The organism is Streptomyces sp. NPDC029159, from assembly GCF_055564055.1.
This window is the reverse complement of record NZ_JBVHWT010000008.1, coordinates 169,240-225,199: the sequence shown is the minus strand read 5'-3', so window position 1 is coordinate 225,199 and position 55,960 is coordinate 169,240. Positions and strand designations below refer to the sequence as shown.

At 72.3% G+C, this 55,960-nt stretch carries 52 protein-coding genes, 2 tRNA genes and 1 riboswitch (2 of these 55 running past the window's edge); of the genes, 37 read left to right on the top strand and 17 right to left on the bottom strand.

What is annotated here, in order from left to right:
- Both ACZ4U4_RS18350 and ACZ4U4_RS18345 read left to right on the top strand, forming a co-directional pair.
- Positions 1–2,330, top strand: the 3' portion of a protein-coding gene (locus ACZ4U4_RS18350) for a (2Fe-2S)-binding protein (RefSeq protein WP_467875062.1). The gene continues 274 nt to the left of window position 1, outside the view; only the last 2,330 of its 2,604 coding nucleotides appear in the window; its start codon lies beyond the left edge, outside the window; its stop codon occupies positions 2,328–2,330.
- Positions 2,327–4,672, top strand: a complete 2,346-nt coding sequence (locus tag ACZ4U4_RS18345) for a xanthine dehydrogenase family protein molybdopterin-binding subunit (RefSeq protein ID WP_467875059.1) — start codon at positions 2,327–2,329, stop codon at positions 4,670–4,672. The genes ACZ4U4_RS18350 and ACZ4U4_RS18345 overlap by 4 nt, the downstream gene beginning before the upstream one ends.
- Positions 4,673–4,859: 187 nt before the next feature.
- On the opposite strand, the gene ACZ4U4_RS18340 is transcribed toward ACZ4U4_RS18345, so the two are convergent.
- Positions 4,860–4,931, bottom strand: a tRNA-Cys gene (locus ACZ4U4_RS18340).
- A 269-nt stretch (positions 4,932–5,200) separates the two neighbouring features.
- Here ACZ4U4_RS18340 and ACZ4U4_RS18335 point away from each other — a divergent pair.
- From ACZ4U4_RS18335 to ACZ4U4_RS18310, 6 genes are all read left to right on the top strand, one after another.
- Complete coding sequence (locus tag ACZ4U4_RS18335) at positions 5,201–6,715, top strand: MFS transporter (RefSeq protein WP_467875056.1); 1,515 nt, start codon at positions 5,201–5,203, stop codon at positions 6,713–6,715.
- Between the two features lie 73 nt (positions 6,716–6,788).
- Positions 6,789–6,989 carry a CopG family transcriptional regulator gene (locus ACZ4U4_RS18330; RefSeq protein WP_467603336.1) on the top strand — a complete coding sequence of 67 codons (201 nt, stop codon included), beginning with the start codon at positions 6,789–6,791 and terminating at the stop codon, positions 6,987–6,989.
- Entirely contained in the window at positions 6,986–7,375 is a 390-nt protein-coding gene (locus tag ACZ4U4_RS18325) for a type II toxin-antitoxin system death-on-curing family toxin (protein WP_467875053.1), read from the top strand. The genes ACZ4U4_RS18330 and ACZ4U4_RS18325 overlap by 4 nt, the downstream gene beginning before the upstream one ends.
- A gap of 104 nt (positions 7,376–7,479) precedes the next feature.
- Complete coding sequence (locus ACZ4U4_RS18320; RefSeq protein WP_467875050.1) at positions 7,480–9,276, top strand: DEAD/DEAH box helicase; 1,797 nt, start codon at positions 7,480–7,482, stop codon at positions 9,274–9,276.
- Positions 9,277–9,594: 318 nt separating this feature from the next.
- Positions 9,595–10,236: an IclR family transcriptional regulator gene (locus tag ACZ4U4_RS18315; RefSeq protein ID WP_030283399.1), complete on the top strand. Its 642-nt coding sequence runs from the start codon at positions 9,595–9,597 to the stop codon at positions 10,234–10,236.
- Between the two features lie 96 nt (positions 10,237–10,332).
- A complete protein-coding gene (locus ACZ4U4_RS18310) occupies positions 10,333–11,112 on the top strand; it encodes a S16 family serine protease (RefSeq protein ID WP_467875047.1) in 780 nt (259 codons plus the stop codon).
- A 40-nt stretch (positions 11,113–11,152) separates the two neighbouring features.
- On the opposite strand, the gene ACZ4U4_RS18305 is transcribed toward ACZ4U4_RS18310, so the two are convergent.
- The 5 genes from ACZ4U4_RS18305 to ACZ4U4_RS18285 are packed head-to-tail and all read right to left on the bottom strand — an operon-like array spanning position 11,153 to position 15,453.
- Positions 11,153–12,163: a glycine betaine ABC transporter substrate-binding protein gene (locus tag ACZ4U4_RS18305; RefSeq protein WP_467875044.1), complete on the bottom strand. Its 1,011-nt coding sequence runs from the start codon at positions 12,161–12,163 to the stop codon at positions 11,153–11,155.
- The gene (locus ACZ4U4_RS18300; RefSeq protein WP_467875042.1) at positions 12,163–13,050 is read right to left on the bottom strand and encodes an ABC transporter permease; all 888 of its coding nucleotides are present in this window, start codon (positions 13,048–13,050) and stop codon (positions 12,163–12,165) included. The genes ACZ4U4_RS18305 and ACZ4U4_RS18300 overlap by 1 nt, the downstream gene beginning before the upstream one ends.
- Entirely contained in the window at positions 13,047–14,330 is a 1,284-nt protein-coding gene (locus ACZ4U4_RS18295) for a betaine/proline/choline family ABC transporter ATP-binding protein (RefSeq protein ID WP_467875041.1), read from the bottom strand. The genes ACZ4U4_RS18300 and ACZ4U4_RS18295 overlap by 4 nt, the downstream gene beginning before the upstream one ends.
- Positions 14,323–14,970 (bottom strand): ABC transporter permease, encoded by a 648-nt coding sequence (locus tag ACZ4U4_RS18290; RefSeq protein WP_345084831.1) that lies wholly within the window; start codon positions 14,968–14,970, stop codon positions 14,323–14,325. Before ACZ4U4_RS18290 ends, ACZ4U4_RS18295 begins: the two co-directional genes overlap by 8 nt.
- Positions 14,971–14,985: 15 nt before the next feature.
- Entirely contained in the window at positions 14,986–15,453 is a 468-nt protein-coding gene (locus ACZ4U4_RS18285; RefSeq protein WP_467875038.1) for an Lrp/AsnC family transcriptional regulator, read from the bottom strand.
- Positions 15,454–15,582: 129 nt separating this feature from the next.
- On the opposite strand from ACZ4U4_RS18285, the gene hppD reads away from it, so the two are divergent.
- From hppD to ACZ4U4_RS18270, 3 genes are all read left to right on the top strand, one after another.
- Positions 15,583–16,731: a 4-hydroxyphenylpyruvate dioxygenase gene (gene hppD, locus ACZ4U4_RS18280; RefSeq protein ID WP_467875035.1), complete on the top strand. Its 1,149-nt coding sequence runs from the start codon at positions 15,583–15,585 to the stop codon at positions 16,729–16,731.
- Between the two features lie 234 nt (positions 16,732–16,965).
- Positions 16,966–18,330: an FAD-binding oxidoreductase gene (locus tag ACZ4U4_RS18275; RefSeq protein ID WP_467875033.1), complete on the top strand. Its 1,365-nt coding sequence runs from the start codon at positions 16,966–16,968 to the stop codon at positions 18,328–18,330.
- Positions 18,331–18,475: 145 nt separating this feature from the next.
- Positions 18,476–19,921: a dihydrolipoyl dehydrogenase family protein gene (locus tag ACZ4U4_RS18270; protein ID WP_467875030.1), complete on the top strand. Its 1,446-nt coding sequence runs from the start codon at positions 18,476–18,478 to the stop codon at positions 19,919–19,921.
- A gap of 85 nt (positions 19,922–20,006) precedes the next feature.
- Here the strand turns inward: ACZ4U4_RS18270 and ACZ4U4_RS18265 are convergent, their stop codons facing one another.
- A complete protein-coding gene (locus ACZ4U4_RS18265; protein WP_467875027.1) occupies positions 20,007–20,483 on the bottom strand; it encodes an SsgA family sporulation/cell division regulator in 477 nt (158 codons plus the stop codon).
- A gap of 492 nt (positions 20,484–20,975) precedes the next feature.
- On the opposite strand from ACZ4U4_RS18265, the gene ACZ4U4_RS18260 reads away from it, so the two are divergent.
- From ACZ4U4_RS18260 to ACZ4U4_RS18245, 4 genes are all read left to right on the top strand, one after another.
- The gene (locus ACZ4U4_RS18260; RefSeq protein ID WP_467875024.1) at positions 20,976–22,508 is read left to right on the top strand and encodes an RDD family protein; all 1,533 of its coding nucleotides are present in this window, start codon (positions 20,976–20,978) and stop codon (positions 22,506–22,508) included.
- A 115-nt stretch (positions 22,509–22,623) separates the two neighbouring features.
- Positions 22,624–23,358 carry an RDD family protein gene (locus ACZ4U4_RS18255; protein WP_467875022.1) on the top strand — a complete coding sequence of 245 codons (735 nt, stop codon included), beginning with the start codon at positions 22,624–22,626 and terminating at the stop codon, positions 23,356–23,358.
- A 189-nt stretch (positions 23,359–23,547) separates the two neighbouring features.
- Positions 23,548–25,893, top strand: coding sequence for an immune inhibitor A domain-containing protein (locus ACZ4U4_RS18250; protein WP_467875020.1), 2,346 nt, complete (start codon positions 23,548–23,550; stop codon positions 25,891–25,893).
- A gap of 117 nt (positions 25,894–26,010) precedes the next feature.
- Entirely contained in the window at positions 26,011–26,325 is a 315-nt protein-coding gene (locus ACZ4U4_RS18245; protein WP_030283375.1) for a hypothetical protein, read from the top strand.
- Between the two features lie 39 nt (positions 26,326–26,364).
- On the opposite strand, the gene ACZ4U4_RS18240 is transcribed toward ACZ4U4_RS18245, so the two are convergent.
- Both ACZ4U4_RS18240 and ACZ4U4_RS18235 read right to left on the bottom strand, forming a co-directional pair.
- On the bottom strand, positions 26,365–26,958 hold the full coding sequence (locus tag ACZ4U4_RS18240) for an isochorismatase family protein (RefSeq protein WP_467875017.1): 594 nt from the start codon (positions 26,956–26,958) through the stop codon (positions 26,365–26,367).
- Positions 26,959–27,122: 164 nt separating this feature from the next.
- Positions 27,123–28,451 (bottom strand): nicotinate phosphoribosyltransferase, encoded by a 1,329-nt coding sequence (locus ACZ4U4_RS18235; RefSeq protein ID WP_467875014.1) that lies wholly within the window; start codon positions 28,449–28,451, stop codon positions 27,123–27,125.
- A gap of 213 nt (positions 28,452–28,664) precedes the next feature.
- Between ACZ4U4_RS18235 and clpS the strand changes: the two genes are divergently transcribed.
- The 8 genes from clpS (at position 28,665) to ACZ4U4_RS18195 (ending at position 35,045) form a co-directional block, all read left to right on the top strand.
- Positions 28,665–28,973 carry an ATP-dependent Clp protease adapter ClpS gene (gene clpS, locus ACZ4U4_RS18230; RefSeq protein WP_345084787.1) on the top strand — a complete coding sequence of 103 codons (309 nt, stop codon included), beginning with the start codon at positions 28,665–28,667 and terminating at the stop codon, positions 28,971–28,973.
- Positions 28,973–29,566, top strand: coding sequence for a DUF2017 domain-containing protein (locus ACZ4U4_RS18225; RefSeq protein ID WP_467875011.1), 594 nt, complete (start codon positions 28,973–28,975; stop codon positions 29,564–29,566). The genes clpS and ACZ4U4_RS18225 overlap by 1 nt, the downstream gene beginning before the upstream one ends.
- A 309-nt stretch (positions 29,567–29,875) precedes the next feature.
- The gene (locus ACZ4U4_RS18220) at positions 29,876–31,357 is read left to right on the top strand and encodes an amino acid permease (RefSeq protein ID WP_467875008.1); all 1,482 of its coding nucleotides are present in this window, start codon (positions 29,876–29,878) and stop codon (positions 31,355–31,357) included.
- A gap of 185 nt (positions 31,358–31,542) precedes the next feature.
- Positions 31,543–31,968, top strand: coding sequence for a M67 family metallopeptidase (locus ACZ4U4_RS18215; RefSeq protein WP_030283363.1), 426 nt, complete (start codon positions 31,543–31,545; stop codon positions 31,966–31,968).
- A gap of 182 nt (positions 31,969–32,150) precedes the next feature.
- A complete protein-coding gene (locus ACZ4U4_RS18210) occupies positions 32,151–32,324 on the top strand; it encodes a putative leader peptide (protein WP_467875005.1) in 174 nt (57 codons plus the stop codon).
- Positions 32,325–32,419: 95 nt separating this feature from the next.
- The gene (locus ACZ4U4_RS18205) at positions 32,420–32,725 is read left to right on the top strand and encodes a MoaD/ThiS family protein (protein WP_467875002.1); all 306 of its coding nucleotides are present in this window, start codon (positions 32,420–32,422) and stop codon (positions 32,723–32,725) included.
- A gap of 1 nt (position 32,726) precedes the next feature.
- On the top strand, positions 32,727–33,677 hold the full coding sequence (locus ACZ4U4_RS18200) for a PLP-dependent cysteine synthase family protein (RefSeq protein WP_467875000.1): 951 nt from the start codon (positions 32,727–32,729) through the stop codon (positions 33,675–33,677).
- A 615-nt stretch (positions 33,678–34,292) separates the two neighbouring features.
- Positions 34,293–35,045 carry an MBL fold metallo-hydrolase gene (locus tag ACZ4U4_RS18195; RefSeq protein WP_467874998.1) on the top strand — a complete coding sequence of 251 codons (753 nt, stop codon included), beginning with the start codon at positions 34,293–34,295 and terminating at the stop codon, positions 35,043–35,045.
- Positions 35,046–35,123: 78 nt separating this feature from the next.
- Here the strand turns inward: ACZ4U4_RS18195 and ACZ4U4_RS18190 are convergent, their stop codons facing one another.
- Together ACZ4U4_RS18190 and ACZ4U4_RS18185 are read right to left on the bottom strand one after the other, a co-directional pair.
- Positions 35,124–36,431: a PTS transporter subunit EIIC gene (locus ACZ4U4_RS18190; protein ID WP_467874995.1), complete on the bottom strand. Its 1,308-nt coding sequence runs from the start codon at positions 36,429–36,431 to the stop codon at positions 35,124–35,126.
- 330 nt (positions 36,432–36,761) lie between these two features.
- Positions 36,762–38,072 carry a PTS transporter subunit EIIC gene (locus tag ACZ4U4_RS18185; RefSeq protein WP_467874993.1) on the bottom strand — a complete coding sequence of 437 codons (1,311 nt, stop codon included), beginning with the start codon at positions 38,070–38,072 and terminating at the stop codon, positions 36,762–36,764.
- Between the two features lie 252 nt (positions 38,073–38,324).
- On the opposite strand from ACZ4U4_RS18185, the gene ACZ4U4_RS18180 reads away from it, so the two are divergent.
- The 4 genes from ACZ4U4_RS18180 (at position 38,325) to rdgB (ending at position 40,684) form a co-directional block, all read left to right on the top strand.
- Positions 38,325–38,558, top strand: a complete 234-nt coding sequence (locus ACZ4U4_RS18180; protein ID WP_467603300.1) for a PTS sugar transporter subunit IIB — start codon at positions 38,325–38,327, stop codon at positions 38,556–38,558.
- 134 nt (positions 38,559–38,692) lie between these two features.
- Positions 38,693–39,424 (top strand): ribonuclease PH, encoded by a 732-nt coding sequence (gene rph / locus ACZ4U4_RS18175; RefSeq protein ID WP_467874990.1) that lies wholly within the window; start codon positions 38,693–38,695, stop codon positions 39,422–39,424.
- Positions 39,425–39,613: 189 nt separating this feature from the next.
- Positions 39,614–40,039: a hypothetical protein gene (locus ACZ4U4_RS18170; RefSeq protein ID WP_467874988.1), complete on the top strand. Its 426-nt coding sequence runs from the start codon at positions 39,614–39,616 to the stop codon at positions 40,037–40,039.
- 9 nt (positions 40,040–40,048) lie between these two features.
- A complete protein-coding gene (gene rdgB / locus ACZ4U4_RS18165) occupies positions 40,049–40,684 on the top strand; it encodes an RdgB/HAM1 family non-canonical purine NTP pyrophosphatase (protein WP_467874986.1) in 636 nt (211 codons plus the stop codon).
- 58 nt (positions 40,685–40,742) lie between these two features.
- Here rdgB and ACZ4U4_RS18160 read toward each other — a convergent pair.
- The 3 genes from ACZ4U4_RS18160 to ACZ4U4_RS18150 form a co-directional block, all read right to left on the bottom strand.
- Positions 40,743–40,824: transfer RNA gene (locus tag ACZ4U4_RS18160), tRNA-Leu, on the bottom strand.
- Complete coding sequence (locus ACZ4U4_RS18155; protein WP_467874984.1) at positions 40,790–41,488, bottom strand: HNH endonuclease; 699 nt, start codon at positions 41,486–41,488, stop codon at positions 40,790–40,792. Before ACZ4U4_RS18155 ends, ACZ4U4_RS18160 begins: the two co-directional genes overlap by 35 nt.
- Before the next feature lie 149 nt (positions 41,489–41,637).
- Positions 41,638–43,176 (bottom strand): MFS transporter, encoded by a 1,539-nt coding sequence (locus ACZ4U4_RS18150; RefSeq protein ID WP_467874981.1) that lies wholly within the window; start codon positions 43,174–43,176, stop codon positions 41,638–41,640.
- A 390-nt stretch (positions 43,177–43,566) separates the two neighbouring features.
- Here ACZ4U4_RS18150 and ACZ4U4_RS18145 point away from each other — a divergent pair, with 390 nt between their 5' ends.
- Together ACZ4U4_RS18145 and ACZ4U4_RS18140 are read left to right on the top strand one after the other, a co-directional pair.
- Positions 43,567–44,088: a hypothetical protein gene (locus ACZ4U4_RS18145; protein ID WP_467874978.1), complete on the top strand. Its 522-nt coding sequence runs from the start codon at positions 43,567–43,569 to the stop codon at positions 44,086–44,088.
- Positions 44,088–45,371: a sensor histidine kinase gene (locus tag ACZ4U4_RS18140; RefSeq protein WP_467874975.1), complete on the top strand. Its 1,284-nt coding sequence runs from the start codon at positions 44,088–44,090 to the stop codon at positions 45,369–45,371. Before ACZ4U4_RS18145 ends, ACZ4U4_RS18140 begins: the two co-directional genes overlap by 1 nt.
- 154 nt (positions 45,372–45,525) lie before the next feature.
- Here ACZ4U4_RS18140 and bcp read toward each other — a convergent pair whose 3' ends face one another.
- Positions 45,526–46,005, bottom strand: coding sequence for a thioredoxin-dependent thiol peroxidase (bcp, locus tag ACZ4U4_RS18135; RefSeq protein WP_467874972.1), 480 nt, complete (start codon positions 46,003–46,005; stop codon positions 45,526–45,528).
- 225 nt (positions 46,006–46,230) lie between these two features.
- On the opposite strand from bcp, the gene ACZ4U4_RS18130 reads away from it, so the two are divergent.
- The 3 genes from ACZ4U4_RS18130 to ACZ4U4_RS18120 all read left to right on the top strand — a co-directional run bounded on the left by ACZ4U4_RS18130 (position 46,231) and on the right by ACZ4U4_RS18120 (position 47,459).
- Positions 46,231–46,551 (top strand): DUF3618 domain-containing protein, encoded by a 321-nt coding sequence (locus tag ACZ4U4_RS18130; RefSeq protein WP_399090414.1) that lies wholly within the window; start codon positions 46,231–46,233, stop codon positions 46,549–46,551.
- A 98-nt stretch (positions 46,552–46,649) separates the two neighbouring features.
- A complete protein-coding gene (locus tag ACZ4U4_RS18125) occupies positions 46,650–46,952 on the top strand; it encodes a GroES family chaperonin (protein WP_467875216.1) in 303 nt (100 codons plus the stop codon).
- A gap of 90 nt (positions 46,953–47,042) precedes the next feature.
- A riboswitch (guanidine-III (ykkC-III) riboswitch) is annotated at positions 47,043–47,106 on the top strand.
- Positions 47,107–47,138: 32 nt separating this feature from the next.
- Positions 47,139–47,459 carry a DMT family transporter gene (locus tag ACZ4U4_RS18120; RefSeq protein ID WP_345084734.1) on the top strand — a complete coding sequence of 107 codons (321 nt, stop codon included), beginning with the start codon at positions 47,139–47,141 and terminating at the stop codon, positions 47,457–47,459.
- Between the two features lie 13 nt (positions 47,460–47,472).
- On the opposite strand, the gene ACZ4U4_RS18115 is transcribed toward ACZ4U4_RS18120, so the two are convergent.
- Positions 47,473–49,728, bottom strand: a complete 2,256-nt coding sequence (locus ACZ4U4_RS18115) for a transglycosylase domain-containing protein (protein WP_467874967.1) — start codon at positions 49,726–49,728, stop codon at positions 47,473–47,475.
- Positions 49,729–50,270: 542 nt separating this feature from the next.
- Between ACZ4U4_RS18115 and ACZ4U4_RS18110 the strand changes: the two genes are divergently transcribed.
- From ACZ4U4_RS18110 to ACZ4U4_RS18100, 3 genes are read left to right on the top strand one after another with little or no spacing between them, the layout of a single operon-like run.
- Positions 50,271–51,068 (top strand): ABC transporter permease, encoded by a 798-nt coding sequence (locus ACZ4U4_RS18110; protein WP_467874964.1) that lies wholly within the window; start codon positions 50,271–50,273, stop codon positions 51,066–51,068.
- Positions 51,061–51,939 (top strand): ABC transporter permease, encoded by an 879-nt coding sequence (locus ACZ4U4_RS18105; RefSeq protein ID WP_467874961.1) that lies wholly within the window; start codon positions 51,061–51,063, stop codon positions 51,937–51,939. Before ACZ4U4_RS18110 ends, ACZ4U4_RS18105 begins: the two co-directional genes overlap by 8 nt.
- 28 nt (positions 51,940–51,967) lie before the next feature.
- A complete protein-coding gene (locus tag ACZ4U4_RS18100) occupies positions 51,968–53,005 on the top strand; it encodes an ABC transporter ATP-binding protein (RefSeq protein ID WP_467875212.1) in 1,038 nt (345 codons plus the stop codon).
- A gap of 43 nt (positions 53,006–53,048) precedes the next feature.
- On the opposite strand, the gene ACZ4U4_RS18095 is transcribed toward ACZ4U4_RS18100, so the two are convergent.
- A complete protein-coding gene (locus tag ACZ4U4_RS18095) occupies positions 53,049–53,720 on the bottom strand; it encodes an enoyl-CoA hydratase-related protein (protein WP_467874959.1) in 672 nt (223 codons plus the stop codon).
- Between the two features lie 404 nt (positions 53,721–54,124).
- Here ACZ4U4_RS18095 and ACZ4U4_RS18090 point away from each other — a divergent pair, with 404 nt between their 5' ends.
- Complete coding sequence (locus ACZ4U4_RS18090; RefSeq protein ID WP_467874957.1) at positions 54,125–55,585, top strand: molybdopterin-dependent oxidoreductase; 1,461 nt, start codon at positions 54,125–54,127, stop codon at positions 55,583–55,585.
- A gap of 41 nt (positions 55,586–55,626) precedes the next feature.
- Positions 55,627–55,960, top strand: the 5' portion of a protein-coding gene (locus ACZ4U4_RS18085; RefSeq protein WP_467874954.1) for a hypothetical protein. The gene runs 74 nt beyond the window's last position; only the first 334 of its 408 coding nucleotides appear in the window; it begins with the start codon at positions 55,627–55,629; its stop codon lies off the right edge, out of view.

The window sequence follows — 55,960 nt, the reverse complement described above, 5'->3', positions numbered from 1 at the left end:
CCGCCGGGTACGCCGACCCGTCGGCCGGCTACCCCGCCCACACCGGCCAGGCTGCCGGCCCCACGGGCACCCCGCCGCACGGCACGCCCTGGGGCGGCGACCACGTCGAATGGCCGGTCGCCGGCGGTACGGAAGCGGTCGGCGGCACCGGTCAGTGGACGGTCCCGGGCGCCCCGGACGACGTCCTGGAGGAGTCCGGCGAGTACCTCGTCGACGACGGCCGGGCCCCGCACACCCCGGGCGGCTACCCGGCCACCGGGTACCGCTACGACACCGCCGCCCCCGGTGGCGACACCTACGGCGGCCAGGGCACCGGCCACCCCGCGCCCGACCCGTACGGGTACGCCCCGTCCGGTGACACCTACGGCGGGCAGGGCGGCTACGGCGGCCATCCGGCCCCGCAGGACCCGCTGTTCGGCGGCATCGCCGAGGAGCGGTACCCGCAGACCGGCACCGACCACGGCGTGCTCCACGACACCGCCCACGGCACCGGCGACGCCTACGCCACCGGCGCGGAGGCCCCGGCGCCCGTGACGCCCGGCGGCGGCAGCGGCCACTGGTCGCTCCCCGCCGACGCACTGGCCCAGTGGCCACCGGCCGAGGGCTCCGCGCCCGCCCCGGAGGCCCCGGCCCACCCGGCCGACGCCCCGGCGGACACCGGCCCGTGGACGGTCCCCGCCGCCGGTGAACAGCCCGACGTCTCCGGCGAGTTCCCCCTCGACGCGGTACGCGACGGCGCCTACGGGACGTACGCCGGGTACGGCACGCCCGGTGAGGACCCGGCCCACCAGGAGGCGGCGCACACCGGGACGGCGCACGCCCCCGGCGAAACGGCCGCGCCCGCCGCCGAACCCGGCGCCCCCTTCGTCGCCGAGCCGGGCACTGACGCCCCGGCCGGACACGGCGCGCCCGCTCCCGGCGACCACGGCGCGCCCGCCGACGGCCACGGCGGGGACGCCGGGCCGGAACCGGCGCCGCCCGTGGGGGAGATGCCCCTCGCCCCGGAGCCGTCCGCCGCACAGGGAGAGCACCCCGCCGCCGACCCCTTCGCCGTGGGCGCCTCGTACGTCCCCGGGGAACCGCACACCCCGCAGCCCGGCGCCGGACCCGTGCCTGACGGCCTGCCCGCCGCCGACGCCCCGGGCGCCCCGGTGCCGGATGCCCCCGCCGCCGACGCCCCGGCGCAGCCCGCCCACGAGCCCGCCGCCGAGACCGTCGCCCCGGCCGCCGCCGAGCCCGGTGCGGCCCTTCACGGCACGCCCCCGCACGGCGTCCCGGTCCCGGAGGCCGCCCCCGTCACGGACGACGGGCCCACACCGCCGCCCGGCGACCACGCCGCCACCGGGCCCGAGGGCGCGCTCCCGGAGACCTCGGCGCCCTTGGGCACCGAGGCAACCGACGCAACAGCAGCGGCGGTTGAGCCCGCCGAAGGCGCCGAGGCCGTGCCCGGACCGCCCGGGGGCGACGCCCCGGAACCGGTGCACCCGGCCGTCCCCGGGGAGCCCGACGCCGCCGCACCCGAGGGCCCGGAGGCCGTCGGCCCGGAGCGGACCGGTCACGCCCCGGACGCGCCCGAGGCCGCCATTCCCGAGGCCGCGCCGCAGGTGCTGGCGGACTCCGGCCCGGACACCGCCGGGGCCGACGCGTACGCCGAGGAGCACCCGCACGCCTCGTACGTGCTGCGGGTCAACGGCGCCGACCGGCCGGTCACCGACGCCTGGATCGGCGAATCCCTCCTCTACGTGCTGCGCGAGCGGCTCGGGCTCGCCGGGGCCAAGGACGGCTGCTCCCAGGGGGAGTGCGGCGCCTGCTCCGTCCAGGTGGACGGGCGGCTGGTCGCCTCCTGCCTGGTGCCCGCCGCCACCACCGCGGGCAGCGAGGTCCGCACCGTCGAGGGGCTCGCCGAGCACGGCCGGCCCTCCGACGTGCAGCGCGCCCTCGCCGAGTCCGGCGCCGTCCAGTGCGGCTTCTGCATCCCGGGCATGGCGATGACCGTCCACGACCTCCTTGAGGGCAACCACGCCCCCAGCGAGCTGGAGACCCGGCAGGCGCTCTGCGGCAACCTCTGCCGCTGCTCCGGCTACCGCGGGGTGCTCGACGCCGTCGACACCGTCGTCACCGCGCGCCGCCAGGCCGCCGAGGCCGCGGCGGAGGCGTCCGAGGAAGCGGCGCGTATCCCGCACCAGACGGGCCCCGAGGAGCCCGCCCCGCAAGGGGCGCACGCGCCCGGCCCGCACGCCCCGGCCGAGCACGGTGGCGCCCCCGCCGGCCACGACCCCGACGAACCCCACGGTCCGGACGCACCGCACCGGACGGGAGGCCCCGCATGAGCGGCACGACCGACGCAGCCACCGCGACCCCCGCTGCCGGGGTGCCGATCCCGCCCGTCGAGCCGCCGCCGCACGGTCTGGGCGTCTCCCTGCCGTCCGCCGACGCGTCCGCCAAGACCCAGGGCACCTTCCCGTACGCCGCCGACCTCTGGGCCGACGGGCTGCTGTGGGCGGCGGTGCTGCGCTCGCCGCACCCGCGCGCCCGGATCGTCTCCCTCGACACCCGGCAGGCCGCCGAACTCCCCGGCGTCCGCGCCGTCGTGACCCATGCGGACGTCCCCGGGGACGCCGGGCACGGCCGCGGCGTGGCCGACCGCCCGGTGTTCGCCAAGGACGAGGTGCGCTACCACGGCGAGCCGATCGCCGCGATCGCCGCCGACCACCCCGACACCGCACGGCTGGCCGCCGCCGCCATCGCCGTCGAGTACGAGCTGCTCGACCCGGTCACCGATCCGCAACTCGCCTTCGAGGCCGAGCCGCTGCACCCGGACGGCAACCTCATCCGGCACATCCCGCTCCGCTTCGGTGACCCGGAGGCCGTCGGCGAGGTGATGGTCGAGGGGCTGTACCGCATCGGCCGTCAGGACCCCGCGCCCATCGGCGCCGAGGCCGGGCTCGCGGTGCCGCGGCCCGACGGCGGCGTGGAGATCTACACCGCCTCCACCGACCCGCACACCGATCGCGATCTGGCCGCCGCCTCCTTCGGCCTCGACCCCGAGCGCGTCAAGGTCGTGGTGACCGGCGTGCCCGGCGCCACCGCCGACCGCGAGGATCCCGGCATCCAGCTCTCCCTGGGCCTGCTGGCGCTGCGCACCGGCTGCCCCGTCAAGCTCGCCGCGACCCGCGAGGAGTCCTTCCTCGGCCACGCGCACCGCCACCCGACGCTGCTCCGCTACCGCCACCACGCGGACGCCGACGGCAAGCTGGTGAAGGTCGAGGCGCAGATCCTGATGGACGCGGGGGCCTACGCGGACACCTCCGCCGAGGCGCTGGCCGCCGCCGTCTCCTTCTCCTGCGGCCCCTACGTCGTCCCGCACGCCGTCATCGAGGGCTGGGCGGTGCGCACCAACAACCCGCCCTCCGGCCATATGCGCGGCGAGGGCGCGATGCAGGTCTGCGCCGCCCACGAGGGCCAGATGGACAAGCTCGCGGCGCGGCTGGGCCTGGAGCCGGACGAGATCCGGCGGCGCAACGTCATGGCCACCGGCGACCTGCTGCCCACGGGCCAGACGGTGACCTGCCCCGCGCCCGTCGCCGAGCTGCTGCGCTCGGTCACCGAGGCGCCGCTGCCGGACCTGCCCAAGGACACCCCCGCCGCGGAGTGGCTGCTGCCGGGTGGGCTGGAGGGCGCGGGCGAGCCGGGCGCGGTGCGCCGCGGCGTCGGCTACGCGCTGGGCATGGTGCACATGCTGGGCGCGGAGGGCGCCGACGAGGTGTCCACCGCGACGGTCAAGGTCAGCGGTTCGGTCGCCACCGTCATCTGCGCCGCGGTGGAGACCGGCAGCGGCTTCTCCACGCTGGCGCGGCAGATCGTGCAGGAGACGCTGGGCGTCGAGGAGGTGCACGTCGCGGGCGCCGACACCGATCAGCCGCCCGCCGGCCGCGCCTGCCACGGCCGCCACACCTGGGTCTCCGGCGGCGCCGTCGAGCGGGCCGCCAAGATGGTCCGTACGCAGCTGCTCCAGCCGCTGGCCCACAAGTTCGGGATGTCCACCGAGCTGCTCCAGATCACCGACGGCAAGATCACCTCGTACGACGGGGTGCTCTCCACCACCGTCGCCGAGGCGCTGGACGGCAAGGAGCTGTGGGCCACCGCGCAGTGCCGGCCGCATCCGACGGAGCCGCTGGACGAATCCGGGCAGGGCGACGCGTTCGTGGGGATGGCGTTCTGCGCGATCCGCTGCGTCGCGGACGTCGACATCGAGCTGGGCACCATCCGCGTGGTGGAGATGTCCGTGGCGCAGGACGTCGGGCGGGTGCTCAACCCCCGGCAGCTGCGCGCCCGGATCGAGGCCGGGGTCACCCAGGGGCTCGGCGCCGCCCTGATGGAGAACCTGCGCACCACGCGCGGCCAGGTCCGCCACCCGGATCTGACCGGCTACGCCCTGCCGACCGCGCTGGACGCGCCGGACATCCGCATCGTCAACCTCGTCGAGGAGCGGGACGTCGTCGCCCCGTTCGGTGCGAAGGCGGCCAGCGCGGTGCCGGTGGTGACCGCCCCCGCCGCGGTCGCCTCCGCGGTCCGCGCCGCCACCGGCCGCCCCATCGGCCGCCTCCCGATCCGCCCGCAGGCGGCGGTGGCCCAGAGCGCCCAGGGCGTCCCGCAGGGGGCACAGGCGTAAAGCCCCGGAACGCAGCTGAAGGCGGTCCCCGCCGAGGTCGGGGCCGCCTTCAGTGCGTACGGGCATCCGCTCCGGGACGGCGCGCGGAGCATGACGACGCGACGGCGCGCCGCCCGCGGAACGAACGCCGCAGAGGGCGGTCCACCCGCAGCGGGACCGCCCTCTGTGAGTCCCTGATCGGGACCGGAGGCCGTGGCGGGAATCGAACCCGCGTTACTCGCTTTGCAGGCGAGTCCCTCAACCACTCGGGCACACGGCCGGGATGAGGCGATGCACCGACTGTAGGCAGCTGCGCGCGCGCCGCGGAAGGGGCCGGCGCGGCCCGCCATGAGGCCGCAACACGGGGCAATACGGGGTTCACGGGAGGGGCGCGCGGAGCGCGGGTCGGGGGCGCGCAGGGGAGCGGGTGCGGCCCCGTACGGGACCCCGTACGGGCCCGGGCGTAGGTCCCGCGGCCCAGAGGATCCCCGTCCGATGTCCCGTCCGGGGACAGGGGCCATCCGGCGTGTCGGCCCTTACGCTGGCCCGATGACCGTCGACCCCGCGCGCGGCGCCGATGCCGCCACCACAGCCGCTCCGTCACCCTCCTCCGCAGGTCCGGACCCCGCAGCGGACGGGCGCGCCCCGGATTCCGGGCCGCCCGGTGCCGCGCCGGACGCGGGCGTGTTCGGGCGGGGGTACCGGGCGCTGACCCTCGGGATCGTCTCGGTGGTGTCGCTGATCGCGTTCGAGGCGAGTGCGGTGAACACCGCGATGCCCCTCGCCGCCCGGGCACTGCACGGCATCGGGCTGTACGCCTTCGCCTTCTCGGGGTTCTTCACCACCAGCCTCTTCGCGATGGCGCTGGCGGGGGAGTGGAACGACCGCCGCGGGCCGCTGGCGCCGCTCTTCACCGGTATCGCCGCGTTCGGTGCCGGACTGGTCATGGCGGGCGCGGCGCCGACCATGGGCCTCTTCGTCGCCGGGCGCGGGGTGCAGGGGCTCGGCGGCGGGCTGGTCATCGTCTCGCTGTACGTCGTCGTCGGGCGGGCCTATCCGGAGCGGCTGCGTCCGGCGGTGATGGCGTCGTTCTCGGCGGCGTGGGTGCTGCCGGTGATCGTCGGCCCGCTGGCCGCCGGGAGCGTCGCCGAACACCTCGGCTGGCGCTGGGTCTTCCTCGCCATCCCGGTGCTGATCCTGCTGCCGCTCGCGGTGATGCTGCCCGCGCTGCGCGCCCTGCCGCGCGAGGCGCCGGGCCCGGACGGCGGGCTGCTCGCGGTGGTGCGCAGCCGCCGCGCCCTGCTCGCCCTGGCCGTCGCGGCGGGCGCCTGGCTGCTCCAGTACGCGGGCGGGCACCTGACGCCGTACGCGGTGATACCGGCGGCCGCGGGGCTGGTGCTGCTGGTGCCGGCGGTGCGGCGGCTGCTGCCCCGGGGCACGTTCCGGGCGGCGCGGGGGCTGCCGACGGTGGTGCTGATGCGCGGGGTCGCGGCCGGCGCGATGGTCGCCGCGGAGAGCTTCATCCCGCTGCTGCTGGTCAGCGAGCGCGGCCTGTCCGCGACCCTCGCCGGGCTCTCCCTCACCGGCGGCGGTCTGACCTGGGCGCTCGGCTCGTACGTCCAGAGCCGCCCGCGGTGCGAGGCGTACCGGGAGCGGCTGATGGGCGTCGGCCTGGCGTTCCTGGCGGTGGCGATCGCGGCGGTGCCGCTGGTGCTGTCCGAGGCGGTTCCGGTGTGGACGGTCGCGGTGGCCTGGATGCTCGGCGGCTTCGGGATGGGCCTGAACATCTCCAGCGGCGGGGTGCTGCTGCTGAAGCTCTCCCGGCCCGAGGAGGCGGGCGCCAACTCCGCCTCGCTCCAGATGTCGGACGCCCTCGGCAACGTCGTCCTCGTCGGCCTCGGCGGCGCCCTCTTCGTCGCCTTCGGCGGCGGCTCCCCGACCGCCACCCACGCCTCCGCGGCCGCGCACCCCGCCGCCTTCCTCGCCGTCTTCGCCACGATGGCCGTGGTGGCGGCCGCGGGCGCGGCCCTGGCGGGACGCCTCCGGCCTGCGGGGACGGCGTAGGGGAGGGGGTGCGGGGCAAGGTTGCTTCGGTAATCCGGTACTGAAGTGACCCCATGCTCGGTACCATTTCGGTATGGCTATGAATCTGCGTCTTGATGACGACCGGACCGAAGCGCTCAAGAAACAGGCCGAGCTGGAAGGGCGCAGCATGCATGCCGTGGTGCTCCGCGCCGTGGACGATTATCTGGCGCAGCACGCGCGGGAGGCGATGGTCCGGGAGGTCGGCATTCAGGAGGCGGCCAAGTGGCGTGAGCTTCTGGAGCGCCTGAAGTGACGGTGTTCTACCTCACTGCGGGGGAAGTCCTGACGCTTGCCGGTATCGCCTGCGACGACATGCGCATCGAGGTGCGAGACGGGGGGCTTCTTGAGTCGGCGGTGCACCGACCCTCCGCGGAGATGTTCGGCCAGGAAGCGTACGCAGACCTATTCGCCAAGGCGGCTTCGCTGCTCCAGTCGCTCGTCATCAACCATCCGCTCGTCGACGGCAACAAGCGCACGGCATGGCTGTCGTGTATGGCGTTTCTCCGTATGAACGGTGAATCGCTCCGCCCTGATATCGACTTCGCGGAAGGGCTGGTGATCGACGTGGCGACCGGGAAGGTCGAGGACGTCCAGGTCATCGCGGCGGGGCTGCGGTCGTTGCGGGAGAGCCGGACGTGACGCTCGCCCCACTTGGCGGGAATGCCGGCCAACGCAAGGAGCCCCGCCACCCCGCACCGGTAGGCTGACGCGGTTGCCGATCGCCGAGCCAGCCGACGGAGACCGTGACTACCACCACCAGCGCCACCAGCAATCACCACCTGTCCCCGGCCTTCCCGGGCCGGGCCCCCTGGGGTACCGCCAACAAGCTGCGTGCCTGGCAGCAGGCGGCCATGGACCGGTACATCGAGACCCAGCCCCGGGACTTCCTCGCCGTCGCGACCCCGGGCGCCGGAAAGACCACCTTCGCGCTCACCCTCGCCTCGTGGCTGCTCCACCACCACGTCGTGCAGCAGGTGACCGTCGTCGCCCCGACCGAGCATCTGAAGAAGCAGTGGGCGGAGGCGGCGGCGCGGGTCGGGATCAAGCTCGACCCGGACTACAGCGCGGGCCCGCTGGGCCGCGAGTACCACGGCATCGCGATCACGTACGCCGGTGTCGGCGTCCGGCCGATGCTGCACCGCAACCGCATCGAGCAGCGCAAGACGCTGGTCATCCTCGACGAGATCCACCACGCCGGTGACTCCAAGTCGTGGGGCGAGGCGTGCCTGGAGGCGTTCGAACCGGCCACCCGGCGGCTCGCGCTGACCGGTACGCCGTTCCGCTCCGACACCAACCCGATCCCCTTCGTCACGTACGAGGAGGGCGACGACGGCATCCGGCGGTCGTCGGCCGACTACACCTACGGCTACGGCAACGCCCTCGCCGACGGCGTCGTCCGCCCGGTGATCTTCATGTCGTACAGCGGCAACATGCGCTGGCGGACGAAGGCGGGCGACGAGATCGCGGCGCGGCTCGGGGAGCCGATGACCAAGGACGCCGTCTCGCAGGCGTGGCGGACCGCGCTGGACCCGCGCGGCGACTGGATGCCCAACGTGCTGCGCGCCGCCGACCAGCGGCTCTCCGAGGTCCGTAAGAGCATTCCGGACGCGGGGGCGCTGGTCATCGCCTCGGACCAGGAGCAGGCGCGCGCGTACGCCAAGCTGATCCGGGAGATCACCGGGCACGGCGCGACGCTGGTGCTCTCCGACGACAGCGGCGCCTCGCAGCGCATCGACGACTTCGCCGCCTCCGACGACCGCTGGATGGTCGCGGTCCGGATGGTGTCCGAAGGCGTCGACGTGCCGCGCCTGGCGGTCGGCGTCTACGCCACGACGATCTCCACCCCGCTCTTCTTCGCGCAGGCGGTCGGCCGTTTCGTACGGTCCCGCAAGCGCGGCGAGACGGCGTCGGTGTTCCTGCCGACCGTCCCGATGCTGCTCGGCTTCGCGGGCGAGATGGAGGTCGAGCGCGACCACGTCCTGGACAAGCCGAAGAAGGACGGGGACGAGGACCCGTACGCCGAGTCCGAGAAGGAGATGGACGAGGCCAACGCGGCGCAGGACGAGGACACGGGCGAGCAGGAGCAGTTCTCGTTCGAGGCGCTGGAGTCGGACGCGGTCTTCGACCGGGTGCTCTACAACAGCGCCGAGTTCGGTATGCAGGCGCACGCGGGCAGCGAGGAGGAGCAGGACTACCTCGGCATCCCCGGGCTGCTGGAGCCGGACCAGGTGCAGATGCTGCTCCAGAAGCGGCAGGCGCGGCAGATCGCGCACAGCAAGAAGAAGCCGGCCGAGGAGGCGGATCTGCTGGAGCTGCCGGCCGAGCGGCGTCCGGTGGTCAGCCACAAGGAGATGCTGGAGCTGCGCAAGCAGCTGAACACGCTGGTCGGCGCGTACGTCCACCAGAGCGGCAAACCGCACGGCGTGATCCACACCGAGCTGCGCCGGGTCTGCGGCGGTCCGCCGAGCGCGGAGGCGACGGCCGGTCAGCTCACCGAGCGGATCAAGAAGGTCCGCGAGTGGGCCACCCGCATGAAGTGAGTGCGCGGCGGGCGGAGTGAGGGAGAGGCGGTGCGCCGGGCGCACCGCCTCTCCGTGTCAACGTCCGTGCGCACAGGGAAAGTTACCCGCAGGTCGGGCGGGATATTGCGAACATTCCGGACGGGAAAGACCGGATTCTGGACGGGGACTTCCGCTCACCGGACTGGCTCGCTACTGTCCCGTCACGCACACGCCCCGTGGCAGCGCCGCCGCGGAGCGCAGCCGGTGCATGCGGCCGGCGGCCTCTAGCGCGCGCTGCACCGGGACCGCAGCGCCCCCGCGCCGATGATGCCGCCACTTCGACCAGGAGGGGGCGTCGTGACCGCGGAGACCTCCCAGACGCTCGACCGGGGACTGCGCGTCCTCAAACTGCTCGCCGACACCGACCACGGCCTGACCGTCACCGAGCTGTCCCACAAGCTCGGGGTCAACCGCACCGTGGTCTACCGTCTGCTGGCCACACTGGAGCAGCATGCGCTGGTCCGCCGCGATCTCGGCGGCAGAGCCCGGGTCGGTCTGGGCGTACTGCGCCTGGGCCGCCAGGTGCATCCGCTGGTGCGGGAGGCGGCGCTGCCCGCACTGCGCGCGCTGGCCGAGGACATCGGCGCCACCGCGCACCTCACCCTCGTCGACGGCACCGAGGCGCTGGCCGTCGCCGTCGTGGAGCCGACGTGGACGGACTACCACGTGGCGTACCGGGCCGGGTTCCGGCATCCGCTGGACCGCGGCGCCGCCGGGCGGGCGATCCTCAAGGCGCGCCAGGGCCGCATCCAGGACGCCGGGCTGGCGCTGACCCACGGCGAGCTGGAGGCGGGCGCGAGCGGCGCCGCCGCGCCGCTGCTCGGCGTCAGCGGCATCGAGGGCAGTGTGGGCGTGGTGATGCTCGCCGACGCGGTCTCCGAACGGATCGGGCCGCGGGTGGTCGACGCGGCGCGGGAGGTCGCGGAGGCGCTGCGCTGAGCCGGGCCGCCGCGCGGACGCTGCACGCCGGTGCGGTACGTCCCGGGCCGGGCGTGCGGTGCGGGGTGCGGGGCGGTGGTCCTCTAGGGTGGCGGGGTGTCCTCCCGCGTCCGTGCACTGTCGATCTGTGCCGCTCTGGTCCTCGCCCTGCTGCTGACCGCCGCCCTTGCGCCGCTGCCGTACTCGCTGGCCTACCCGGGGCCGACGGCGAACGTCCTCGGTGACAACAAGGGGAAACCGGTCATCACCATCTCCGGCGCCGACACCCGCCGGACCAGCGGTCAGCTGCGGATGACGGCGATCGTCGCGACCGGGCCGGACGCCTCGGTGCACCTGCCGGACGTGATCCGGGGCTGGTTCCGCACGGACGAGGCGGTGATGCCGTCCGAGTCGGTCTACCCGGTGGGCAACAGCGTCAAGGAGGTCGCGCGGCACAACGCCGACGAGATGCGGAAGTCGCAGGACGCGGCGGTCGGCGCCGCGCTGGGGCGGCTGCACCGGTCGCCCCGCGACGTGAAGGTCACCCTGCGGCTGGCGGACATCGGCGGGCCGAGCGCCGGGATGATGTTCGCGCTGGGGATCATCGACAAGCTCGACGGGGACGGCGCCGGGGGCGATCTGACCGGCGGCCGGACCATCGCCGGTACCGGCACCATCGAGACCGACGGCACGGTCGGCCCGGTCGGCGGGGTGCCGCTGAAGATGCGCGCGGCGCACCGCGACGGCGCCCGCCTCTTCCTCGTGCCCAAGGCCGAGTGCTCCCAGGCGCTCGCGGAGCGGCCCGACGGGATGCGGCTGATCTCCGTCACCTCGCTGAACAGCGCAGTGACGTCGCTGAAGGCGCTGAAGAGCGGCGGATCGGTTCCCAGCTGCTGAGGAGGGCCGGGCGCCCGGCCCGCGGACCCGGCCCCGGGCCTCACCCCTCCTTGATGAACCCCTTCGAGATCAGCCACTCCTTGGCGACCTCGTGCGGGTCCTTGCCCTCGACGTCGACCTGGCCGTTCAGCTTCCGGGCGACGGTGTTGTCCAGCGCCGCGGTGACGGGGTTGAGCAGCTCGGCGATCTCCGGGTGCTTCTCCATCGTCGGGGCGTACATCGACGGCGCCGCGTTGTAGTTCGGGAAGAAGTGCTTGTCGTCGGCGAGGACGGTGAGGTTCATCGCCTTGATCCGGCCGTCGGTCGTGTAGACCTCGCCGAAGGTGCAGGCGGAGCCCTGGGCGGTCTGGGTGTAGACGACGCCGCTGGTCATCTTGTGGATGTTGCCCGGCGGGAGCTTCATGCCGTACCGCTTCGCCATGCCGGGCAGTCCGTCGTTGCGGGCGGCGAACTCGCTGTCCACGCAGAGGGTGACCGCGCTCGGGTCCTTCTTGAGCAGCGCCGCCATGTCGGAGAGCGTCCGCACCCCGTACTTGCGGGCGTTGGCGCGGTTGAGGGTGAAGGCGTAGGTGTTGTTGAGGCGGGCGGGCGGCAGCCAGACGAGATGGTTGGCGCGGTCGGCGTCGCGGACCGCGACCCACTGCTGATGCGGGTCGGTGATCGGCTTCTCGTGGCCGAGGTAGGTGATCCAGCCGGTGCCGGTGTACTCGTACATGCCGTCGGCGGTGCCGGAGCGGACCGCCTCGCGGGCGCCGATGCTGCCCTGGATGTTGGTCTTGTCGATGACGGTGGCGCCGGCCGCCTCGAAGACCAGGCCCATGATCTGGCCCAGGATGATGTTCTCGGTGAACTCCTTGGAGGTCACGGTCAGCTGGGCGCCCTTGAGGGGCTGGCCGCGGCCGAGGGTGCCCGGGCGGACGTTGTCGGTCATCGGGCTGCCGCTGACCAGCCCGCAGCCCGCCAGGAGGACGGCGACGGCGGCGAGGACGGCGGCGCGGGCGGTCCGGCGCGGGTGGCGGCGGTGCGGGCGGTGTCCGGGGCTCGGGGCCATCAGTGCGCAACCTCCAGACCGTGCGGCCGCAGCAGCACTTCGGCGAGCGAGGCCAGCCAGTCGACCAGCAGCGCGAGCGCCACGGTGAGGACGGAGCCGAGGACCAGCACCGGCATCCGCTGGGTGATGATCCCCGCCGAGATGAGGTCGCCCAGCCCTCCGCCGCCGCCGAACGTGGCGAGCGTGGCGGTGCCGACGTTCAGCACCAGCGCGGTGCGCACCCCGGCAAGGATCAGCGGGACGGCCAGCGGCAGTTCGACGCGGGTGAGCACGCCCGCCGGGGACATGCCGATGCCGCGGGCCGCCTCCGTCAGCGTCGGGTCGATGGCGCGCAGCCCGGCGATGGTGTTGGCGAGCACCGGCAGCACCGCGTAGATCACCATGCCGATGACCGCCGCCTTCGCGCCGATGCCCAGCCGGATGACGAGCAGCACCAGCAGGCCCAGCGCGGGCACCGCCTGGCCGAGGTTGGCGACGGCGACCGCGAACGGGGTGGCCCGCCGCAGCTTGGCGCGGGTCAGCGCGATGCCCAGCGGGATCGCGATGATCAGGACGAAGAAGGTGGAGACGGCGGTCAGTTGGACGTGCTGGCGCACCGCGAGGCCGACCTTGCCGTTGTCGACCGCCTGATGGGCGATGGAGTCCAGACGGGCGCCGCGGAACCACAACCAGGTGCCGAGCAGCGCGGCGGCCAGGAACAGCGGCATGGCCAGCGCCCGCTGCCAGGTGATCCGGCGCAGCCCCCGGGGCGGCGCCGCAGCTGCGGGGGCGGCCGTGGCCCCGTGCTCCCGCTCGTGGATCTCGTCCCGGAACGCCAGGCCGTGCACCTCGTGTTCGCCCGGCGGCCGCTCGTCCCGGGGCGCGCGGCGCTCCTCGCGGGGGCTCACGCCGGAGCCCCCGCGCCGCCTTCGCCCAGCCCCTCCTGGGCCATGCGGGTGCGGCGGGCCCGTGCCTCCTCCAGCTGGTGGCGGTGTTCGACGGCCTCCAGGCGGTCGGCCTCCAGCAGTTCGTGGACGTTGTTCATCAGCGTCTCCATGTCGACGACGCCGATGTACTCCCCGCGCCGCCCGGTGACCGCGACCCGCCCCGCGTTGTCGGTGAGGACCGCCTCCAGCGCGTCGCGCAGCGTGGCGTCGCGGGTGACGGTGTCGTGCACCAGCGTCCCGGCGCGCGCCAGGGTGCCCTTCGCGCGCATCAGATCGCCGCGCCGCAGCCATTTGTACGGGCGGCGGTGGCGGTCGAGGAGCAGCACCTCGTTGGTGTCGCCGTCGCGCAGCAGGTCGAAGATGGACTGGAGGGGGTCGTCGACGCCCGCGGTGGCGAAGTCGACGACGCCGACGTCGCGGACCCGGGTGAGGTTGAGGCGCTTGAGGGCGGCGCCGGCGCCGACGAAGCCGGAGACGAAGTCGTCGGTGGGGTTGGTGAGGATCGCCTCGGGGGTGTCGAACTGCGCGATGTGGGAGCGCTCGCGGAGCACCGCGATCCGGTCGCCGAGCTTGATCGCCTCGTCGAAGTCGTGGGTGACGAAGACGATCGTCTTGTGCAGTTCGTGCTGGAGCCGGATCAGCTCGTCCTGGAGGTGGTCGCGGGTGATCGGGTCGACGGCGCCGAACGGCTCGTCCATCAGCAGCACCGGCGGATCGGCGGCGAGCGCCCGGGCGACGCCGACGCGCTGTTGCTGCCCGCCGGAGAGCTGGCGCGGATACCGCCCGTGGAACTCCCCCGGATCGAGCCCGACCAGGTCCAGCATCTCCTCGACCCGGTGCTTGATCCTCGCCCTGGACCAGCCGGTCATCTTCGGTACGAGGGCGATGTTCTGGGCGACGGTCATGTGCGGGAAGAGGCCGGATGCCTGGATGGCGTAGCCGACGGTGCGGCGCAGCTTGACCGGGTCCATTCCGGTGACGTCGCGGTCGCCGATGCGTATCCGGCCGGACGTCGGCTCGATCAGCCGGTTGATCATCTTCAGCGTGGTGGACTTCCCGCAGCCCGACGGGCCGACGAAGACGACCAGCTCACCGGCGTTGATCTCCATGGTGACGTCGTCCACCGCGGGCGCCGGACTGCCCGGGTAGTGCTTGGTCAGCTTCTCCAGCCGGATGCCCGCGCCGGAGGTGGCGGTGCGGGCGGCGGCTCCCGCGGCGGTGGGCACGGACGTCTCAGGCACGGATCCCCCTGGGTATGGTCAGCCGTCCGATGAGGACGTACGCGGCGTCGAAGAGGAGGGCGAGGACGACGATCCCGAGCGTCCCGGAGAGCACCTGGTTGAGCGCGTTGGCGCTGCCCAGCGAGGCGATGCCGCGGAAGATCTCGTTGCCGAGCCCCGGACCGGACGCGAAGGCGGCGATGGCGGCGATGCCCATCAGCATCTGGGTGGCGACGCGGATGCCGGTGAGGATCGGTGGCCAGGCCAGCGGCAGTTCGACGCGGAGCAGCTGGGCGGCGCGGGACATCCCGATGCCGCGCGCCGCGTCCACCAGCGTGGCGTCCACCCCGCGCAGCCCGACGATGGCGTTGCGGACGACGGGCAGCAGCCCGTACAGCGTCAGGGCGATGACGGTCGGGGCGACGCCGAGGCCGACGATCGGGATGAGCAGACCGATCAGGGCCAGTGAGGGGACGGTGAGGATCGTCGAGGTGGCGGTGGTCGCGAGGTTGCCGGCCCACTCGGTGCGGTAGGTCGCGACGCCCAGCGCGACGCCCAGGACGGTGGCGGCCACCATGCACTGGAAGACCGCGCTGGCGTGCTGTGCCGCATCGGTCAGCAGCTGGGCGTGCCGGCTGCCGACGTACTCCCAGAAGCTCACTGGCACCCTCCTCCGTCAGTCCTCCGATGCCTGTTGCACCAGAGGGATGATGCGCAGCGGAACCGGATTTTCCATCACGATTGCCGTAGAGGCCCGCACGATGCCATCAAAACCGACCACTCGGTCGATCACACGTTGGAGATCGGCGTTGGAGCGTGCGACGAGCCTGCAGAGCATGTCCCCATGTCCGGTCGTTGTATGCAGCTCCAATACCTCAGGAACGGTCGTCAAGTGAGCACGTACGTCCGCTCCTTGGCCTTGTTTGATCTCCAATGTGGCAAATGCGGTCACCGGATAGCCGAGCGCCGCCGGGTCCACCTCCGGGCCGAAGCCCCTGATCACTCCATTCGACTGAAGCCGGTCCAGCCGCGCCTGGACGGTGCCGCGCGCCACGCCCAACCGCCGCGACGCCTCCAGCACCCCGATCCGCGGCTCGCGCGCCAACAACGTGATCAACCGCCCGTCCAAATGATCGATCGCCACTGCGGATCCCTCCGATACCGATGGTCATCCTGTACAGATAGCCCGGCCGAACCGCCCAACCGCTGGACATGATGCCCAGTGGATGCGCGAACTATTGCGCACCTTGTGGATCGGAGGGAATCTGCGGCCATGGCAGACACGATGCACACTCAGCCCACCCCCGGCACGGCCCGACAGGCGGACCCCTTCCCGGTCAAGGGGATGGACGCGGTCGTCTTCGCCGTCGGCAACGCCAAGCAGGCCGCGCACTACTACGCCACCGCCTTCGGTATGACCCGCGTCGCCTACTCCGGACCGGAGAACGGCAGCCGCGAGACCGCCAGTTACGTGCTCGAATCCGGCGGCGCCCGGTTCGTCTTCACCTCCGTGATCAAGCCCACGACGGACTGGGGCCGCTTCCTCGCCGACCATGTCGCCGCCCACGGCGACGGCGTCATCGACCTCGCCATCGAGGTCCCCGACGCCCGCGCCGCCTACGCCTACGCCACCGCCCACGGCGCCACCGGCATCGAGGAGCCCTACGAGACCAAGGACGAGCACGGCACCGTCGTCCGCGCCGCCATCGCCACCTACGGCGAGACCCGCCACACCCTCGTCGAGCGCCGCGACTACACCGGCCCGTACCTGCCGGGCTATGTCGCCGCGAAGCCCCTCGTCGCCCCGGGCCCGCGCCGCTTCCAGGCCATCGACCACTGCGTCGGCAACGTCGAACTCGGCAAGATGAACGAGTGGGTCGGCTTCTACAACAACGTCATGGGCTTCACCAACATGAAGGAGTTCGTCGGCGACGACATCGCCACCGAGTACTCCGCGCTCATGTCGAAGGTCGTCGCGGACGGCACCCGCAAGGTGAAGTTCCCGCTCAACGAGCCGGCCATCGCCAAGAAGAAGTCGCAGATCGACGAGTACCTGGAGTTCTACGGCGGCCCCGGCGTGCAGCACATCGCGCTCGCCACCAACGACATCGTCGCCACCGTCCGCGCCATGCGCGAGGCCGGGGTGGAGTTCCTGGACACCCCCGACTCGTACTACGACACCCTCGGCGAGTGGGCCGGCGAGACCCGGGTGCCCGTGGAGACGCTGCGCGAGCTGAAGATCCTCGTCGACCGTGACGAGGACGGCTACCTGCTCCAGATCTTCACCAAGCCGGTCCAGGACAAGCCGACCGTCTTCTTCGAGATGATCGAACGGCACGGCTCGATGGGCTTCGGCAAGGGCAACTTCAAGGCCCTCTTCGAGGCGATCGAGCGCGAGCAGGAGCGCCGCGGCAACCTCTGACCGGCAGCCGGTGGCGCCACCCGCCACCGGCCCGCCCGCCGCGGCGCCGCCGGAGCTTCCCCGCGCCGTACCGGCCCGCGCCCGGCCCGCCGCCCCGCCCCGCCCCTCAGCGGTGGCGGGGCGCCGGGCCGCCGCCGCACGCCCGCGGCGGCCGTCACAGCCGCCCCACGGATGGCCGGGTTCCGCCCCCGTCACGATCTTCCCTGCGGCCGCCACGGATGCGACGCTGACGCCATGGACCTTCTCGCACAGCTGCGCGCCGGCCTCCCCGACGAAGCCCTCCTCACCGACCCGGACGTCACCGGCGCCTACGCCCGTGACATGGCGGGCTTCTGCGACGCCGGGAGCCCCGCGGCCGTCGTCCTGCCGCGCACCGTCGAAGAGGTCCAGCACGTCATGCGCACCGCCACCGCGCTGCGCGTCCCGGTCGTCCCGCAGGGCGCCCGCACCGGCCTGTCCGGCGCCGCCAACGCCATCGACGGCTGCCTGGTGCTCTCGCTGGTCAAGATGGACCGCATCCTGGAGATCAACCCCGTCGACCGCACCGCCGTCGTCGAGCCGGGCGTCATCAACGCCACCCTCTCCCGCGCGGTGAATGAACACGGCCTGTACTACCCGCCGGACCCCTCCAGCTGGGAGGAGTGCTCCATCGGCGGCAACATCGGCACCGCCTCCGGCGGCCTGTGCTGCGTGAAGTACGGCGTCACCGCCGAGTACGTCCTCGGCCTCGACGTCGTCCTCGCCGACGGCCGGCTGCTGTCGACCGGCCGCCGCACCGCCAAGGGCGTCGCCGGCTACGACCTCACCCGCCTCATCGTCGGCTCCGAGGGCACCCTCGGCATCGTCGTCCGCGCCGTCCTCGCCCTGAAGCCGCAGCCGCCCCGGCAGCTCGCGCTCGCCGCGGAGTTCCCCTCCACCGCCGCCGCCTGCGAGGCCATCTGCGCGATCATGGCCCAGGGCCACACCCCGTCGCTCCTTGAGCTGATGGACCGCACCTGCGTCCGCGCCGTCAACGACTACGCGCGGATGGGCCTGCCCGACACCACCGAGGCGCTGCTGCTCGCCGCCTTCGACACCCCCGACCCGGCCGTCGACCTCGCCGCCCTCGGCGCGCTGTGCACCGCCGCGGGCGCCACCGAGGTCGTGCCCGCCGACACCGAGGCCGAGTCGGAAATGCTGCTCCAGGCCCGCCGGGTCACCCTCCACGCCCTGGAACGCGTCCGCTCGTCCACCATGATCGACGACGTCTGCGTGCCCAGCTCGAAGCTCGCCGCGATGCTCGACGGCACCGCCGCCATCGCCGAGAAGTACGACCTGACCATCGGCGTCTGCGCCCACGCCGGCGACGGCAACACCCACCCCACCGTCTGCTTCGACCCGAACGACGAGGACGAGTCCCGCCGGGCCCGCGCCTCCTTCGACGAGATCATGGCCCTCGGCCTGGAACTGGGCGGCACGATCACCGGCGAACACGGCGTCGGCGTCCTGAAGAAGGAGTGGCTCGCCCGCGAACTGGGACCCGTCGGCCTGGAGTTGCAGCGCTCCATCAAGCAGGTCTTCGACCCGCTGGGCCTGCTCAACCCGGGCAAGCTCTTCTGAGCTGCGGGCCCGGAGCCGTACCGCGCCGGATGCGGGCCCGCCGCACCGGCCGCACGATGGGAACTGTCCGCCGCCTTCCGGGCGGAGGTGACCGCACCGGCCGGGAAGCGCCCGGCCGCCGCGCCACTCAGGGAGCGAGCAGCCGATGCCAGCCAGCGCAGCGACCCGGGCCGACGAGACGTACGACGTGATCGTGGTGGGCGCCGGGCCCACCGGGGAGAACGTCGCCGACCGGGCGCACGCCGCCGGGCTGAGCGCCGTCATCGTCGAGAGCGAACGCGTCGGCGGCGAATGCTCCTACTGGGCCTGTATGCCGAGCAAGGCACTGCTGCGCCCGGTCACCGCCCGCTCCGAGGCCCGCCGGGTCCCCGGCCTCAAGGACGCGGTCGCCGGCCTCCTCGACACCGAAGCCGTCCTCGCCCACCGCGACGACTTCACCTCCCACTGGAAGGACGACGGCCAGGTGGAGTGGCTGGAGTCGATCGGTGTGCCGCTGGTCCGCGGCAAGGGCCGCCTGGCCGGGCCGCGGAGAGTCGTCGTGGACGGCGAGCGGACGCTGCACGCCCGGCACGCCGTCGCGCTCTGCACCGGCAGCCGCGCCGTGCTGCCGCCGATCCCCGGGCTCGACGGTGCCGCGCCCTGGACCAGCCGTGAGGCCACCAGCGCCGCATCCGTACCGGGCCGGCTGGTCATCGTCGGCGGGGGCGTCGTCGGCGTCGAGATGGCCACCGCCTGGCGGGCCCTGGGCGCCGCGGTCACCCTCCTCGTACGGGGCGAGGGGCTGCTGCCCCGGATGGAACCGTTCGCCGGGCAGCTGGTCGCCGAATCGCTCGCCGAGGCGGGGGTGCTGCTGCGGACCGGCACGAGCGTCACCCGGGCGCGCCGGGAGGCGCCGGGCGGACCGGTCACCGTGGAACTGGACACCGGCGGGGAGATCGTCGCCGACGAGCTGCTGATCGCCACCGGACGCGCGCCGCGCACCGACGACCTCGGCCTGGAGAGCGTGGGCCTCACGCCGGGCTCGTGGCTGACCGTCGACGACACCTGCCGCGTCACCGACCTCGCGGACAACGACTGGCTCTACGGCGTCGGCGACGTCAACCACCGCGCCCTCCTCACCCACCAGGGCAAATACCAGGCCCGGATCGCCGGTGCCGCGCTCGTCGCCCGGGCGCAGGGCGTCCCCCTCCTGGAGACCGACCGCTGGGGCGCGCACGCCGCCACCGCCGACCACGCAGCCGTCCCGCAGGTCGTCTTCAGCGACCCCGAGGCCGCGGCCGTCGGCCTCAGCCTGGCCGAGGCGGAGCGCGCCGGGCACCGGGTCCGCGCCGTCGATGCGGACCTCGGCGCCGTCGCCGGCGCCGCCCTCTACGCCGACGGCTACCGCGGGCACGCCCGGATGATCGTCGACCTGGACCGCGAAACCGTCCTCGGGGCCACCTTCGTCGGCCCCGGGGTCGGCGAACTGCTGCACTCGGCGACCCTCGCGGTGGCCGCCGAGATCCCCCTCGAACGCCTCTGGCACGCCGTCCCCGCCTACCCGACGATCAGCGAGGTCTGGCTGCGGCTGCTGGAGGCGTACCGCGGCTGACCCGGGCACGGGCCGGGGGAGCCGGGGGAGGGAGGGCCGGGCGGGGGACACAGGATCCGGCGCCCGGCACGGGGACGGGCACGGCTCACGCACCCGCGTCCGGGGTCTCGTCCGACGGCCACGGCTCCCCGGCCCACGGCGCGTCGCCGGTCGCCATCGCCAGCAGCTCGCTCAGTCCTTTGTCCATGCCCAGGTGCTCCTGCTCCGAGCCCGGGGGGACGACGCGCAGGGTGCGCTCCAGCCACGCCGACACCGCGGCGGCGGGCGCCTCCAGGAGCGCTTCCCCGTCCGGCGAGCTGAGCGCCATGCAGACCAGGCTGCGGCCGTCCACCTTCGTCGGCCAGACCCGTACATCGCCGTGACCGCAGGGCCGGAACACGCCCTCGACCAGCAGTTCCCGCGCGAACGTCCAGTTGACGGGCGCGTCCGAACCGATGTGGAAGGTGATGTGGACCGCGTACGGGTCGTCGGTGCGGTAGGCCAGCCGGGCCGGCACCGGAACGCTCTGCTCCGGCGAGATGACCAGACCCAGTTCCAACTCTCGCTCCACCACGCTGTGCATCGGATTTCCACCTCTCCGCTTCGCTGTACGGGCCCCGTTGTGTTCCGCCCGCACTGGGATAGAGCGCGGGGGGCCACGGATCCTTACGCGACTTCGAGAATTTTTTTCGCGGACTTTTCCGGGGACTTCTTCCAGGTGGTTCCGGACGGGTGAACGGGCGGTACGGAACGGGGCGGACGGGACCCCGTGACACCCTTCCGGGCGCCGGAGCGCACGGGTTCGTCCGTGATTGTCCCAGGGAGAACGTCCCGGGCCCGCGTTCGAGGGCTCGGTTCCCCGTTTGACTCGCGCGCTGCCGCGCCGCGGTTCTTCGTTAACCTCCTCCGTGGACGATCGACGCCGGGCACGGTGCCCCCGCGGCAACCGGGGCGCGGCGGACGGTCGGGCCGAGGACCCGGGTGCGGCGTCCGGCGCGCGCGGCGCGGCCGGAGGCCGGCCGGCGGGCGACGGCACACAGAGCACAGGCGTGGGACGCGAGGGGAGTTGGGGACAGTGGCGGAATCCCCCGGTAGTGGTGGCAACGTACCCGTTGGGGGGTATTACCCGGACCCGTCCATCCCCGGCTACATCCGGTACTGGGACGGAACCGCATGGGTGCCGGGCACCAGCCGCCCGGCCCCGGCCGAGGGCGAGGCGATGCCCGCACCGCCCCCGGGCGCCGGGCCCGCCCCCGCACCCGCCCCGGCGTCCGCGCCGCCCGCCGCCCCCGCGGCCGAGGAGACCGGCCCGGTCTTCCTCGACGAGGGCGCCGGCGCCTCCGGCAGCGGCGCCGCATCCGGCTCCGCCTGGCGCGCCGACGCGGCCCGGCAGGGCGGCACCGGCGGCGCCGGACCCGTCTCGTGGGGCTCGCCCGACGCGGCGCCCGGCCGGTCGTCCGGTACGCAGACCGGTACGGGGGAGAGCCGGGGCGCCGTCCCGTCACCCCGTGCGCAGGACGGCGACGCGGCCGCGCCGCAGGAGGAGGCGGAGCCGGAGCAGCCGTCGCGCCCCGACGGCACGGTCACCATGCGCGCGGTCCAGCCGCCCGCCCGCGACCGGGGCACCACCACCATCCGCGCGGTCCGCCCGGGCGACGGCCCGGCGCCGAAGGACGGCGGCACGATGGCGATCCGGCTGCCCCAGCGGCCCGGGCCCGCCGCGGCCCAGGGCGGCCCGGCCGGTCAGGGCGCCGGCCCCGCTCCCGCTGCCGGTCAGCCCCCGGCCGCCGGTCCCGCCGCAGGTCAGGGCGGTACGGCCGGTCCCTCGGCCGCGGCGCCGAGCGGGCCGCAGTCGATGCCCGGGGCGGGCGCGAGCGGACCGGCGTACCCGCCGCATCCGCAGCACCCGCACCTCCAGCAGGCCCCGTTCAACCCGCCGCAGGCGCCGGCCGCGCCCGGCCCGGTGCCGCCGCAGGGCGGCCCGCAGCCGGGACCGCAGCCCGGACCGGCCGCCGCCGGCGGCTTCCCGTTCCCGGGCGGTGCGGCCCCTGCGGGCGGACCGGCCGAGGACGACGGTGTCATCCCGTGGAAGCCGCCGACCGCCGACCCATTCGCCATGGAGCAGGCGCACCCGGCGGCGCTCGGCCGCAGGCTCGCCGCCCGGCTGATCGATCTGGCCGTCCTCGCGGTGCTGACCGTCCTCGTCGCGCTGCCGCTGTGGGGCGGCGCCGTGGACCACATCGACGCGAAGATCGCGGCGGCCAAGGAGTCCGGCCGTGAGGTGACGGTCTATCTGCTCGACGGCGGCACCGCCCCGCTCTTCCTCACGGTGCTGGCGGCGGTGGTGGTCGGCGGCGGGCTGATCGAGCTGCTGCCGACCCTCAAGTGGGGCCGCAGCCTGGGCAAGAAGGTGTGCGGGGTGCGGGTCGTGGACATCGAGAGCCACGACACCCCCGAGCTGATGTCCCTGATCAAGCGCTGGCTGGTCTTCGGCTTCCTCGGCTTCCTGGTCGTCGGCGTGGTCGACGCGGCCTGGTGCCTCTTCGACAAGCCGTGGCGTCAGTGCTGGCACGACAAGGCGGCCCGGACGTTCGTCGCCGCCGACTGATCCGCCGTGCGGCGCCCGGCCCGGGAACCGGCGCGCCCCCGGGTGCCCGGCGTGTCGTCCCCCGAACGGACCGCGCCGGATGCGGCGGGTGCCCGTAGGGGGTCGACTCGGGGCCATGAGCAGCGAGCAGCCCGGGCCCGGATCCGGTGAACCGCCGGAGGACGACCCGTTCCTGAAGAAGCCGCAGGAGCCGCCGACGGGCGGCGGCCCCGGCCCGGGCGGGGGCGGCCCGGAATCCGGCGGCCCCGCGGGCGGCCCGCCCCCGGGAGGCCCCCCGCCCGGCGGCCCGTACGGCCACGACCCTTACGGGGGCGGCCCGCACGGCCACGACCCCTACGGGGGCCGGTACGCCGACAACCCGTACGGCGGCGGGTACGGCGCCGCCGACCCGCTGGCCGGGATGCCGCCGCTCGCCGGGCGCGGGCGGCGGCTGGTGGCGCGGATCATCGACGCGATCATCATCGGCGTACCGATGTCGCTGATCATGGGCAGCATCGTCGGCTGGGTCGACTACACCAGCACCAGCAACGCCGAGACGAGTAAACAGGCGACGGTCTCGGGCGTGACGATGCTGGTGTATCTCGTCTACGAGGGGCTGATGCTGACCCACCGGGGGCAGACCGTCGGCAAGATGGCGATGAAGATCCGGGTCGCGATGCTGTCCAACGGCTCGGTGCCGACGACCCAGGCGGGGTGGGTGCGGGCGGCGGTCTACACCCTGCCGGAGATCGTGCCGTGCTGCGGTTTCATCTTCTGGCTGGTCAACGTGTTGTGGTGTACGTGGGACAAGCCGTACCAGCAGTGTCTGCACGACAAGGCGGCCAAGACGGTGGTGGTGTCGGCGGCCTGACGGAAATTCACCCATGAGCGCCCCGGTGGCGGCCTACGGCCCGCCGGGGCGCCGTCGCGTCCGGTGAACGCTTCGTGCCGACCGGATAACGTACGTCGCTGTCGTGTTCAAGTCAAGATCTGTCTTTTCCGGCGCCGCTCCGGTCAAATTCCCTTCAAGATGCCCGCGCGAAGGGGAGGAAAGCGCCAAGTGAGAGAGCGAAGAAGGGTGTTCCGACCGGCCGTCCTGGCCACGGCGATCGCCGCGATCGGGGCGGCCTCGTTGTCGTCCGGGGCGGCCGTCGCCGCCCCCGACCCCCACCCGGCCGCCACCCATCGGCACGACCCCGCCCCCGAGCGGAGCACCGACCACGACCTCAAGGGCCCCTTCAGCGAGCGTCAGTCCGCGCGCCGCGAGGAGGCCGTCAAGCAGGTGCTGGACGGCGACGCCAAGCCGACCCGTAAGGGCGCCTCACAGGTCGTCAAGCTCGGCAAGAGCAAGTACGTCGAGCTGGGCCGGGAGAAGACCGACAAGATCTTCACGATCCTGGTGGACTTCGGCGACAAGGTCGACGCGAAGTACGGCGGCACCCCGGGCCCCGCGCACAACACCATCGCGCAGCCCGACCGCAAGAACGACAACAGCACCGCCTGGCAGCCGGACTACAACCGCCAGCACTTCCAGGACCTCTACTTCTCGCACGACAAGAAGAAGGAGTCGCTGGCCAAGTACTACGAGAAGCAGTCGTCCGGCCGCTACTCCGTCGACGGCGAGGTCACCGACTGGGTCAAGGTCGACTGGAACGAGGCCCGCTACGGCTCCAACTACTGCGGCGACACCAACTGCCCCAGCGTCTGGGACCTGGTCCGCGACGGCGTCAACAAGTGGGCCGAACAGCAGAAGGCCGCCGGCCGCACCACCGCCCAGATCAAGGCCGACCTCGCCCAGTACGACCAGTGGGACCGCTACGACCACGACGGCGACGGCGACTTCAACGAGCCCGACGGCTACATCGACCACTTCCAGATCGTGCACGCCGGTGAGGACGAGTCGGCCGGCGGCGGCGCGCAGCAGACCGACGCCATCTGGGCGCACCGCTGGTACGCGTACGGCACCGACGCCGGCAAGACCGGCCCGGCCGGCAACAAGGCCGGCGGCACCGAGATCGGCGACACCGGCATCTGGGTCGGCGACTACACCATGCAGCCGGAGAACGGCGGCCTCGGCGTCTTCGCCCACGAGTACGGCCACGACCTCGGGCTCCCCGACGAGTACGACACCACCGGCACCGGCGAGTCCTCCGTCGACTTCTGGTCGCTGATGTCGTCCGGCTCCTGGCTGGGCACCGGCAAGGACGCGATCGGCGACCTGCCGGGCGACATGAGCGCCTGGGACAAGCTCCAGCTGGGCTGGCTCAACTACGGCAAGGCGAAGGCCGCGACGGCCTCCACCCACAAGCTGGGCGTCGCCGAGTACAACACCAAGGACAAGCAGGCGCTCGTCGTCGACCTGCCCGAGAAGACGGTGAAGACCGAGATCGTCCCGCCCGCCGAAGGCTCCCACCAGTGGTGGAGCGGGATGGGCAACGACCTCAAGAACACCCTCACCCGCCAGGTCGACCTCACCGGTGCCACCAAGGCGCAGCTCGCCCTCAAGGGCTGGTGGGACATCGAGGAGAACTACGACTTCCTCTACGCCGAGGTCTCCACCGACGGCGGCGCCGACTGGACCGCGCTGGACGGCACCGCCGACGGCAAGGCCATCCCCCGCGACGGCGGCGACAAGCCGGGCCTGACCGGCACCTCCGGCGCCTACCGCGACCTGGTCTTCCCGCTCGACGCCTACGCCGGCAAGAAGATCGACCTGCGCTTCCGCTACCAGACCGACGGCGGGCTGGCCCTCAAGGGCTTCGCCGCCGACGCGCTCTCCGTGACCGCCGACGGCAAGCCGGTCTTCACCGACGGTGCCGAGGGCGACGACAACGGCTGGAGCGCCAACGGCTTCTCCCGCATCGGCGCGTCCTTCACCAAGGACTACCCGCAGTACTATCTCGCCGAGAACCGCCAGTACGTCTCGTACGACAAGACGCTGAAGACCGGCCCGTACAACTTCGGCTGGACCACCGACCGGCCCGGCTGGGTGGAGCACTTCCCGTTCCAGAACGGCGTGCTGATCTGGCTGTGGGACACCTCGCAGGCGGACAACAACGTCGGCCGGCACCCGGGCCAGGGCCAGATCCTGCCGGTCGACGCGCACCCGAAGGCCGAGAAGTGGGCCGATGGCAAGCTGATGCGCAACCGCTTCCAGACCTACGACGCGACCTTCACCGCGCAGCCCACGGACGCCGTCCAGCTGCACAAGAACGGCAAGGCCGTGACGATCGCCTCGAAGAAGGGCGTGACGCTCTTCGACGACCACAGCGGCGTCTACTACGACAAGGCGAACCCGACCGGCGGCGTGCTCGTTCCTGACACCAACACCCGGATCAAGATCGCCAAGGAGGCCAAGGACGGCTCCACGGTGACGCTCCAGGTGGCCCCCGCCACAAAGAAGTAAGAAGACCGCAGGTCAGAACATGATCGGCCGTTGCCCCCTGGCGGGCGGCGGCCGATCGCGTTTAGATGCGTCCTACGACTTCTTGTTGACACCCAGCCTCACGGGGGAGAAATGCAGATGTCCCAAGGCGGCTTCATCCGGCTTCCCGGCGGAAGCGTGGTGGTCGCCCTGGCGCTGCCCAGACCCGGGGGCGACGGCCGCCGGGTCCGCGTCCTCGTCCACGCCGCCAACCGCCAGCGCGCCCTGACCAGGCTGCGCAACCTCGGACTGCGCGCCGTCTACCTGCGCGGCAACATGCGCCCGCCCACCCCGGACGAGGTGACCGCCGTCCTGCACCACCCCGACGGCGTCGTCTGGCGCCAGACCCTGGACGACGACACCGAGTCCTGGCATCCGATACGCGCCCTGCTCCGCCCGGCACAGGCCGCCTGACCTGCGGCGCGGGCTGCCGGCTCCGGCCGCCCCGGCCCGTCAGCCCGCGGCCAGCACCGGCGTGCCGGTCAGCTCCGCCCCCGCCTCCCGCAGCTGGGCCAGCGCCCGCTCGGTGGTCGGGGCGGCGACCGCGGCGGTCAGATCGAGCAGCACCCGGGTGCGCAGCCCGGCGCGGAGCGCGTCGAGCGCGGTGGCCCGGACGCAGTGGTCGGTGGCGATACCGACCACGTCCACGTCGGTGACGTCATGGGCGCGCAGCCAGTCGGCCAGCGCGGTGCCCCGGTCGTCCGCCCCCTCGAAACCGCTGTACGCGGCGGCGTATGCGCCCTTGTCGAAGACGGCGTCGACGGCGCCGGAGGAGACGGCCGGGGCGAAGTTGGGGTGGAAGCCGCTGCCCTCGGACCCGGCCACACAGTGCACCGGCCAGGAGTCCACGAAGTCCGGATGGTCGGAGAAGTGCGCGCCGGGGTCGATGTGGTAATCGCGGGTGGCCACCACATGGCGGTAGTCGTCCCCGGCGCGGCCCACTAGGTCGGTGATGGCGGCGGCGACGTCCCCGCCGCCCTTCACCGGGACGCTGCCGCCCTCGCAGAAGTCGTTCTGTACGTCGACGACGATCAGTGCCCGGTGCATGGTCGGTGCCTTCCGACGGAGAGAGTGACGGCCGAGGCGGCCGCGGCTGCGGTGCGGGGTGGGGCGACCCCGGGGCCGAGCGTAGTCACGTCTCGGCCATCGGGGGAGGGGGTGCGCGCCACTCGGGTGGCGGGCCGCGGCGGGCGTCCGCCGCGGCCGGTGGCTCAGAGGTACTCGGTGGGCAGCACCGGCTCGCCGCGGGAGAGCTGGGTCGCCGAGAGCGGCAGCCGCGCGCGGGCGGCGATGTGCCGGTCCCGGGCGGCGTCCAGCGGCTCGCGGGCCACCACCTTGCCGCCGGTGACCAGCGGCACCAGCAGCTGGTGGCCGGCCAGCTCCGCGGGGATCTCGCCGGTGCCGACCACCTCCGCCTCGGCGACGCCGTTCTCGTCCGGCCGCCGCGCCGCCCACTTGCGGCCGCCGACCGACGACTTGCCGCCCAGCGACTTCTTCGCGACCGGCACCAGCGGCGCGTCCGGGCCGTCGCTCTGCGCGCGGGCGACCAGCTTGTAGACCATCGAGCAGGTCGGGTGCCCGCTGCCGGTCACCAGCTGGGTGCCGACGCCGTACGCGTCGACGGGCGCGGCGGCGAGCGAGGCGATGGCGTACTCGTCCAGATCGCTGGTCACCACGATCTTGGTGTCGGTCGCGCCCAGCTCGTCCAGCTGCTGGCGCACCCGGTGGGCGACGAGCAGCAGATCGCCGGAGTCGATGCGGACGGCGCCCAGCTCGGGGCCCGCGACCTCGACGGCCAGCCGCACCGCCTCCGTCACGTCGAAGGTGTCGACGAGCAGCGTGGTGCCGCGGCCGAGGGTGTCGACCTGCGCGGTGAACGCGTCCCGCTCGGTGTCGTGCAGCAGCGTGAAGGCGTGCGCGCTCGTGCCGACGGTGGGGATGTGGTACCGGAACCCGGCGGCCAGGTCCGAGGTGGTGTGGAAGCCGCCGACGTAGGCGGAGCGGGCGGCGGCGACCGCGGCCAGCTCGTGGGTGCGGCGGGCGCCCATCTCCATCAGCGGGCGGTCGCCCGCGGCGACCGACATCCGGGACGCCGCTGCGGCCACCGCGGAGTCGTGGTTGAGGATGGAGAGGATCACCGTCTCCAGCAGCACCGCCTCGGCGAAGGTGCCCTCCACCCGCATGAGCGGGGAGCCGGGGAAGTAGACCTCACCCTCCGGGTAGCCCCAGATGTCACCGCGGAAGCGGTAGCCCGCCAGCCACTCCAGCGTCGGCTCGTCCAGGATGCCGCGCTCGCGCAGGAAGCCCAGGATGGTCTCGTCGAAGCGGAAGTTCTCCACCGCGTCCAGCACCCGGCCGGTGCCGGCGAGCACACCGTAGCGCCGGCCCTCGGGCAGACGCCGGGTGAAGACCTCGAAGACCGAGCGCCGGTCGGCGTTCCGGGACCGCAACGCGGCCTGCAGCATGGTGAGTTCGTACTGGTCGGTGAAGAGCGCCGTCGACGGCACCGCCACCGGCAGCCCCAGGTCTGCTGTGTTCATGCGGATGATGCTACCCCCATTACTCGTCAGGTTGACGATTTCTGGTGGCCGGGCCCGTGATGCCGCTCACGGCGGACGGCGTGCCCGGCCGTGGGCCCCCGCCGCAGCCCTGCCGGCCGGGCCCCGCGGGCGGGTGTCCGGCGCCCGCCGCGGACCCCCGTCCGACTCACCCGCCCAGGGGCGTTTGTGCACGGCCCGGCCCCGGGTGGCAGCATGGGGCGTGTGAGTGTCCCAGTGGAGATCGAGCGCCCCGAGTCGAGCGAGGCACCCTACGAGGTGCCGGAACCCGACGTCCCCTGGGTGACGGTCGTCCACAACGACCCCGTCAACCTCATGAGCTACGTCGCCTACGTCTTCCAGTCCTACTTCGGCTACAGCAAGGACAAGGCGCACCAGCTCATGCTCGACGTCCACCACAAGGGCCGCGCGGTGGTCTCCAGCGGCAGCCGTGAGGAAATGGAGCGCGACGTGCAGGCCATGCACGGCTACGGCCTGTGGGCGACCCTTCAGCAGGACCGCTGATGGCCGGCCACTTCGAGCCCCAGCCCGGTGGCGGCGCGGCCGTCACCCTCGACGAGGTCGAGATCTCCATCCTGCGCAGCCTCGCCGTCCAGCTCCTGGAACTGGTCGGCCCCGGCGACGAGGGCGGCGACGCCGCGGACGACCTGCTCGCCTCCGTCTTCCGCGACGGCCCGAGCGAACCGCCCGCCGACCCCGTCCTCGCCCGCCTCTTCCCGGACGCGTACGGCGGCCCGGACCGGGTGCCGGACGACGACGTACGCGCCGCCTCCGCGGAGTTCCGCCGCTACACCGAGAACGATCTGCGCGCCCGCAAACGCGATGACGCGCTCGCGGTGATCCGGTCGCTCGACGCCCTGCACCCCGAGCCGGAGACCGGCGCCGTACTGCGGCTCACCCCCGAGGAATGCCGCCGCTGGCTCGGCGGACTCAACGACCTCCGGCTGGCCATCGGCACCCGCCTGGAGGTCACCGACGAGGACGACGGCGGCGAACTGCTGCGCCTTCCGGAGTCCGACCCGCGTAAGCCCATGGTGCTGGCCTATCTCTGGCTCGGCGGTCTCCAGGAAACGCTCGTCGAATCGCTCATGTCCTGAGTCCTGGTTACCATTCCTCAGGCGTTCGCTCAGAGAATGCTCAAATCCGGATAACGATCCCATCTCGCACGCGTGCGCCTTGCCGATTGTTTAGGACTTTGTCCTAATTTTCGCGCGACCTTGCCATACCACGTCTCTGGTCGCCCTCCGAGGCGCCGTGATAGATGTTCACGACCTGCCGTGAGCGACGCCACCCCTGTCGCTGCGGGAGCGCTGAGCCGGCCACCGCCGGCGTGCAGGAACTCCATCCGGGGGGATCGGAACCCGATCCGGACAGACCGGGTCGGTATGGAGAAAGGCGCACCACTCATGACCTCTGTGCAGGTCGATCAGCAGCACGACGGCAATGAGGCCGCTGGGAAAGGCCCGGAAGAGGGCTACCAGCGGGGTCTGGGAAACCGCCAGATCCAGATGATCGCCATTGGTGGCGCCATCGGTACCGGCCTGTTCCTCGGGGCGGGCAAGGCGATTTCCAAGGCGGGGCCGAGCATCATCCTGGCCTACGCGATCGTCGGCCTCGTCATCTTCTTCATCATGCGGGCACTGGGCGAACTGCTCATGTACCGCCCGGTCTCCGGCTCCTTCTCGGAGTACGGACGCGAATTTCTCGGCCCCTTCATCGGCTTTGTGACCGGCTGGACCTACTGGCTTTTCTGGGTCGTGACCGGAATCACGGAAGTCACCGCCGCAGCCACCTATATCCACTACTGGAACCACGACATACCCCAATGGGTGTCGTCGCTCTTCTTCACCGTCGCACTCTTCGGGATCAACCTGATCTCCGTGAAGATCTTCGGAGAGCTGGAATTCTGGTTCTCGATGGTCAAGGTCACCGCGATCATCGGCATGATCCTCATCGGTCTCGGCGTCATCATTCTCGGTTTCTCGGACGCCGGTGACACCGCTTCCTTCAGCAACCTCTGGGCCGACGGCGGATTCTTCCCGCGGGGCATCGGCGGCACGTTGATGACCCTTCAGATCGTGATGTTCGCGTTCCTCGCCGTCGAACTCGTCGGCGTCACCGCGGGCGAGGCGAAGGATCCGAAGAAGGTGCTGCCCAAGGCGATCAACACCGTGCCGTGGCGCATCGGCCTCTTCTACATCGGTGCGCTCATCATCATCCTGTCGGTCGTCAGCTGGAAGGTCTTCGAGCCCAACACCAGCCCGTTCGTCCGTGCCTTCCAGGAGATCGGCCTGCCCGCCGGCGCCGGCATCGTCAACTTCGTCGTGCTGACCGCCGCCCTCTCGTCCGCCAACTCCGGGATGTACTCCACCGGCCGGATGCTCCGCGACCTCGCGCTCAACGGCCAGGGACCGAAGCTCTTCACGCACCTGAGCAAAAACGGTTTGCCCACCTGGGGCACCGGCGTCTCCGTCGCGATGATGCTGGTCGGCGTCTGGATCAACTACCAGTGGCCCGGCGACGCGTTCAACTACGTCGTGTCCTTCGCCACGATCTCCGGCATGTGGGCCTGGATCGTCATCCTCATCTCGCAGCTGCGCTACCGGGCCAAGGCCAACCGCGGTGAACTGCCGCAGTCGGAGTTCAAGGCGCCCGGCGCCCCGTACACCTCGATCTTCGCCCTCGCGTTCATCGGCATGGTCATCGTGCTGATGGGCATCGACCCGGACGCCCGCATCTCGCTCTACGCGGCGCCGATCTGGGCGATCATCCTGGGCGTCGGCTATCTGTCCATCAAGCGCCGGTCGGCCGAGGTCTTCGCGGCCCGCGCCACCGTTCCGGCTCCGGCCACCGGGGAGCAGCAGCCCGGCACGGACGCCAAGGACTGACCGGCCTCACCTCCGGCGACGGGCCCGTCCCCACCGCAGTCACGCGGTGGGCACGGGCCCGTCGCCGTCTGCGCGGGTCCGGGCGCCGGGCCTGGAAACGGGTGAGCCGGGGCCCGTCGCCGGCTGCGCGGCCCGCTCCCCGCACCCGCTCCCGGCCGCCGGGAAGGCCCTCCTATCCTTGCCGCATGCTGACCCTGACCCAGGACCTCCACGACCGGATCGTCGCGCACGCCCGCCAGGATCACCCGGACGAGGCGTGCGGCGTCGTCGCGGGACCGGCCGGCAGCGACCGCCCCGAGCGGTTCATCCCGATGCTCAACGCCGCCCGCTCGCCCACGTTCTACGAGTTCGACTCCGCCGACCTCCTCGCCCTCTACCGCGAGATGGACGACCGCGACGAGGAGCCGGTGATCGTCTACCACTCGCACACCGCCACCGAGGCGTACCCCTCCCGCACCGACGTCGGCTACGCGGGCGAGCCCGGCGCGCACTACGTCCTCGTCTCCACCGCCGACACCGACGACGCGGGCCCCTTCCAGTTCCGCTCGTTCCGCATCGTGGACGGCGAGATCACCGAGGAGGAGGTCCGGATCGTCGAGGCGTACGCCTGACGGACCGGCCCCGGGCCCTCCGCCCGGGAGCACCCCCGCGGCGCCGGTCCGCCCGCCGTGACCTGGGACGACCCGCCGCCCCGGGCGGACCGGCGCCCACCGCGTCCCACCTGATGTACACAACCGTCCGCATCCTGGGACGAGGTATCAAAACCCGGACCGGGAATCGATACGATGACCGCATGGTTGACCACGACGTGAGCGAGCAGAGGAGGGCCATGCACCCGCAGGCTCCGCTCGTCACGCGTCGCTCCGCCTCCGCCCTGCTGGGCGCGTTCGGCTGCGGAGCCGCCCGGCTGCACATCGACCTGTGCCGCCTCACCAGCGCCTTGTGTCCGGGCCGCGCCGCGGTCTGACCCGGGCCCGCACCACCCGCCACACCCGCACCGCCGCACGCCGTGCACACGGGCCGCAGAGCCCCCCGCCCCCGCACTCCGACAGGAGCACTCTCATGGCCATCGAGGTCCGAATCCCGACCATCCTGCGCACCTACACCGACGGCGCGAAGGCCGTCGAGGGCGGCGGGAGCACCCTCGCCGACCTCATCGACGACCTGGAGAGCCGCCACGCGGGCATCAAGGAGCGCCTCGTCGACGGCACGGAGCTGCGCCGCTTCGTCAACGTCTACCTCAACGACGAGGACGTCCGCTTCCTGGACGGCATCACCACCAAGCTGACCGACGGCGACCACATCACCATCCTCCCCGCCGTCGCCGGTGGCTCCACCGCCGCGGACCGCCCGGCGGACCTGGCCTGACATGCGGTACGACTCCCCGCTGGCGGCGGTCGGGAACACCCCGCTCGTCCGCCTGCCGCGCCTCTCGCCCTCCGCCGACGTCCGCATCTGGGCCAAGCTGGAGGACCGCAACCCCACCGGCTCCGTCAAGGACCGCCCCGCGCTCCACATGATCGAGCAGGCGGAGAAGGACGGCCGGCTCACCCCCGGCTGCACGATCCTGGAGCCCACCAGCGGCAACACCGGCATCTCGCTCGCCATGGCGGCCAAGCTCAAGGGCTACCGGATCGTCTGCGTGATGCCCGAGAACACCTCGTCCGAGCGGCGCGAACTCCTCGCGATGTGGGGCGCCGAGATCATCTCCTCGCCCGCGGCGGGCGGCTCCAACACCGCCGTCAAGGTCGCCAAGGAGCTGGCTGCCGAGCACCCGGACTGGGTGATGCTCTACCAGTACGGCAACCCCGACAACGCCGGTGCGCACTACGCCACCACCGGCCCCGAGATCCTCGCCGACCTCCCGTCCGTCACCCACTTCGTCGCAGGTCTGGGCACCACCGGCACCCTCATGGGCGTCGGCCGCTATCTGCGCGAGCAGGTCCCCGGCGTCCAGATCGTCGCCGCCGAACCGCGCTACGACGACGTGGTCTACGGGCTGCGCAACCTCGACGAGGGCTTCATCCCCGAGCTGTACGACGAGTCCGTGCTCACCACGCGCTTCTCCGTCGGCTCGGAGGACGCCGTCGCCCGCACCCGCGAACTCCTCGCGCAGGAGGGCATCTTCGCCGGGATCTCCACCGGCGCCGCCCTGCACGCCGCGCTCGGCGTCGCCCGCAAGGCGCAGCGCGCCGGGGAGAGCGCCGACATCGTCTTCGTCGTCGCCGACGGCGGCTGGAAGTACCTCTCCACCGGCGTCTACACCGCCGAGTCCACCGAGGCGGCCATCGCCACCCTGCACGGCCAGCTCTGGGCCTGAGGGCACGAACACATACGGCGGGCGGTCCCCCGAGGGGCCGCCCGCCGCCGTATGCCCTCGGCCGGCCGCCGCGTCAGCCCCCGCCCCGCCGCCCGTCCGACTCGCCGTCGTCCCGGACAGCCGTACGATCCCCGTCGCCGGGCGCGGAATCCGGCGGCGCGGGCTCCCCGGAGCCGGTGGCGGAGCCCGCGCCGTCCGCCGGGCGTCCGGCCGCTCCCGTCCGGCGCCCGCGCCGCCGCGGTGGCCGCCGGCTCCGGCCCCGGCCGTCGACCACCGCTGCGACCAGCGCCAATGCGATCACCGCCACCAGCGCGGGCCACCACGAGCCGTCCATCGCCGTCTCCCCTCGCCGCCGCGGGTCCGCCGTCCGTCCGCTGCGACCGTACCGGCGCCGGGCCCGCACGGCACGGCGGACGGCCCCCCACCCGGACTGGTGATTCCGCCCACAGCTCGCCCCGCCACAGGAGCGGCACCACCCCGTGCGCCTTACCCTCGTGGGCACCGCACCGCGCGACCGGACCCGCCGGGCACCCGTACGGACCGGCCACCTGCCGGACGCCACCGCCCGGCACGGTCCGCCGCTCCGCCGTCCCCGCACAGGAGGTTCACGCCCGCATGAAGCTCACTGTCGTCGGATGCTCCGGGTCGTTCCCCTCCGCGGATTCGCCCTGTTCGAGCTACCTCTTGGAGGCCGACGGCTTCAGGCTGCTCCTCGACATGGGCAACGGCGCCCTCGGTGAGCTGCAGCGCCACTGCGGTCTCTACGACCTCGACGCCATCCTCCTGTCCCACCTCCACGCCGACCACTGCATCGACCTGTGCGGCTACTTTGTCGTCCGCTACTACCGCCCGGACGGCGGCCGCTGCGCGCCGATGCCGGTCCACGGCCCGGCGGGCACCGAGCGGCGCCTGACCGCCGCCCACGCGGATCTGCCGTACGACGGCGCGATGAGCGAGGTCTTCGACTTCCGGACGCTGACGCCGGGGACGTTCTCCATCGGCCCGTTCACCGTCCGGGCGGACCTCGTCAGCCACCCCGTCGAGGCGTTCGGCTTCCGCATCGAGCACGGCGGACGGTCGCTGACGTACTCCGGGGACACCGGGCCCTGCGCGGCGCTCGACAAGCTCGCCGAGGGCACCGACCTCTTCCTCTGCGAGGCGTCCTTCACGCACGGCAAGGAGGACATCCCCGATCTGCACCTCAACGGCCGCGAGGCCGGCGAGGCCGCCGCGCGCGCCAAGGCCGGACGGCTGATCCTCACCCACATCCCGCCGTGGACGGACCCGGACATCACCCTCCGCGATGCGCAGAAGGTCTACGACGGCCCGGTCGAGACGGCCCGCGCGGGCACGGTCCACGAGGTCTGACCGGATCCACAGACGGAAAGAGCGGCGGCCCCGGGAACTCTCCCGGGGCCGCCGCCTCGTGTTGGTGCAGGGAAGCTGCTACTTCGTCAGCGTCGTCTTCTCGCCGGACTTCGCCGCGGCCTTGCCCGCGCCCTTCTCCGTCTCCGGCACCTCGTCCTCGGGCTCGCGGCCCGGCGTCGGAAGGTTGAACTTGGTGATCGCGAAGCGGAAGAGCACGTAGTACACGACCGCGAAACAGAGGCCGACCAGCACCAGTAGCCACGGCTTGGTGGCGATACCGAGGTTGAGGGCGTAGTCGATCGCCCCGGCCGAGAAGCCGAAGCCGTCCTTCATGCCCAGCGCCCAGGTCAGGGCCAGCGACACACCCGTCAGCACCGCGTGGATCGCGTAGAGCACCGGCGCGATGAACATGAAGGTGAACTCGATCGGCTCGGTGACGCCGGTGACGAAGGCGGTCAGCGCGAGCGAGAACATCATGCCGCCGACGACCTTGCGGCGCTCGGGGCGGGCGCAGTGCACGATCGCCAGGCAGGCGGCGGGCAGCGCGAACATCATGATCGGGAAGAAGCCGGTGGTGAACTGCCCCGCCGACGGGTCGCCCGCCAGGAAGCGGGCGATGTCGCCGTGCTTGCCGTCGAACTCACCGGCCTGGAGCCACGGGAACGAGTTGAGCAGGTGGTGCATGCCGACGGGGATCAGCGCACGGTTGGCCACACCGAAGACACCGGCGCCGACCGCCCCCGAACCGACCAGCCACTCACCGAAGTTGTGCAGCCCGGCGCCGAGCACCGGCCAGATGTAGCCGAAGACGATACCGATGGCCAGCCCCGCGAAGGACGACAGGATCGGCACCAGTCGGCGACCGCTGAAGAAGCCCAGCCAGTCGGGGAGCTTCTTGCGGCTGTAGCGCTGGTAGAGGAGGGCGACCACGATGCCGATCACCACACCGCCGAGCACGCCCGCGTTCACCGGCGGCGCGACCTCGGCTATCTTCCCGTCGACCACCTGCTGCACCTTGGGCAGGCTGTCGTCCGTGAAGGTGCCCAGCACCTTGCTGAAGACGAGGTAGCCGACGACGGCGGCGAGCGCGGTCGAACCGTCGGCCTTCTTCGCGAAGCCGATGGCGATACCGACCGCGAACAGCAGCGGCATGTTGTCGAGCAGCGCCCCGCCGCCCGCCGCCATGAACTCGGCGAGCTTGTTCAAGAACGCGGGGAAGTTGTCCCGGCCGAGCATGTCGGGCTGGCCGAGGCGGACCATGAGCGCCGCGGCGGGCAGCGTGGCGATCGGCAGCATGAGGCTGCGGCCGATGCGCTGGCCGACGGCCATCGCTGCGGAGCCGCGGCTTTTCTTCTCCGGTGCCGCCGAGGCAGTGGCCGAACTCATCGGATTCCTCCAGGTGCGGCGGGCACTCATGGGGTGCGGCCCGCTTGTTGTCTACACCACTCAGTGGTTTAGACCATTCTTAGCACGTGGCCCCGGCCGAAAGGAATCCATTCTTCCCAGTGGTGTGGACCACATATCGACCGGGGTCGGAGGAAGGCACTCAAAGGTACTCAAGGGGCCGGACGAACTGCCGCCGTCAGAAGGAGAAGCGCAGGTCAGGGCGGCTTTCTGTCCTCGTCCCGACGAGGGCGGCGCCGCCCCTCGCCCCGCCAACGGTACGGGTCCCCCGGCCCCCGGCCGACAATCCGCAAACCCGCCGTACCGCCACGGCTACTTCACGTTCTCCCGCTCCAATTCCTCCGCCACTTCCACCGGCTCACGCCCCGGAGTCGCCAGCTCGAATTTCGTGATCACGAACCGGAACAACGCGTAGTAGAGCGCCGCGAAGCACAGCCCGATCGGAATGATGAGCCACGGTTTCGTCGCCAGCCCCCAGTTGATGACGTAGTCGATCAACCCCGCCGAGAAACTGAAGCTGTCGTGCACCCCCAACGCCCAGCACACCGCCAGCGACACCCCCGTCAGCACCGCATGGATCCCGTACAGCACCGGCGCGATGAAGACGAAGGAGTACTCGATCGGCTCGGTGACGCCCGTGACGAACGACGTCAGCGCCACCGACAGCATCAGCCCGCCCACCTCCTTACGGCGCCCCGGACGCGCACAGTGCGTGATCGCCAGCGCCGCCGCGGGCAGCGCGAACATCATGATCGGGAAGAAGCCGGTGGTGAACTGCCCCGCCGTCGGGTCACCCGCCAGAAAACGGTTGATGTCACCGTGCACCACCGTGCCGTCCGGCTTGGTGAAGTCACCGAACTGGAACCAGACGAACGTGTTCAGGAACTGGTGCAACCCCACCACCAGCAACGCCCGGTTCGCCGTCCCGAAGATCCCGGAGCCGATCCAGTCCAGATCCGTCAGCCACTTGCTGAACGACGTCAGCGCCGCACCGACCGGCGGCCACACGAACAGACAGACCGCCGCGAACACCAACCCCACGAACGCCATCACGATCGGCACCAGCCGCCGCCCGTTGAAGAACCCCAGCCAGTCCACCAGCTTCACCCGGTGCAGCCGCTGCCAGCACCACGCCGCCGCGAACCCCATCACGATGCCGCCGAACACCCCCGGATTCTGGAACGTCGCCGGCGCCGCCTTCCCTGCCCCCTCCACACACACCCCACCCCACGGCCCCGCCTGCGCGAACGTCTGCCCCGACGGACACGCCTCGGGGAACTGGTGCAGCACCGCGAAGTAGACGAGAAACCCCACCACCGCGGCGAGCGCCGTCGACCCGTCCGCCTTCTTCGCCATCCCGATCGCCACGCCCACGCAGAACAGCAGCGGCAGCCCCAGCCCCGAATCCAGCAGCGCACCGCCCGCACCCGCGAAGACCTTCGCCACCGACTCCCAGCCCAGCCCGTCCGCGCCGAACACGTCCGGCTGCCCGAGCCGGTTCAAGATCCCCGCCGCGGGCAGCACCGCGATCGGCAACTGAAGGCTGCGCCCCATCTTCTGCATCCCCTGGAAGAGATGCGCGCCCCGCTTCGCACGAGGTGCCGCCGCCGCGCCAGAACTCATCCGCCACCTCCGGCAACCGCCCGCCGACACCGTGCCCGGTGGGTACCGCATACTGATGGTGTAGACCACTTGGGGTGCGACCCCCGGGCCCCCGGTACGCGCTCCGGGTGATCGCTATCCTTCGCCAGAGCGCGGACAAACGCCCGTAAAGCTGGGCTGAACGTGCGTTACGGTTCGTCAACCGCAGGGCACGACCGCGCCCGCACCACCGCCCGGCACCCTCGCCGGCGGCCGAGACAAGCAGGAGTGGACATGGCATCCAAGGCCGAGAAGATCGTCGCCGGGCTCGGCGGACTCGACAACATCGAAGAGGTCGAGGGCTGCATCACCCGCCTGCGCACCGAGGTCGCCGACGCCTCCCTGGTCGACGAGGCCGCCCTCAAGGCCGCCGGCGCCCACGGCGTCGTCAAGATGGGCACCGCCATCCAGGTCGTCATCGGCACCGACGCGGACCCGATCGCGGCGGAGATCGAGGACATGATGTGAGCCGACGGGCTCGCCCGCCCGGGCCCCGGCCGCCGTACGACCGAGTACGGGCCGGGGCCCGCGGTGCGTCCGGAGGTACGCGGCCCCCGGCCACCCGGACAGCCCCCCGCCCCGTTCCCGCTAGGCTCTACGCCATGTCTCGCATCGACGGCCGTACCCCCGAGCAGCTCCGTCCCGTCACGCTCCAGCGCGGCTGGAGCAAGCACGCCGAAGGCTCCGTCCTCGTCTCCTTCGGCGACACCAAGGTCTTCTGCACCGCCTCCGTCACCGAGGGCGTGCCCCGCTGGCGCAAGGGCACCGGCGAGGGCTGGGTCACCGCCGAGTACGCGATGCTGCCCCGCTCCACCAACACCCGCGGCGACCGCGAGGCCGTCCGCGGCAAGATCGGCGGCCGCACCCACGAGATCAGCCGCCTCATCGGCCGCTCGCTCCGCGCCGTCATCGACTTCAAGGCCCTCGGCGAGAACACCGTCGTCCTCGACTGCGACGTCCTCCAGGCCGACGGCGGCACCCGCACCGCCGCCATCACCGGCGCCTACGTCGCCCTCGCCGACGCCATCGCCTGGGCCCAGCAGAAGAAGATCATCAAGCACGGCCGCAAGCCGCTGACCGGCACCGTCTCCGCCGTCAGCGTCGGCATCGTCGACGGCACCCCGCTCCTCGACCTCTGCTACGAGGAGGACGTCCGCGCCGAGACCGACATGAACGTCGTCTGCACCGGCGACGGCCGCTTCGTCGAGGTCCAGGGCACCGCCGAGGCCGAGCCCTTCGACCGCACCGAACTCAACGCCCTCCTCGACCTCGCCGTCGCCGGCTGCGCCGACCTCGAAGCCGCCCAGCGCGAGGCCCTCGCCCGCACCCTCTGAGAGCCCCGGCCTCCCGCCGAGGCCCGGCCCGCTCCTACGTCCGGCCGCGTCCCTCACGGGGCGCGGCCGGAGCCGTTACGGGGGACGGACCCGGAGCCGTACCCCCGGTGCCCGGCAACCAAATCCCCCCGCCCCGCGTTTCTCCCCCTGCCTGCTTTACCTGCTCATGACTCGGGGGAGAACCGTCCCATGACCCTGCACACCCGCAGCGCCCGCGGCACCCGCCAACGCCGACGCCCCGCCGCCACCGCCGTCGCGGCCCTCGCCGCCGCGGCGCTCGCGATACCCGCGCTCACCGCCTGCAGCGCCGTCGACAAGGCGCTGGACTGCGCCCACACCGCCACCGCCGTCGTGAACGGTGTCGACAGGCTCCAGAAGACCGCACAGGACGCCGCCGACCACCCCGAGCAGACCGAGAAAGCCCTCGACGGCCTCGACCGCGACCTCGAGGGCATCGGCGACGCCACCGGCGACCCGGACCTCACCAAGGCGCTGAAGAGCATGAACGACGGCATCGACAACGCCCGCAAGGCGGTGCGGGACGGCAAGGACCCCGACCTCCAGCCGCTCGCCGACGCGGCCGGCGAACTGACCAAGGTCTGCTCCCCGGGATAATCACTCCCCATGCAGCACTCAACCGAGCAGCGGCCGGACGCACCCCGCCGCCTCATCCTCGCCACCCGTAACGCCGGCAAGGTCACCGAACTCCGCGCGATCCTCACCGCCGCCGGCCTCGGCGTCGAACTCGTCGGCGCCGACGCCTACCCGGAGATCCCCGACGTCAAGGAAACCGGCGTCACCTTCGCCGAGAACGCCCTGCTCAAGGCACACGCCCTGGCCCGCGCCACCGGCCACCCGGCCGTCGCCGACGACTCCGGCCTCTGCGTCGAGGTCCTCGGCGGCGCGCCGGGCATCTTCTCCGCCCGCTGGTCCGGCCGCCACGGCGACGACCGCGCCAACCTCGACCTGCTCCTCGCCCAGCTCTCCGACATCGACGAGCCCCACCGCGCCGCCCACTTCGCCTGCGCGGCCGCCCTCGCCCTCCCGGACGGCACCGAACGCGTCGTCGAAGGCACCCTCCCGGGCACCCTGCGCCACACCCCGTCCGGCACCGGCGGCTTCGGCTACGACCCGATCCTCCAGCCCCTCGGCGAAACCCGCACCTGCGCCGAGCTGACCCCCGACGAGAAGAACGCCATCAGCCACCGCGGCAAGGCGTTCCGCGCGCTGGTCCCGGTGGTGCGGGAGCTGCTGGGCTGAGCCCGGGCGCATGAAAATGGCCTGCGAATCAAAGCTTCGATTCGCAGGCCATTTGCGGTGCGGCGGAAGGGATTCGAACCCTCAAGCCCTTGCGGGCCACAGATCCTAAGTCTGCTGCGTCGCCACTGCGCCACCGCCGCCAGCCGCCATCATCGTACCGGCAGTTGTCCGCCGTGTGCGGCCGCCCCTGCACCAGGTACTGGTGATCGCATGGCAGTTGGGGCACAGCAACCGCAGATTCTCCCGCCGGTCGTCGCTCCAGTCCCCGCTGACGTGATCGACCTCCAGCGTCATGGGCTTCCCCCGCCACTCCGGCCCTGCACCGCACCTCGCGCACCGCTCAGGCACGCCGACCTCTCGGAGCGCCCGCCGCAGCCGGCGGCTCGGCGTGCGTTGCTTGCCGTCATGCCGTATCAGGATCTCTTCGGGACGCTTGGCGGGCACGGGACCGGGCTTACCGCGCTGATGAGCCTGGCCGAGGAAGTGCTCGGTCGTCAGCCGGTCGTCGGTGATCCACTTGCGCAGCTTGGCCCGTTGAGCAGTGGTGTTCTTCCGGTCCAGGCGGCGCAGCGTCTCGGAGGTGGACACCGATGCGGCAACCGCCGCGCGCAACTCGTCAGGCATCGGTCGAGAAGCTCTTCCGCAGGGGCGGAAGTGCGCGATGTCGATCCCGAAGTGGTCGAAGCGCCGGGAGAGGTAACGGCGGAGGCTGCCGTAGGGACGGGTGCCGAGGAAGGCGATGACCTCGTCGATGTCGGAACACCGGGCGGCTGCCTCGATCAACTGCTCGCGGGTGTACTGCACGCTGGTTGCGGCGCACGGGGCCCCCGCGCGCTCCCTCGGCTCTCGAACAGAACAACGATCGAATGGGGGATCGGATACGGGGGGAGCCGTGTTCCGGAACTCGAAAGGGGCCGGGGAATGCTCCCCGGCCCCTCTTCGTCTGCCGTCCCTCAGAACTTCGGTTCCTGGTTCTGGGAGGCGATCATTTCGACGGCCTCCTCCTTGGTGGCGACCGAGGGCGGGGAGCCGGCCAGGGGCTGCTGGGCGGTCTCCTTCATGCAGGCGACGGCGATGACGCCGACGAGGGCGGCGCCCATCGTGTAGTAGGCGGGGACCATGACGTTGCCGTCGAAGGCGTCCATCAGGGCGGTGATCACCAGCGGGGTGGTGCCGCCGAAGACCGAGACGGCGAGGTTGTAGCCGATGGAGAGCGAGCCGTAGCGGACGCTGGTGGGGAAGAGGGCCGGGAGGGCGGCGGACATGGTGCCCAGCAGGCAGACGAGGGAGAGGCCCAGGAGGGCCATACCGGCGATGACGGCGGCCAGGGAGCCCTGCTTGACCAGGAGGAAGGCGGGGATGGCGGTGATGAAGAAGCCGAGCATGCCGCTCATCAGCAGCGGTTTGCGGCCGTAGTGGTCGTTGAGCTTGCCGACGCTGGTGATGACCAGCATCAGCGCGATCATGGTGGCCAGCAGGATCAGCAGGCCGTGCGACTCCTTGTAGTGCAGGGTGTCGGTGAGGTACGTCGGCATGTACGACAGCAGCATGTAGTCGGCGATGTTGTACGCGCCGACGAGTGCGATGCACAGGATCAGTGTGGGCCACTGCTGGGCGAAGATCTCGCCGATCTTCTTCTTGGGGGCGTTCTCGGAGAGGTGGGAGAACTCCGCCTCGGTCTCGGCGGGCGAGCCGGTGGGGGAGTGCGTCTGGGACGCCTCCAGCTTCTGGAAGGCGGGGGTCTCGTCGAGGCGCAGCCGCAGGTAGAGACCGACCAGGCCGAGGGGTCCGGCGACCAGGAACGGGATGCGCCAGGCCCAGTGGAGCATCGCCTCCGCGCCGACGGTGGTGTTGAGGATCAGCACGATGCCGGCGGCGCCGGTGTAGCCGATCAGGGTGCCCATCTCCAGGAAGCTGCCGAAGTAGCCGCGCTTCTTGTCGGGTGCGTACTCGGCGATGAAGGTGGAGGCGCCGCCGTACTCGCCGCCCGTGGAGAAGCCCTGGACCAGCCGGAAGAGGATCAGCAGGACCGGGGACCAGAAGCCGATCGTCGCGTACGAGGGGATCAGGCCGATGCAGAAGGTGCCCGCCGCCATCATGATCATGGTGAGGGCGAGGACCTTCTTGCGGCCGACACGGTCGCCGAGCGGGCCGAAGAAGGCGCCGCCGAGGGGCCGCACGAGGAAGGCCACGGCGAAGGTGGCGAACGAGGAGAGCAGGCTGATGGTGCCGTTGCCGTTGGGGAAGAAGACCTTGCCGATGGTGACCGCGAGATAGCTGTAGATCCCGAAGTCGAACCACTCCATGGCGTTACCGAGGGCGGCCGCCTTCACGGCCCTCTTGACCACGCGCTCGTCGGTGATGGTGATGTCGGTGCGCCGCAGTTTGGGATTCCTGCGCCGGGCTATGGCACGGAAGAGCGCACGGTGGCGCTTGAGGGCTTCCGGGTCCTGCTCGGAAGCGGGGTCTGCTTCGGTGCTGCCGGTCGGCACGAGGCGGTCCTCTCGTTCAGAGCGCGAAGTGCGCGGGGATACGACGGGTGCGCCTGCGCAGTCGAGCGCGGATCAAACCACCATGGCTCCGGAAGGGGATGTACGTCACCCCGGCTGAGCCGTCCGAGGAGGCCATGGTGGCCTGCGGTTTCGCAGTCCGCGAGCGGGGGCGCTCCGGGCCTGGTCGGAGGTGCGTTGTTACAGAACTGGTACGCAGCCGCGCGGTCATCGCCGCGTGCGGGCAATCAGCCCGTGCGGGGGGCGGGGCAGGGTGGGTCGGTGCCGTTGCCATGTGTCCGCGAAGCCGCCGTTCGCCGGGCCCCTCGTGGGGAGTGGTGGCGTCGGGTGTGCCGGCGGGGTGCGGGGCCGCGGCCCCGGAAGGAGAGGGCGATGGGCGACCGCGTAGGGGCGCGCCGGGTGGGGTGGCGTACCGCTGTGCCGGTGGGCGCCGTGCTCACGGTGCTGATCGCGGCCGGGGTGTGGGGTGTGCAGGCGGGCCGGCACGCGTCGGCGGTGGATGTGGCGCCGCAGACGTCGGCGGCGCGGCAGCGTCCGGTGCCCGGGAAGACGCCGCAGAAGAAGGCGGCGCACGGGCTGCCCGGCGTACGCGACTGCGGCTTCGGTGAGCCGGAGGTCGAGCCGCAGGTGATCACGTTGACCTGTGCGGACTCGGGGATGGTGGCGACGGGGATCACCTGGGAGCGGTACGGCCGGACGTCGGCGGAGGGCCGGGGCGTGGTGCAGGTGGAGAAGGCGGCGGCGGGGACGGCGGGGGATGCGGTGTTCCCGGCGCGGTTCCGGCTGTACGGGGTGCGGACGGTCGGGGACGACCGGGCGTTCACCGGGCTCGAGGTGACGTACGACGGTTCGACGCCGATGGGGGACACGACGGAGATGTACAGCCTCGCGTGATGGGGATCAGGGGCCGGATCGCGCTGGCCATTTCGGGGATGACGGCGCTGGCCGTGGTGGTGCTGGGTGTCGCGGTGCACCACATCGCCGACGCGGGGCGGGAGCGGGCGGCGCGGGCGTACCAGGACGTCCGGCTGAGTTCGGCGGTGCAGATATACGAGCGGGACGGGACGCTGGCGATGGGGGCGCAGCTGGACGATGCGGCGTTGCCGGCGCCGTTGCGGGAGGCGGTGTTCGCGGGGCGGTCGGGGACGTATCTGAGCGGGGGCGAGGATCCGCGGGTGTGGGCGGCGACGGGGGTCGACGACGGGACGGGCGGTTCGCGGTGGGGGCGGTCGCTCTCGGTGTCGGCGGCGTATCCGGAGGACGATCCGGCGCGGGTGGCGTTGGACCGGGCGCTGCTGATCGCGGGTGCGGGCACGGTGGTGTTGATGGCGGTGGTGTCGTGGTTCGTGGCGCAGCGGCTGTCGCGGCGGCTGCGGCTGAGTGCGGCGGCGGCGCGGCGGATAGCGGCGGGTACGGGGCCGGAGCTGGAGTGGGACGGGTTGGCGAGCGCGGGGCGGGACGAGGTGGCCGAGTTGGGCCGGAGCGTGCATCACATGGCGACGTCGCTGGCGGCGCAGGCGCAGGCGGAGCGGGAGTTCACCGCGGATGTGGCGCACGAGTTGCGGACGCCGGTGGCGGGGCTGGTGGCGGCGGCGGAGCTGTTGCCGCAGCCGCGGGCGGTGGAACTGGTGCGGGACCGGGCGCAGGCGATGCGGCGGCTGGTGGAGGACCTGCTGGAGGTGTCGCGGCTGGACGCCGGGGTGGAGCGGGCGGATGTGGACGCCTGTGAGCTGCCGTCGCTGGTGCGGGGGATCGTGCGGCGGGCGGCGGGGCAGCGCGGGGTGGACGAGGTGACGGTGACGGTCGAGGGGGAGCCGCGGATCGTGGAGACGGACCGGCGCCGGGTGGAGCGGGTGCTGGTGAATCTGCTGGCCAACGCGGAGCGGCACGGGAAGCCGCCGATCGAGGTGGTGGTGGCGGGCAACCGCATCGTGGTGCGGGATCACGGGCCGGGGTATCCGGCGGATCTGTGTGCCGAGGGGCCGCGGCGGTTCCGTACGGCGGCGCCGGAGCGGGGGACCGGGCACGGTCTGGGGCTGACGATCGCGGTGGGTCAGGCCGGGGTGCTGGGGGCGCGGCTGGACTTCGGTGTGGCGGAGGGCGGCGGCGCGCGGGCGGTGCTGGAGCTGCCGGACCGGGTGGCGGTGGCGGCGGAGGGGCCGGAGGGGCCGGGCTAGGCGGCCCGGGGCCGGTCCGGCGGGGGAGGGGCGGCCGGGCTGCCCGCGGGCGGTGGACCGGCCGCAGACGGCCCCTCCGAACCGGTCGCCTCGGCCCGCCGCACCGCCCGCCTCCCCTTCCGCCGCCGGACCGGCCGCGTCAGGAAACGGCGGCTCAGGCCGTCGGTGCCAGCTTCAGGTCCTTGATGATCTTGGCGACATGGCCGGTGGCCTTCACGTTGTAGAGGGCGCGCTCGACCTTGCCGTCCTCGTCGAGGATGACGGTGGAGCGGATCACGCCGGTGACGACCTTGCCGTAGAGCTTCTTCTCGCCGAAGGCGCCGTACGCCTCCAGGACCTTCTTGTCGGGGTCGCCGAGGAGCGTCACCTTCAGCTCCTCCTTCTCGCGGAACTTCGCGAGCTTCTCCGGCTTGTCGGGCGAGATGCCGATGACGTCGTAGCCGTGGCCGGCGAGGAAGTCGAGGTTGTCGGTGAAGTCGCACGCCTGCTTGGTGCAGCCGGGGGTGAGGGCGGCCGGGTAGAAGTAGACGATGACCTTGCGGCCCTTGTGGTCGGCGAGCGAGATCTCGTTTCCGTCCGCGTCGGGCAGGGTGAAGGCGGGGGCGGTGTCGCCGGGCTGCAGTCGCTCGCTCATGGCTCTCCTTCGAAGGTTCCGTACGCCCCGAGATTACGGCGTCGGGTGGACGGCGCGGCGGCGCCGGGGGTGCGGGGCCGCGCGTTACAGGGGGTGCTGTGGGGCGCGGCGGGGCGTGAGCTGACAGACTGTGTGCACGAATCGGTACGCATGTGGTGGCCGATTCCGTACGGAGCCTCGTGCCCGGCCCCGTACGCATCGGCCCGAGACGATGGAGGCGGCGCGGTGTCGGAAGCCAGGACCCCTGCGCAGATCGAGGCGGACATCGTCCGCAGACGGCAGGATCTCGCCGTGATGCTCGACGAGATCGGTGTGCGGCTGCACCCGAAGACGATCATCGGTGAGGCGAAGGCGAAGACCGTCGAGGCGGTGGACCGCACGGCCGGCCGCGCCTATGTGGCGGCCAACCGCGTGGTGTCGGACATCCGCGCCCAGCTGGTGTCGGAGGACGGTGCGCCGCGGCTGGAGCGGATCGTGCCGGTCGCGATGGTCGGCGTCGGCATCGTGGGCCTGCTGGTGGCCCGCTCCCGCAAGCACCGCGACTAGGCGGGTGCCCGGCGGTCGGGCGGCGGCCGGGGTGCGGGTACGGTCGTGCCGTGAGCCCGAATAACGTCAAGGACACCCACGACAAGCTGCCGATCCGGATGCTGCACGACCGTGTGCTGGTGCGGACGGACATCCCTGAGGGCGAGCGTCGCTCGACCGGGGGCATCGTCATCCCGGCGACCGCCGCCGTGGGCCGCCGGCTGGCCTGGGCCGAGGTCGTCGCCGTGGGGCAGAACGTACGGACCGTGGAGACCGGCGACCGGGTGCTCTACGACCCGGAGGACCGCGCCGAGGTCGAGGTGCGCGGCGTGGCGTACGTGCTGATGCGGGAGAAGGATCTGCACGCGGTGGCCGCGGAGCGGCTGGAGGGCGCGGACGACGCGACGGGGCTGTACCTGTAGGACGTAAGGCGTTTCCGGGGCCCGCCGCCGTGGCGGGCGGGTCCGCGGGTGGACGGGCGGTGACCGAGGTCACCGCCCGTTCCGTATGCCGTGTTGCTAGCGTCGGGGGTACCCGACGAGACGCGCCGTACCGGGCAGGAAAAGACGACGCACCCCCTGTTGAAGCGTTTTCACGGAGGTGCCGTCATGGCATGGATCCTGCTCGCGGTCGCCGGTCTGCTGGAGGTCGGCTGGTCGATCGGGATGAAGTTCACCGACGGGTTCACGCGGCTGTGGCCGAGCGTGTTCACCGGCGCGGGGATCGTGGCGAGCATGCTGATGCTGTCGGTCGCGGCGCGTACGGTGCCGATCGGTACGGCGTACGGCGTGTGGGTCGGGATCGGCGCCGCCGGTGCGGCGGTGGTCGGGATGGTGGTGCTGGGCGAGCCGGTGACCGCCGCCCGGATCTTCTTCATCTGTCTGCTGCTGGTCGCGGTGGTGGGGCTGAAGGCGACGTCGGGGCATTGAGCGGCGCGCCCGTTCAGTAGCCGTCGCCGCCCTCGTCCGCGCCGCCTTCGCCGCCCCCGCCGCCGTTCTGGCCACCGCCGCCCTGGCCGGGGCCGGCCGGCGGCGGTCCCGCGGTGGGGCGGCCGCCGGGCCGGTGGGTGGGGCGCGGGCCGCCGGGCGAGGGGGAGCCGCCGGGGGCGGTGGAGCCGGACGGGTTCGGGGAGGCGCCGGAGGCCGACGGGTTGGGGGAGGGCCGGGCGCCGGGCTCCAGTTTCAGGTCGAAGTTGCGGACCGGTTTTCCGCGCAGCGCGGCGGCGGTGTAGTCGGCCCAGATCTGGGCGGGGAAGCCGCCGCCGTTGACGCGGGGCAGTCCGGCGGCGCCGTAGAGCGGTTCCTGTGCGGCGGTCTTCGGGTTCTGGCCGAGGACGGCGACGACGGTGGCGAGTTCGGGGGTGTACCCGGCGAACCAGGCGGCCTTGTCGTCCTCGGCGGTACCGGTCTTGCCGGCGGCGGGCCGACCGGCGCCCTGGGCGGCGGTGGCGGTGCCGCCCTCGACGACGTTGCGGAGCATCGAGGTCGTGGTGTCGGCGGCCGAGCGGCCCACGGCGGTGGTCTCGGGCCGGTCGGGCAGCACGATCTGCCGGCCGTCCTTGGTGACCTTGTCGACGAGGGTGTACGGGCGGAACCGTCCGTGGCGGGCGAGGGTGGCGTAGACCTGGGTCATGTCGAGGACGCTGGGGGTGGCGGTGCCCAGGGAGATGGCGCCTTGGGCGGAGGCGAGGCCCGGCGCGTCCTCGGGGACGCCGAGGGCGACGGCGGTGTCCTTGACCTTGGCGGGGCCGACGTCGATACCCATCTGGGCGAAGACCGCGTTGACGGACTTGTCCATGGCGGCGGTGACGGTGATCTGCCCGTAGGAGCGGTCGTCCTCGTTGGCGGGCGCGAAGCCGGTGGAGTGGCCGCGCTGGACGGTCATGCGTTTGTTGGTGCCGTCGTAGGGGGTGTTCGGGGTGATGCGGGCGCCGCTCTGGGTGACCGAGTGGTTCTGCACGGCGGAGGCGAAGACCAGCGGCTTGAAGACGGAGCCGACCTGGTAGTCGCGGCGGGTGGCGCTGTTGACGTACTGCTTGGCGTAGTCGGTGCCGCCGTAGAGGGCGACGACGCGGCCGGTCGCCGGGTCGATGGAGGCGCCGCCGGCGCGGACGTACGCGTCGACGGGGCGCTTGTCGCTGAGCCGGCCGGTCAGTTTGGCCTTCACGGCGTGGCCGAGGGCGTCCTGGCGGTTGCGCTCCAGGGTGGTGGTGATGCGGTAGCCGCCGGAGCGCAGGGTGTCCTCGTCGACGAGGTGATGGTCGGTCAGGTAGTCGGTGACGGCCTTGACGACGTAGCCGCGCTGGCCGGTGAGCCCGGCGGGGGTGGTGGTGGAGAGCGGGGCGGGGAAGGTCATGGCGTCGCGGTCGGCGGCGCTGAGCCAGTGCTCCTTGACCATGCCGTTCAGGACGTACTTCCACCGGGCCAGGACGCGGGCGCGGTTCTCGGGGTGGGCGGTGACGTCGTACGCGCTGGGGGCGTTGAGGAGGGCCGCGAGGTAGGCGCCCTGGGCGGTGGTGAGCTGGTCGACGTTCTTGCCGTAGTACGCCTGGGAGGCGGCCTGGATGCCGTAGGCGTTGCGGCCGTAGTAGCTGGTGTTGAGGTAGCCCTCCAGGATCTTCTCCTTGCTGACCTCGCGGTCCAGCTTGATGGCGATGAAGAACTCCTTGGCCTTACGGGTGAGGGTCTGTTCCTGGCCGAGGTAGTAGTTCTTGACGTACTGCTGGGTGATGGTCGAGCCGGACTGTTTGCCCTTGCCGGTGGCGGTGTTCCAGGCGGCGCGGAGCATGGCGGCGGGGTCGACGGCCGATTCGGTGTGGAAGTCGCGGTCCTCGGCGGCGAGGACGGCCCGCTGGATGCGTCGGGGGATCTGGGCGAGGGCGACGTTCTCGCGGTTGATGTCGCCGTCGCGGGCCAGTTCGGTGCCGTCGGCGTAGAGGTAGACGTTGCTCTGGGCGCGGGCGGCGCTGTTGGCCGCCGGGATGTCGACGAGCAGGTATCCGGCGACCAGTGCGCCCGCGACGAGCAGCACGAGCAGCACGCCGGTGCCGAGGAGCATCCGCCAGGAGGGGAAGAGGCGGCGCCAACCGGTGCGCCGGCGGCGCCGGGTGGCGCCCTTCCCCGCGGATGCCGGTGGGGCGGGGCGGGACCCCCACTGCCGGGGGCCGCCGTTCTCCGGGCCGTGCGGCTCTTCGCTCATGTCTGGTGGGACTCCTCTGCCGCCGCCGGGCGGATGCCGCGGCGGGCCGGTACCGGACGGGATGCGCGCGATGGATGAGTGATCGCGGTGGGATTAGTGATTCTTATCCCGATATGTACTGTCGCATCATCTGATCCGTTCTCCGGGTACGGCACACACCGGTGACCTCCACGCGGGCGGCCGGATGGCGCCCCTGTCTCACCCCGGCGGGTGATAAACGCGTGGTGCGTGTGGCGGGCGTCCCGCTAAGGTCTGGTGTTTTGCCGCCGGACCGTCCCGGCGCGCACGCCCACGGAACCGCCCGGGGCCGGCCCACCGCCCGCCCCCGACCCTCATCCGCCTCCGCACCCCGCCCGGCCGCCGCCACCACGCGCGCCCGCCCGGCACCGCCCGGCCCGGCGCCCTGGGCCGGGCACCTCCGTACGCCCGGTGAGACGGGCACCCGCGCGCCCGGCCCGCCGGGCGCCGCCCGTCCGCGCCCCACGGCGCGGACGCACCGCCTCCGCGCCGCACGGCGCCGAACAGGAAAGGGATTCGGGTCGATGCTCTACGCGGCCGTGGCGACCGGGAGTTTCCGGCGCTACGCCACCTATCGGGTCGCCACCGCGGCCGGGGTCTTCACCAACACCGTCTTCGGCTTCATCGTCGCCTACTCCTACACCGCCCTCTGGGCCCAGCGGCCCCATCTCGGCGGCTACGACCTGCCGCAGGCGATGACCTTCGTCTGGACCGGGCAGGCACTGCTCGCCGCCACCTCGATGATGGGCGGCGGCGGCATCGCCGAACTCCAGGACCGCATCCGCACCGGCGACATCGCGGTCGATCTGCACCGCCCGGCCGACCTCCAGCTGTGGTGGCTCGCCGTCGACCTCGGGCGGGCGGTGCTCCAGCTGATCGGCCGGGGCGTCGTCCCGCTCACCGTCGGCGCCTGCTTCTTCGAACTCGCCCTGCCCGACGCGCCGTTGACCTGGCTGCTGTTCCTGGTCTCGGCGCTCCTCGCCGTCGTCGTCAGCTTCGGGCTGCGGTATCTGGTGGCGCTCGCCTCGTTCTGGCTGCTGGACGGCGCCGGGCTGGCGATGGTCGCCGGCCTGGCGGCGACGTTCTTCTCCGGCATGGTGCTGCCGCTGCCGGTCTTCCCCGACGCCCTAGCGCACGCCGCACAGCTGCTGCCCTGGGCGGCGCTGCTCCAGGTCCCCGCCGACATCCTGCTCGGCGCCCGCACCGGCGCCGGTGCGCTGCGGGGGCTGCTGCTCCAGGCGGGCTGGGCGGTGGCGCTGCTCGCCCTCGGCCGCCTGGTCCAGTCGTACGCCACCAGGAAGGTGGTGGTGAACGGTGGCTGACGGAGTGCCGGCGACGGCCGCGCCGCCCGCGGACCGCGCGGCGGACGCCGCGGGCCGGTGGACGGTGGTGACACACGGGCTGCGCGCGTACCGGCTGCTGGTGTGGATGTGGATCCGCTCGACGCTCGCCTACCGGGCGTCGTTCGCGATGATGACGGTCGGCAACTTCGCCGCCACCGCGCTGGACTTCGTCGCGCTGCTGCTGATGTTCTCCCGCATCGACGTCCTCGGCGGCTTCTCGCTGCCCGAGGTCGCCCTGCTCTACGGGCTGTCGGGTACCGCCATGAACCTCGCCGACCTGCTGATGGGCAGCATGGACCGGCTCGGCAGCCGCATCCGGGACGGCTCGCTGGACTCGCTGCTGCTGCGCCCGGTGCCGGTCTTCGCGCAGCTGGCGGCCGACCGGTTCGCGCTGCGGCGGCTGGGCGGCATCACCCAGGCGCTGCTGGTGCTGGGCTGGGCGCTCGGCCAGGTCGACGTGGCGTGGTCGGCGGGCCGGGTGCTGATGGTGCCGGTGACGCTGCTGACCGGTACGGCGATCTTCGCGGCGGTCTTCACGGCGGGCGCCGCCTTCCAGTTCTGGGCGCAGGACGCCGCCCAGGTGCAGAACTCCTTCACCTACGGCGGCAAGGCGTTGCTCCAGTACCCGCCCACGGTCTTCGCCCAGGACCTGGTGCGCGGCGTGGTCTTCATCATTCCGCTGGCCTTCGTGAACTGGCTGCCCGCCCTCTGGCTGCTGGACCGCCCCGAGCCGCTGGGCCTGCCGCAGTGGGTGGCGTTCCTGGGCCCGGCGGTCGCCGCCCTGTTCTGCACGGCCGCGGGCCTCCTGTGGCGCCGCGCCCTCGCCGCGTACCGCAGCACCGGCAGCTGACGCTGCACCAGACATGTGACGAAAGGGAATTGCGTTGAACGCGCTGATCGAGGTGGCCGGGGTCGAGAAGGTCTTCCCGGTACGCCGCAAGGTGGGGCGGCTGCGCCGGGTCCGCGAGGAGGTGCGGGCCGTCGCCGGGCTGGACTTCACCGTCGCCCGCGGCGAGATGGTCGGCTACATCGGCCCGAACGGCGCCGGGAAGTCCACCACCATCAAGATGCTGACCGGCATCCTGATGCCCAGCGCCGGACGGCTGCGGGTCGCCGGCATCGACCCGTTCGCCCGCTCCGGCACGGGCGGCGCCGCCGGCGGCCGGCTCCGCCTGGCCCGCCGTATCGGCGTCGTCTTCGGCCAGCGCACCACCCTCTGGTGGGACCTGCCGCTGAAGGACTCCTACGAGCTGGTGCGCCGGATGTACCGCGTCCCGGACGCCGCCTACCGCGCCAACCTGGAGCGCTGCGTGGAACTGCTGGACCTCGCGCCGCTGCTGGACGTCCCCGTACGGCAGCTCTCGCTCGGCCAGCGGATGCGCGGCGACATCGCGGCGGCGCTGCTGCACGACCCCGAGGTGCTCTACCTGGACGAGCCGACGATCGGCCTGGACGTCGTCAGCAAGGCGAAGGTCCGCTCCTTCCTCCGCGACGTGAACGCCGAGCGCGGCACCACCGTCCTGCTGACCACCCACGACCTCACCGACATCGAGCAGCTGTGCCGCCGGGTGATGGTCATCGACCACGGCCGTCTGGTCTACGACGGGCAGCTCACCGGGCTCCGCGCGGCAGGCGAGGGCGAGCGCACCCTCGTCGTCGACCTGGACCGCGAACTCCCTCCGATCGACGGCGTCCCCGGCGCCCGCACCGTCAAGGTCGCCGGCCCCCGCCAGTGGCTCGCCTTCCCCGCCTCGGCGAGCGCCGCCCCGCTCGTCGCCTCCGTCGCCGAGCGGTATCCGCTGGTGGACCTGTCGATCCGGGAGCCGGACATCGAGGATGTGATCGCGCGGTTGTACGCGGGCGGGGTGGCGCTTTCGGAGGCGGAGGCGGAGGGGGCGCCGGTGGCAGGGGGCTGACCGGCGGCCCCGCCGCGGACGCGAGCCCCCGGCCCCACCGGCCTCAGCCCAACGGCGCGGTGGTGTCGCGCAGGGCGGCCAGCGCAGGTGCGTACATCCGGGTCTTGATCGTGCCGAGGGTGTCGCCCGCCTTGTGGGCCTGGGCCTGGGCGCGTTCGACGGCGGTGGTGCGGACGGCTTCCTCGGTGGCCGCCTGATCGACGATCCGGGCGGCCACCGCGTCCGTGCCGCCGTAGCGCCGCGCCGTCAGCATCGCCTCGTGCGCGGTCGGCGGGGCGAGCCGGCCCTGGATCAGCGCGGACATACCGGGGGTGAACGGGATGTTGATGTCCGCCTCGGGCAGGCACCAGAAGCCCCGGTCGGCGCGCATCACGCGGAAGTCGTGGGCCAGCGAGAGCATCGCCCCGGCGGCGAAGGTGTGCCCCTGGAGCGCCGCCACGGTGATCACCGGCAGCGACAGCATCCGGGCAAGCAGCGCGTGGACGGAGACGACGTACTCCTCGTGCTGGTCGGCGTGGGCGAACAGCCAGTCCAGGTCCAGGCCGTTGGAGTAGAACTTCCCCGTCGCGGCGGTGACCAGGGCCCGGGGCCCCGCCGCCTTCTCCACCTCGTCCAGGGCGGCGCCGACGGCGGCGATCCAGTCCGGGTGGAAACGGTTCTCGTCGCTCCCGAGATCGAGGACGAAGACGTGGTCGTGACGATCGAGCGTGGGCATATCGGCTTCCTCACGGTACGGAGAACCATCCGCTTCCGGTGGTCACTCCGGCGCGCGACAACCCGGCGGCTACTGGTCGGTAAGTTAAGGCGTGCGCCACGGGACAGGCAAGAGGCCGACGGGGCGGAGGGCGTCTGCGCTGTTCGGGGCCTGTGGTGCCGCTGGTGGAGCGGTGGTGTCCCGGTGGCGGTCGTGCTGCGGGCGGGCCCGGCGGGTGTCGGGGGATGCTGCTTCAGGGCAGGCGGAAATTCTTCCGAGGGCCGGAGTGCGGCCGGGGAGCCGCTTCCGTGCGGCAGGGGGAGTGCGGCACAGGGCAGAAGAAAAGCAGCACCGAAAGGCACGGGTCGGGTCCGCGCACCCCGCCGAGGAGGTCCGATGGCACCGAGTTTCTTTCCGCTCTGGTCGTGATCACGCACTTTCTCAACTTCTTCTTCCTGCTGCTGCTCGCCCGCTCGGGTGTGGAAGTCCTCTCCGCCTATCCCAAGCTCTACTGGAACGACGACACGCCGCCCGGCCGGCAATGGCTGCGCCTGTCGAAGAAGACCTTCGGTGCCGATTCCCGGAAGACCTGGACCACGCTGGACGAATGGGCCTCCTGGTCCCCCGTCATCGCCCTGCCGGGGCGGGGAAATCTCGGGATCGGACGGCACTGGCATTTTCTGACCGTCCAGTTCTGGATCCTCACCGGCGCCGTCTACATCGCGCTCGTCCTGACGACCGGATACTGGCATTATCTGATCCCCACCCACTGGTCGATCTTCCCGGACTCGATCCATGCGGTGGGCTCCTATCTGCGGTTCGAGATTCCCGCGAAAATCCCCGGTGAGCCCTTCGAACCGGCGCAGAAGCTGAGTTACTTCCTGGTGGTCTTCGTCCTGGCGCCGCTTCAGGTCCTCTCCGGCGCGGCGATGTCACCGGCCGTGTGCGGGCGCTTCCCCCGCTATGCGAATCTCTTCGGCGGCAGTCAGGGCGCGCGCAGCTGGCACTTCATCGGGCTGTGCCTCTTCACGGCGTTCACCGTGGTCCACGTGACCATGGTGGTCGTGAACGGGCTGCCCGAAGGGTTCGCGAGGATCGTCCTCGGCGGGTCGGAGAACCGCCGGGCGGCCGTCGTCGTCGGGTGCGTCGCCCTGGCGCTGACCCTGCTCTTCCATGTGGTCGTCACCTGGCTCTCGCTCCGCTACCGGCGACGGACCCAACAGCTGCTGGGAATCGTCGTCGACCCCGTCCAGAGATTCCTCTCCCGCATCTTCACCTCACGTCAGCGTTACGCCCGCCACCAGATCTCCCCGTACCACCTGATCAACGGATATCCGCCGACCGATGCCACGTACGCGCAGATGGCGCGGGACGGATTCCGCGATTACCGGCTCCTCGTCGGCGGCCTCGTGGAGCATCCGGTCGCGCTTTCCCTGGAAGAGATGCGGGACCTGGGGACGGCCCGTCAGATCACCAAACACCATTGCATCCAGGGATGGACCTCGACCGCGGAATGGGGCGGGCTGCCCCTTCAGCGCCTCATCGAATCGGTCGGACCACTGCCCGAGTCCCGCCACATCGCGTTCTACGCCATGGACGACAAGGGACTGACCGAAGGCGGGGGAAAATTCGGCTATTTCTACGGCACCATCCCCCTGGACCTGGCCACTTCTCCGCAGGCGCTGCTCGCCTACGAGATGAACGGCGGCCCGCTCCCCGTGGAGCACGGCGCTCCGTTGCGGCTGCGCCTGGAGAATCAACTCGGTTTCAAAATGGTCAAGTGGATCAGCGCGATCGAATTCGTCGCCTCGATCGCCGATGTCGGCCAGGGCCAGGGGGGCTGGCGAGAGGACCAGCAGTACTACTCCAACGTCGTCGGGATCTGACGACGACGGCCCGTGAACCGCCGCCACTCGCAGGAGACCGCGTGTACCGAAACCGCAGAAACCTCAGTCCCCGCCGCTCCACCGGCGAGGAAGCCCAAGACCTCGGTACCCGGGAAATCCAGCACCGCGTCCGGGAACACCGGGAAAGGCTCCTCGGCGGGCGGGGCCCCGGCGCCACCCCCGACGAGGTCGCGCGGGCCCAGCACCACCGGCCCACTCTTGGCGCGCTGCCCACCCCCGCGGCCCGCGAACGGTCTGCCCGGCAGGCCGTACGCGCCCGCGGCGACACCCCGCCCGCCGGCTCCGCCACCGCGGTCCTGGTACCCGCCGACCGCTCGCGCGGGCCCCGGTCCTGGCTGCGCGACCACCTCCTCG

Bases quoted from the DNA above. Each gene is read 5' to 3' on its own strand.
- clpS (WP_345084787.1), top strand. From the start codon at position 28,665: ATGGGGCGTGTGAGTGTCCCAGTGGAGATCGAGCGCCCCGAGTCGAGC.
- ACZ4U4_RS18205 (WP_467875002.1), top strand. From the start codon at position 32,420: ATGGCCATCGAGGTCCGAATCCCGACCATCCTGCGCACCTACACCGAC.
- ACZ4U4_RS18110 (WP_467874964.1), top strand. From the start codon at position 50,271: ATGCTCTACGCGGCCGTGGCGACCGGGAGTTTCCGGCGCTACGCCACC.
- ACZ4U4_RS18140 (WP_467874975.1), top strand. From the start codon at position 44,088: ATGGGGATCAGGGGCCGGATCGCGCTGGCCATTTCGGGGATGACGGCG.
- ACZ4U4_RS18195 (WP_467874998.1), top strand. From the start codon at position 34,293: ATGAAGCTCACTGTCGTCGGATGCTCCGGGTCGTTCCCCTCCGCGGAT.
- ACZ4U4_RS18275 (WP_467875033.1), top strand. From the start codon at position 16,966: ATGGACCTTCTCGCACAGCTGCGCGCCGGCCTCCCCGACGAAGCCCTC.
- rdgB (WP_467874986.1), top strand. From the start codon at position 40,049: ATGCAGCACTCAACCGAGCAGCGGCCGGACGCACCCCGCCGCCTCATC.
- ACZ4U4_RS18240 (WP_467875017.1), bottom strand. From the start codon at position 26,958: ATGCACCGGGCACTGATCGTCGTCGACGTACAGAACGACTTCTGCGAG.
- ACZ4U4_RS18210 (WP_467875005.1), top strand. From the start codon at position 32,151: ATGGTTGACCACGACGTGAGCGAGCAGAGGAGGGCCATGCACCCGCAG.
- rph (WP_467874990.1), top strand. From the start codon at position 38,693: ATGTCTCGCATCGACGGCCGTACCCCCGAGCAGCTCCGTCCCGTCACG.
- ACZ4U4_RS18180 (WP_467603300.1), top strand. From the start codon at position 38,325: ATGGCATCCAAGGCCGAGAAGATCGTCGCCGGGCTCGGCGGACTCGAC.
- ACZ4U4_RS18245 (WP_030283375.1), top strand. From the start codon at position 26,011: ATGTCCCAAGGCGGCTTCATCCGGCTTCCCGGCGGAAGCGTGGTGGTC.
- bcp (WP_467874972.1), bottom strand. From the start codon at position 46,005: ATGAGCGAGCGACTGCAGCCCGGCGACACCGCCCCCGCCTTCACCCTG.
- ACZ4U4_RS18170 (WP_467874988.1), top strand. From the start codon at position 39,614: ATGACCCTGCACACCCGCAGCGCCCGCGGCACCCGCCAACGCCGACGC.
- ACZ4U4_RS18345 (WP_467875059.1), top strand. From the start codon at position 2,327: ATGAGCGGCACGACCGACGCAGCCACCGCGACCCCCGCTGCCGGGGTG.
- ACZ4U4_RS18235 (WP_467875014.1), bottom strand. From the start codon at position 28,451: ATGAACACAGCAGACCTGGGGCTGCCGGTGGCGGTGCCGTCGACGGCG.
- ACZ4U4_RS18120 (WP_345084734.1), top strand. From the start codon at position 47,139: ATGGCATGGATCCTGCTCGCGGTCGCCGGTCTGCTGGAGGTCGGCTGG.
- ACZ4U4_RS18270 (WP_467875030.1), top strand. From the start codon at position 18,476: ATGCCAGCCAGCGCAGCGACCCGGGCCGACGAGACGTACGACGTGATC.
- ACZ4U4_RS18115 (WP_467874967.1), bottom strand. From the start codon at position 49,728: ATGAGCGAAGAGCCGCACGGCCCGGAGAACGGCGGCCCCCGGCAGTGG.
- ACZ4U4_RS18185 (WP_467874993.1), bottom strand. From the start codon at position 38,072: ATGAGTTCTGGCGCGGCGGCGGCACCTCGTGCGAAGCGGGGCGCGCAT.
- ACZ4U4_RS18330 (WP_467603336.1), top strand. From the start codon at position 6,789: ATGGCTATGAATCTGCGTCTTGATGACGACCGGACCGAAGCGCTCAAG.
- ACZ4U4_RS18225 (WP_467875011.1), top strand. From the start codon at position 28,973: ATGGCCGGCCACTTCGAGCCCCAGCCCGGTGGCGGCGCGGCCGTCACC.
- ACZ4U4_RS18255 (WP_467875022.1), top strand. From the start codon at position 22,624: ATGAGCAGCGAGCAGCCCGGGCCCGGATCCGGTGAACCGCCGGAGGAC.
- ACZ4U4_RS18190 (WP_467874995.1), bottom strand. From the start codon at position 36,431: ATGAGTTCGGCCACTGCCTCGGCGGCACCGGAGAAGAAAAGCCGCGGC.
- ACZ4U4_RS18265 (WP_467875027.1), bottom strand. From the start codon at position 20,483: ATGCACAGCGTGGTGGAGCGAGAGTTGGAACTGGGTCTGGTCATCTCG.
- ACZ4U4_RS18305 (WP_467875044.1), bottom strand. From the start codon at position 12,163: ATGGCCCCGAGCCCCGGACACCGCCCGCACCGCCGCCACCCGCGCCGG.
- ACZ4U4_RS18125 (WP_467875216.1), top strand. From the start codon at position 46,650: ATGCTGCACGACCGTGTGCTGGTGCGGACGGACATCCCTGAGGGCGAG.
- ACZ4U4_RS18200 (WP_467875000.1), top strand. From the start codon at position 32,727: ATGCGGTACGACTCCCCGCTGGCGGCGGTCGGGAACACCCCGCTCGTC.
- ACZ4U4_RS18095 (WP_467874959.1), bottom strand. From the start codon at position 53,720: ATGCCCACGCTCGATCGTCACGACCACGTCTTCGTCCTCGATCTCGGG.
- ACZ4U4_RS18145 (WP_467874978.1), top strand. From the start codon at position 43,567: ATGGGCGACCGCGTAGGGGCGCGCCGGGTGGGGTGGCGTACCGCTGTG.
- ACZ4U4_RS18215 (WP_030283363.1), top strand. From the start codon at position 31,543: ATGCTGACCCTGACCCAGGACCTCCACGACCGGATCGTCGCGCACGCC.
- hppD (WP_467875035.1), top strand. From the start codon at position 15,583: ATGGCAGACACGATGCACACTCAGCCCACCCCCGGCACGGCCCGACAG.
- ACZ4U4_RS18335 (WP_467875056.1), top strand. From the start codon at position 5,201: ATGACCGTCGACCCCGCGCGCGGCGCCGATGCCGCCACCACAGCCGCT.
- ACZ4U4_RS18220 (WP_467875008.1), top strand. From the start codon at position 29,876: ATGACCTCTGTGCAGGTCGATCAGCAGCACGACGGCAATGAGGCCGCT.